Origin of the sequence: Mesorhizobium sp. B2-5-3 (assembly GCF_006441005.1) — a bacterium.
Classification (GTDB): Bacteria; Pseudomonadota; Alphaproteobacteria; order Rhizobiales; family Rhizobiaceae; genus Mesorhizobium.
Genome location: NZ_VFUS01000003.1, coordinates 111,023 through 168,693, shown reverse-complemented (window position 1 = coordinate 168,693; position 57,671 = coordinate 111,023). Strand labels below are relative to the sequence as shown.

48 protein-coding genes and 1 tRNA gene (2 of these 49 running past the window's edge) are annotated in these 57,671 nt (G+C 63.7%); 23 read left to right on the top strand and 26 right to left on the bottom strand.

Going from position 1 to position 57,671, the window contains the following annotated elements:
* Positions 1-754 carry the 3' portion of a TCR/Tet family MFS transporter gene (locus FJ867_RS08175; protein WP_140728254.1) on the top strand. 437 nt of this gene lie to the left of the window's left edge, so 754 of the gene's 1,191 nt are visible here — the last part of the coding sequence; the start codon falls outside the window, past its left edge; it ends in the stop codon at positions 752-754.
* 24 nt (positions 755-778) lie between these two features.
* Here FJ867_RS08175 and sthA read toward each other — a convergent pair whose 3' ends face one another.
* Positions 779-2,167 (bottom strand): Si-specific NAD(P)(+) transhydrogenase, encoded by a 1,389-nt coding sequence (gene sthA / locus FJ867_RS08170; RefSeq protein ID WP_140494088.1) that lies wholly within the window; start codon positions 2,165-2,167, stop codon positions 779-781.
* Between the two features lie 201 nt (positions 2,168-2,368).
* On the opposite strand from sthA, the gene FJ867_RS08165 reads away from it, so the two are divergent.
* The 3 genes from FJ867_RS08165 to FJ867_RS08155 all read left to right on the top strand — a co-directional run bounded on the left by FJ867_RS08165 (position 2,369) and on the right by FJ867_RS08155 (position 4,764).
* Positions 2,369-2,839, top strand: coding sequence for an RDD family protein (locus tag FJ867_RS08165; RefSeq protein ID WP_140521755.1), 471 nt, complete (start codon positions 2,369-2,371; stop codon positions 2,837-2,839).
* Positions 2,840-2,977: 138 nt separating this feature from the next.
* Complete coding sequence (locus tag FJ867_RS08160) at positions 2,978-3,742, top strand: arginyltransferase (protein ID WP_140494092.1); 765 nt, start codon at positions 2,978-2,980, stop codon at positions 3,740-3,742.
* A gap of 125 nt (positions 3,743-3,867) precedes the next feature.
* Entirely contained in the window at positions 3,868-4,764 is an 897-nt protein-coding gene (locus tag FJ867_RS08155; protein ID WP_140521753.1) for a DMT family transporter, read from the top strand.
* Here FJ867_RS08155 and FJ867_RS08150 read toward each other — a convergent pair.
* Both FJ867_RS08150 and parC read right to left on the bottom strand, forming a co-directional pair.
* The gene (locus FJ867_RS08150) at positions 4,752-5,951 is read right to left on the bottom strand and encodes an AI-2E family transporter (protein ID WP_140515657.1); all 1,200 of its coding nucleotides are present in this window, start codon (positions 5,949-5,951) and stop codon (positions 4,752-4,754) included. The two genes, FJ867_RS08155 and FJ867_RS08150, sit on opposite strands and share 13 nt — an antisense overlap.
* A gap of 243 nt (positions 5,952-6,194) precedes the next feature.
* Positions 6,195-8,447 (bottom strand): DNA topoisomerase IV subunit A, encoded by a 2,253-nt coding sequence (gene parC, locus FJ867_RS08145; RefSeq protein WP_140557024.1) that lies wholly within the window; start codon positions 8,445-8,447, stop codon positions 6,195-6,197.
* A gap of 312 nt (positions 8,448-8,759) precedes the next feature.
* On the opposite strand from parC, the gene FJ867_RS08140 reads away from it, so the two are divergent.
* Positions 8,760-9,950: a hypothetical protein gene (locus tag FJ867_RS08140; RefSeq protein WP_140817056.1), complete on the top strand. Its 1,191-nt coding sequence runs from the start codon at positions 8,760-8,762 to the stop codon at positions 9,948-9,950.
* Positions 9,951-10,073: 123 nt separating this feature from the next.
* Here FJ867_RS08140 and aspS read toward each other — a convergent pair whose 3' ends face one another.
* Positions 10,074-11,864, bottom strand: coding sequence for an aspartate--tRNA ligase (gene aspS, locus FJ867_RS08135; RefSeq protein WP_181167403.1), 1,791 nt, complete (start codon positions 11,862-11,864; stop codon positions 10,074-10,076).
* Positions 11,865-12,043: 179 nt separating this feature from the next.
* A complete protein-coding gene (locus FJ867_RS08130; RefSeq protein WP_140560559.1) occupies positions 12,044-12,910 on the bottom strand; it encodes a LysR family transcriptional regulator in 867 nt (288 codons plus the stop codon).
* Between FJ867_RS08130 and FJ867_RS08125 the strand changes: the two genes are divergently transcribed.
* The 3 genes from FJ867_RS08125 (at position 12,910) to rnd (ending at position 16,485) form a co-directional block, all read left to right on the top strand.
* Positions 12,910-13,914: a DMT family transporter gene (locus tag FJ867_RS08125; protein ID WP_318012625.1), complete on the top strand. Its 1,005-nt coding sequence runs from the start codon at positions 12,910-12,912 to the stop codon at positions 13,912-13,914. The genes FJ867_RS08130 and FJ867_RS08125 overlap by 1 nt on opposite strands.
* A gap of 99 nt (positions 13,915-14,013) precedes the next feature.
* Positions 14,014-15,258, top strand: a complete 1,245-nt coding sequence (locus FJ867_RS08120; RefSeq protein WP_140494106.1) for an MFS transporter — start codon at positions 14,014-14,016, stop codon at positions 15,256-15,258.
* A gap of 75 nt (positions 15,259-15,333) precedes the next feature.
* Positions 15,334-16,485, top strand: a complete 1,152-nt coding sequence (rnd, locus tag FJ867_RS08115; RefSeq protein ID WP_140817054.1) for a ribonuclease D — start codon at positions 15,334-15,336, stop codon at positions 16,483-16,485.
* Between the two features lie 30 nt (positions 16,486-16,515).
* On the opposite strand, the gene FJ867_RS08110 is transcribed toward rnd, so the two are convergent.
* From FJ867_RS08110 to FJ867_RS08090, 5 genes are all read right to left on the bottom strand, one after another.
* Positions 16,516-16,935 carry an MAPEG family protein gene (locus FJ867_RS08110; protein ID WP_140494110.1) on the bottom strand — a complete coding sequence of 140 codons (420 nt, stop codon included), beginning with the start codon at positions 16,933-16,935 and terminating at the stop codon, positions 16,516-16,518.
* A 29-nt stretch (positions 16,936-16,964) separates the two neighbouring features.
* Complete coding sequence (locus FJ867_RS08105; RefSeq protein ID WP_348641358.1) at positions 16,965-17,438, bottom strand: hypothetical protein; 474 nt, start codon at positions 17,436-17,438, stop codon at positions 16,965-16,967.
* A gap of 106 nt (positions 17,439-17,544) precedes the next feature.
* A complete protein-coding gene (guaB, locus tag FJ867_RS08100) occupies positions 17,545-19,047 on the bottom strand; it encodes an IMP dehydrogenase (RefSeq protein WP_140494114.1) in 1,503 nt (500 codons plus the stop codon).
* A 137-nt stretch (positions 19,048-19,184) separates the two neighbouring features.
* Entirely contained in the window at positions 19,185-19,634 is a 450-nt protein-coding gene (locus tag FJ867_RS08095) for a PIN domain-containing protein (protein ID WP_140521747.1), read from the bottom strand.
* The gene (locus FJ867_RS08090; RefSeq protein ID WP_140521745.1) at positions 19,631-19,876 is read right to left on the bottom strand and encodes a type II toxin-antitoxin system prevent-host-death family antitoxin; all 246 of its coding nucleotides are present in this window, start codon (positions 19,874-19,876) and stop codon (positions 19,631-19,633) included. The genes FJ867_RS08095 and FJ867_RS08090 overlap by 4 nt, the downstream gene beginning before the upstream one ends.
* A gap of 209 nt (positions 19,877-20,085) precedes the next feature.
* Here FJ867_RS08090 and FJ867_RS08085 point away from each other — a divergent pair, with 209 nt between their 5' ends.
* Complete coding sequence (locus FJ867_RS08085; RefSeq protein WP_140494120.1) at positions 20,086-21,507, top strand: MFS transporter; 1,422 nt, start codon at positions 20,086-20,088, stop codon at positions 21,505-21,507.
* 6 nt (positions 21,508-21,513) lie between these two features.
* On the opposite strand, the gene FJ867_RS08080 is transcribed toward FJ867_RS08085, so the two are convergent.
* The gene (locus tag FJ867_RS08080; protein WP_140817052.1) at positions 21,514-22,311 is read right to left on the bottom strand and encodes an RlmE family RNA methyltransferase; all 798 of its coding nucleotides are present in this window, start codon (positions 22,309-22,311) and stop codon (positions 21,514-21,516) included.
* Between the two features lie 343 nt (positions 22,312-22,654).
* Positions 22,655-24,004, bottom strand: a complete 1,350-nt coding sequence (locus FJ867_RS08070) for a Ppx/GppA phosphatase family protein (RefSeq protein WP_140817050.1) — start codon at positions 24,002-24,004, stop codon at positions 22,655-22,657.
* Between the two features lie 426 nt (positions 24,005-24,430).
* Between FJ867_RS08070 and FJ867_RS08065 the strand changes: the two genes are divergently transcribed.
* From FJ867_RS08065 to FJ867_RS08050, 4 genes are all read left to right on the top strand, one after another.
* Positions 24,431-25,363, top strand: coding sequence for a lysylphosphatidylglycerol synthase domain-containing protein (locus tag FJ867_RS08065; RefSeq protein ID WP_140494126.1), 933 nt, complete (start codon positions 24,431-24,433; stop codon positions 25,361-25,363).
* 123 nt (positions 25,364-25,486) lie between these two features.
* Positions 25,487-25,560, top strand: a tRNA-Gln gene (locus FJ867_RS08060).
* Positions 25,561-25,711: 151 nt separating this feature from the next.
* Positions 25,712-26,206 carry a hypothetical protein gene (locus FJ867_RS08055; RefSeq protein WP_246675025.1) on the top strand — a complete coding sequence of 165 codons (495 nt, stop codon included), beginning with the start codon at positions 25,712-25,714 and terminating at the stop codon, positions 26,204-26,206.
* Between the two features lie 350 nt (positions 26,207-26,556).
* Positions 26,557-27,561, top strand: coding sequence for a L,D-transpeptidase (locus FJ867_RS08050; RefSeq protein WP_140817044.1), 1,005 nt, complete (start codon positions 26,557-26,559; stop codon positions 27,559-27,561).
* Between the two features lie 93 nt (positions 27,562-27,654).
* Here the strand turns inward: FJ867_RS08050 and FJ867_RS08045 are convergent, their stop codons facing one another.
* Positions 27,655-28,341: a D-lyxose/D-mannose family sugar isomerase gene (locus FJ867_RS08045; RefSeq protein WP_140560557.1), complete on the bottom strand. Its 687-nt coding sequence runs from the start codon at positions 28,339-28,341 to the stop codon at positions 27,655-27,657.
* Between the two features lie 186 nt (positions 28,342-28,527).
* Between FJ867_RS08045 and FJ867_RS08040 the strand changes: the two genes are divergently transcribed.
* A complete protein-coding gene (locus tag FJ867_RS08040; RefSeq protein ID WP_181168345.1) occupies positions 28,528-29,586 on the top strand; it encodes a D-TA family PLP-dependent enzyme in 1,059 nt (352 codons plus the stop codon).
* 24 nt (positions 29,587-29,610) lie between these two features.
* Here the strand turns inward: FJ867_RS08040 and FJ867_RS08035 are convergent, their stop codons facing one another.
* From FJ867_RS08035 to hutI, 8 genes are all read right to left on the bottom strand, one after another.
* A complete protein-coding gene (locus tag FJ867_RS08035) occupies positions 29,611-30,375 on the bottom strand; it encodes a heme ABC transporter permease (RefSeq protein ID WP_140557043.1) in 765 nt (254 codons plus the stop codon).
* Positions 30,376-30,539: 164 nt separating this feature from the next.
* On the bottom strand, positions 30,540-32,312 hold the full coding sequence (locus FJ867_RS08030) for a glucan ABC transporter ATP-binding protein/ permease (protein ID WP_140817041.1): 1,773 nt from the start codon (positions 32,310-32,312) through the stop codon (positions 30,540-30,542).
* Between the two features lie 354 nt (positions 32,313-32,666).
* On the bottom strand, positions 32,667-41,243 hold the full coding sequence (locus FJ867_RS08025; protein ID WP_140817038.1) for a glucoamylase family protein: 8,577 nt from the start codon (positions 41,241-41,243) through the stop codon (positions 32,667-32,669).
* Positions 41,244-41,509: 266 nt separating this feature from the next.
* Positions 41,510-42,097 carry a HutD family protein gene (locus tag FJ867_RS08020; RefSeq protein WP_140521727.1) on the bottom strand — a complete coding sequence of 196 codons (588 nt, stop codon included), beginning with the start codon at positions 42,095-42,097 and terminating at the stop codon, positions 41,510-41,512.
* Between the two features lie 11 nt (positions 42,098-42,108).
* Entirely contained in the window at positions 42,109-43,779 is a 1,671-nt protein-coding gene (gene hutU, locus FJ867_RS08015; RefSeq protein WP_140521725.1) for a urocanate hydratase, read from the bottom strand.
* A gap of 36 nt (positions 43,780-43,815) precedes the next feature.
* Positions 43,816-44,631: an N-formylglutamate deformylase gene (gene hutG / locus FJ867_RS08010; RefSeq protein WP_140817036.1), complete on the bottom strand. Its 816-nt coding sequence runs from the start codon at positions 44,629-44,631 to the stop codon at positions 43,816-43,818.
* A 70-nt stretch (positions 44,632-44,701) separates the two neighbouring features.
* Positions 44,702-46,237, bottom strand: coding sequence for a histidine ammonia-lyase (gene hutH, locus FJ867_RS08005; protein ID WP_140557048.1), 1,536 nt, complete (start codon positions 46,235-46,237; stop codon positions 44,702-44,704).
* Complete coding sequence (gene hutI, locus FJ867_RS08000; protein WP_140817034.1) at positions 46,234-47,469, bottom strand: imidazolonepropionase; 1,236 nt, start codon at positions 47,467-47,469, stop codon at positions 46,234-46,236. Before hutI ends, hutH begins: the two co-directional genes overlap by 4 nt.
* Before the next feature lie 96 nt (positions 47,470-47,565).
* Between hutI and FJ867_RS07995 the strand changes: the two genes are divergently transcribed.
* A complete protein-coding gene (locus tag FJ867_RS07995) occupies positions 47,566-48,921 on the top strand; it encodes a formimidoylglutamate deiminase (RefSeq protein WP_140817032.1) in 1,356 nt (451 codons plus the stop codon).
* Positions 48,922-48,934: 13 nt separating this feature from the next.
* Complete coding sequence (hutC, locus tag FJ867_RS07990; protein WP_140817030.1) at positions 48,935-49,681, top strand: histidine utilization repressor; 747 nt, start codon at positions 48,935-48,937, stop codon at positions 49,679-49,681.
* 62 nt (positions 49,682-49,743) lie between these two features.
* Here the strand turns inward: hutC and FJ867_RS07985 are convergent, their stop codons facing one another.
* Positions 49,744-50,088, bottom strand: a complete 345-nt coding sequence (locus FJ867_RS07985; protein ID WP_056562755.1) for a RidA family protein — start codon at positions 50,086-50,088, stop codon at positions 49,744-49,746.
* A 220-nt stretch (positions 50,089-50,308) separates the two neighbouring features.
* Here FJ867_RS07985 and aztA point away from each other — a divergent pair, with 220 nt between their 5' ends.
* The 4 genes from aztA to FJ867_RS07965 all read left to right on the top strand — a co-directional run bounded on the left by aztA (position 50,309) and on the right by FJ867_RS07965 (position 53,470).
* Entirely contained in the window at positions 50,309-51,142 is an 834-nt protein-coding gene (gene aztA / locus FJ867_RS07980) for a zinc ABC transporter ATP-binding protein AztA (protein WP_140494152.1), read from the top strand.
* On the top strand, positions 51,142-52,017 hold the full coding sequence (gene aztB, locus FJ867_RS07975) for a zinc ABC transporter permease AztB (RefSeq protein ID WP_140817028.1): 876 nt from the start codon (positions 51,142-51,144) through the stop codon (positions 52,015-52,017). The genes aztA and aztB overlap by 1 nt, the downstream gene beginning before the upstream one ends.
* A gap of 28 nt (positions 52,018-52,045) precedes the next feature.
* A complete protein-coding gene (gene aztC, locus FJ867_RS07970) occupies positions 52,046-52,987 on the top strand; it encodes a zinc ABC transporter substrate-binding protein AztC (protein ID WP_140565156.1) in 942 nt (313 codons plus the stop codon).
* A 144-nt stretch (positions 52,988-53,131) separates the two neighbouring features.
* Positions 53,132-53,470 carry a TIGR01244 family sulfur transferase gene (locus tag FJ867_RS07965; protein WP_140494156.1) on the top strand — a complete coding sequence of 113 codons (339 nt, stop codon included), beginning with the start codon at positions 53,132-53,134 and terminating at the stop codon, positions 53,468-53,470.
* Here FJ867_RS07965 and FJ867_RS07960 read toward each other — a convergent pair.
* Positions 53,467-53,934 carry an Lrp/AsnC family transcriptional regulator gene (locus FJ867_RS07960; RefSeq protein WP_140494158.1) on the bottom strand — a complete coding sequence of 156 codons (468 nt, stop codon included), beginning with the start codon at positions 53,932-53,934 and terminating at the stop codon, positions 53,467-53,469. The two genes, FJ867_RS07965 and FJ867_RS07960, sit on opposite strands and share 4 nt — an antisense overlap.
* A 138-nt stretch (positions 53,935-54,072) precedes the next feature.
* Between FJ867_RS07960 and hppD the strand changes: the two genes are divergently transcribed.
* From hppD to FJ867_RS07945, 3 genes are all read left to right on the top strand, one after another.
* Complete coding sequence (gene hppD, locus FJ867_RS07955) at positions 54,073-55,185, top strand: 4-hydroxyphenylpyruvate dioxygenase (protein ID WP_140565155.1); 1,113 nt, start codon at positions 54,073-54,075, stop codon at positions 55,183-55,185.
* Positions 55,186-55,254: 69 nt separating this feature from the next.
* Entirely contained in the window at positions 55,255-55,479 is a 225-nt protein-coding gene (locus FJ867_RS07950; RefSeq protein ID WP_140557060.1) for a type II toxin-antitoxin system prevent-host-death family antitoxin, read from the top strand.
* Positions 55,476-55,853: a type II toxin-antitoxin system VapC family toxin gene (locus FJ867_RS07945; RefSeq protein WP_140494162.1), complete on the top strand. Its 378-nt coding sequence runs from the start codon at positions 55,476-55,478 to the stop codon at positions 55,851-55,853. Before FJ867_RS07950 ends, FJ867_RS07945 begins: the two co-directional genes overlap by 4 nt.
* 9 nt (positions 55,854-55,862) lie before the next feature.
* Here FJ867_RS07945 and FJ867_RS07940 read toward each other — a convergent pair whose 3' ends face one another.
* The 3 genes from FJ867_RS07940 to hmgA form a co-directional block, all read right to left on the bottom strand.
* Complete coding sequence (locus tag FJ867_RS07940) at positions 55,863-56,399, bottom strand: DinB family protein (RefSeq protein ID WP_140817026.1); 537 nt, start codon at positions 56,397-56,399, stop codon at positions 55,863-55,865.
* A 19-nt stretch (positions 56,400-56,418) separates the two neighbouring features.
* Positions 56,419-57,432, bottom strand: coding sequence for a fumarylacetoacetate hydrolase family protein (locus FJ867_RS07935; RefSeq protein ID WP_140670060.1), 1,014 nt, complete (start codon positions 57,430-57,432; stop codon positions 56,419-56,421).
* Positions 57,433-57,551: 119 nt separating this feature from the next.
* A protein-coding gene (gene hmgA / locus FJ867_RS07930; RefSeq protein WP_140565151.1) for a homogentisate 1,2-dioxygenase crosses the window boundary here: on the bottom strand, positions 57,552-57,671 show its final stretch. 1,194 nt of this gene lie beyond the right edge of the window; 120 of the gene's 1,314 nt are visible here — the last part of the coding sequence; the start codon falls outside the window, past its right edge — the gene reads right to left on this strand; the stop codon is at positions 57,552-57,554.

The window sequence follows — 57,671 nt, the reverse complement described above, 5'->3', positions numbered from 1 at the left end:
GGCGCTCGGCGGCCTGCTCGGCGATGTCTGGCTGCGCGCGCCGTTCCTGGCGGCGACAGGGTTCACCGGCATCAATCTGGTGCTGGCCTTCCTTCTGCTGCCGGAGCCGGAGCGGGTCGGCGGCACAGGCGAGCCGCTGTCGTTCAACCCGCTGGCGCCGCTGCGTTGGGCCCTGACTTTTCCGGCCCTCCTGCCGCTGCTCGGCGCCTTTGCCGTGCTCGGCCTTGTCGGCGAAGTCGGCGGCACCGTCTGGGTTCTCTACGTGCAGGACAAATTCCGCTGGAGCCTTTTCACTGTGGGCATCTCGCTGGCATTGTTCGGCCTCTTCCATGCCGGAGCCCAGGGTTTCGTCGCCGGACCGATCGCCGAGCGCTGGGGCGAAAGGCGAGCGCTCATGGTCGCCATCCTTGCCGACAGCACGGCCTATGTGTCGATCGCGCTGGCCTGGCAAGGCTGGATGGCGTTCGCGCTGTTGCCGCTTTTCTGTCTCGGCGGCATCGGAGCCCCGGCGCTGCAATCGTTGCTGACGTCACGTGTCGCGGCAGATCACCAGGGGCGATTGCAAGGTGTGCTCACCAGCATGACGAGCCTGGTCTCGGTGTTCGGACCACTCGTGATCGCCATGCTCTATTTTCGCACTCGAATGGTCTTCCCAGGCATGGTGTGGGTCGCGGGCGCGACCCTCTATGTCCTCTGCCTGCCCCTGCTGCTCGCAACCGGATTGCCCACGGCCAAACGGGAGGCGGCGGAGTGAGGATAATAGTGGCCGGCGACAGGGTTATCCCTGCCCCATCCTGTTCCAGGCGTCCAGCCCGGCGATCTTATAGGCCTCGGCCAGCGTGGGATAGTTGAATGTATTGTTGACAAAGAAGTCGACCGTGCCACCCAGATTGATCACCGCCTGGCCGATGTGAATCAGTTCGGTGGCGCCCTCGCCGACGATATGCGCGCCGAGCAAGCGGCGTGTCTCGATCGAGAACAGAAGCTTCAGGAAGCCGGTGTTGACGCCCATGATGTGGCCCCGCGAGGTCTCGCGGAAACGGGCCACGCCAACCTCGTAGGCGGCGCCGCTCTCGCGCACCTGTTCCTCGGATTGGCCGACGGTGGAGATCTCGGGCACCGCGTAAATGCCATAAGGAAAGGTTTCCGGCGGCGGCGGCAATGTCACGCCGAAAGCATGGCACGCGGCTACCCGGCCCTGCTCCATCGAGGTGGAGGCCAGGCTCGGAAAGCCGATCACGTCGCCGGCGGCGTAAATGTTGGGCACGCTGGTCTGGAAGGTGTGCGGATCGACCTTGATGCGTCCCCTGGAGTCAGCCTCGATGCCGACCGCATCGAGGCCGAGGCTACCGACATTGCCGGTGCGGCCCGCGGCGTAGAGCACGATCTCGGAACGTATGGTGCGCCCGTCGGCCAGCGTGACCTCTGCATGGTCGGGCCTGGAGGCAATCTCCTTCACGGCGCTTCCCAGCCGGATGGTCATGCCGCGGTCGCGCATCTGGTGGATGAAGTCGTCGACGATCTCGCGGTCGACGAAATCGAGGATCGTGTTGCGCGGCTCGACCAGCGTCACCGGCACGTCGAGTGCCGAAAAGATCGTCGCGTATTCGACGCCGATGACCCCGGCGCCGATGACCGTCAGCGTGCGCGGCAAGCGGTCGAGCTCGAGCATTTCGTCACTGTCGAACACGCGGCTCTTGTCGAACGGCACGTCGCCCGGCCGGTGCGGCCTGGTGCCGACGGCGATCAGCGCATTGGCGAAGCCGACCTCGCTGTAGTCGCCATTGTCCGATGTCAGGCTGACCCTGTTGGGCCCGAGAAATTTCACCGCGGCGCGGGAGCTCTTGACCGTGTTGCGCATGAACTGGTGCTGCAGCACCTCGACCTCGTGGTCGAGCGTCTTGTGCAGGCGCTCGACCAAGTCTCCGACCGAGATGTCCTGCTTAACCCGATAGCCGCGCCCATAGAAGCCGCGCTCACGCCAGCCCGAGAGATTGAGCACGGTTTCGCGCAGCGTCTTCGACGGAATGGTGCCCGTGTGCACGGAAACGCCGCCCAGGCGCCGCCCCCTGTCGACGACCAGTACCGATTTGCCGAGTTTGGCCGATTGTACAGCGGCACGACGGCCGGAAGGGCCGCTGCCAATGACCAGCATGTCGTAATCCATCCTGCCCGTCCCTGCCCCTTGGCGCTTTTGGTGCGCCGCAACAAGCTAACGCCATGTCAGGCGCGAATTCAACCGGCCCGCCGGCCGCTTCCCCCGCCTTGCGCACCGGGAAAGGCTCGATCTTGATTCCGCCATCAGCCTTTACCATTTTCCCAGCAGGTGGGGCGCAGGCTAAGCAGGCCCCTGTTACGAGGAAATTACATGAACGCTCGCGTTCTCGACGGTGAAATCATCAATACCAGGCTCGACGACGTGAGGGCCTATGAAGGCGTACGCACGCGGCGTGTCCTGGCGGTCATGATCGACTATGTCATTGTCGCGCTGCTCATCATCCCTGTCGCCATATTAGTGTTCTTCCTCGGGCTTTTGACCCTCGGCCTTGGCTGGATGCTGTTCGGCGTCCTGGTCCCGGCCGTCGCGATTCTCTACATCTGGAACACGCTTGGCAGCGCCAACCAGGCGACCACGGGCATGAAGATGATGGGCATCCGGCTCGATCGGCTCGACGGCAGGCCGATCGACGGGCTCACGGCAGTGGTCCATTCGGTGCTGTTCTGGGCCGGCAACGTCATCCTGTCGCCGCTGGTGCTGCTGGTGACGCTGTTTTCCGATCGCAAGCGCACGCTGCACGACCTGCTGCTCGGCACGGTGGTCAGCCGCACCGGCCGCTGAGGCGCATTTTCGCAGGCATCGCCGCGGCGTCGGCACAAATGTGAAGGCGTCCGCATGGCCACGCCTTCACAATCCTGTTGAATTTTTCGCTTTCCGCGCCAAAGGTAGAGCGATTCGAAGGAGTGTTTCCGAGACTCGATGACGCAGCACCCGACCCAGTCGCCGCAGTTCTTCCTGACCGCGCCGTCGCCGTGCCCCTATCTCGACGGCCAGTTCGAGCGCAAGGTGTTCACGCATCTGGTCGGCGACAAGGCGTCAGAGATGAATGATCTCCTGACCCAAGGCGGGTTCCGCCGCTCCCAGAACATCGCCTACAGGCCGGCCTGCGAAACCTGCCGCGCCTGCGTCTCCGTGCGCATCCTGGCGCAGGAATTCGTCGCCAGCCGCAACATGAAGCGCGTGCTGCAGCACAATTCCGATCTCGTCGGCGCCATGCACAATGCCGAGCCCTCGACCGAACAATATTCGCTGTTCCGCAGCTATCTCGATGCCCGCCACCGCCGCGGCGGCATGTCGGACATGACGGTTCTGGACTACGCCATGATGGTCGAGGACACCCATGTCGACACCAAGGTCATCGAATATCGCCGGCGCGGGCCCGATACTTTCATCACCGGCAAGGGACAGGGCGAGCTGATCGCGGTGGCGCTCACCGACAAGATGGCCGACGGCCTGTCGATGGTGTATTCCTACTTCAATCCCGACTTCGAGGAGCGGTCTCTCGGCACGTTCATGATCCTCGATCACATCGCTCGCGCCAGGGCGATGGGGCTGCCCCATGTCTACCTGGGATACTGGGTCAACGGCTCGCGCAAGATGAATTATAAGATGCGCTTCATGCCGCAGGAGCATCTCGGCCCGAAGGGCTGGGAGCGCTACACCAACGAAGCGGTCTCACGCTGAGTTTTTCCAAGATCCACGTTTAACTGTTTCAACGCAGGGGATGCTGGTCTTTCAGCCGCTTGGCGGGAGAGTGCGTCATTGGCCGATCGGCTGTCCCATCTGTATTTCATTACGAAAGTTTGCAAATGACGTCCCACAGCGACCACCAGAAGGGCCTTCTGATAACCGCCATTGGCGGCCTGACGCTGACCCTCGACATTCCGCTGATCCGCCTCGCCGATGGCGGCGCATGGACGATCCTGCTCTTGCGCGGGGCCGCCACCTTCATCGCCGCAATGATCATCTGGGCTGTCTGGCGGGCGCTGAGCCGAAACGCGCCCGAGCTCATTCCAGGCTGGTCGGGACTTGCGGCCGCGATATGCTACGGGCTGACCTCGATCACGTTCGTCACCGCCGTCTTCTACACCTCGACCGCCGACCTGGTGTTCATCCTGGCCTTCAACACGGTGTTCGCTGCGCTCTTGTCCTGGTTGTTTCTCCAGGAAAAGCCGCGGGCGGTGACGCTCGCGGCGATGCTGGTCATGATCCTCGGCGTGCTGGTAATCGTCGGCGGATCTGTCGGCACCGGACACCTGTTCGGCAATTTCATGGCGCTGTGTTCGGCCTTCTTCATTTCCGTGGCCATCACCATTTCGCGGGCCAGCGGCAAGGACATGGGCTTCACGGCGCTCGTCGGGGTGGTTCCGTCGCTCGTGCTGGCGGCCTTCATGGTGTCAGGTGAAGGCATCCATGTGAGCGCGCCCTGGTGGATCATCTTTAATGGCGCCGTGATCATGCCGATTTCGTTCTTCTGCCTGGCGGCCGGCCCCAAATACATCTCCGGACCGGAAGTGGCGATGTTCTACCTTCTGGAGACCGTGCTGGCACCGGTGTGGGTATGGCTGATCTTTTCCGAAACGCCGTCACGCAACAGCCTGATCGGCGGCGCGATCCTGATCGTCACATTGGTGGTCCATTCGGTGTGGCAGTTGCATGACGGACGCAGGCGCCGCGCCGCCCTTGCGGTGCGTCATCCGGCCTGAATCTTCTTCGCCTCGCCGTCGATCTCGATCAGCGACGGCGAGCCTTCCTGTTCAGGGGAAGCAGGCATCTCGTCCATCATTTCCACCTCGCGCAGCCATTCGCGCCAGATCGCCACCAGCAGTGCCATCAGCACCGGGCCGATGAACAGGCCGAGAAAGCCCATCGTCTTGACGCCGCCGATCAGGCCGAAAAAGGTCGGCAGGAAGGGCAGTTTTATCGGCCCGCCGACGAGCTTCGGTCGCAAGGTCTTGTCGACGATGAACAGTTCGACCGTCCCCCAGATGAACAAAGCCAGGCCGGCCACCGGTGAGCCGCTGGCAGCGAGATAGATCGAAACCAGCGTGAAGGACAGCGGTGCCCCGCCGGGAATCAGCGCCATGACCCCGGTGAGCGCGCCAAGCGTCACGGGCGACGGCACGCCGGCCAGCCAGTAGGCGATGCCGAGCACCAATCCCTCGCCGATGGCGATGACGGTCATGCCGGTCACGGTCGAGGAAATGGTCGCCGGCACGACCCGCGAGATGCGCTCCCACCTCGTCGGCAGGATGCGCTCGCCCAGGCGATCGACCTGGCCCGCGAAATGCTCGCCGTCGCGATAGGCGAAGAACAGCGCGATCATCATGAACAAAAGCGTCAAAAGCAGGCCGAAGGCGCTGCCGCCAGCGGCAAGGACGCCGCGATAGATGCTGCCGATATTGGCGCCGCTGACCAGTTGGATCAGTTCGCCGATGCCGCCGGGATGGCCGAGATTGGTCGTCCATTGCTGGTTCAGCCATTCTCCTACGATAGGCAGCGTGGCGATCCAGTGCGGTGTCGGGGCGCCGTGCCGGTTGGTCTCGATCGCCCAGCCGACCCATTCGCGCACCTCGTTGATGGCGTAGGTGCCCGCGAGCGCGATCGGTATGACCAGGAAGGCAAGGATGAACAATATGGCGAAGGTGGCGGCGATGGTGCGGTTGCCGCCGACACCGGCCAAAAGCCGCCGGTAAAGCGGCCAGCTTGCGAAGGCGATGACCAGCGCGGCCAGCACCGGGAACAGGAAGCCGTGGAAGAAATAGACGCCGGCGGCAACGATCAGCACCAGCAGCCAGCGCGCCGCCGAGAGCGGTGGGATGACGGCGGCTCTGAGCGGCGTCGACAGACCGAACAGGCGCTGCCCCGGTTTCTGGATTTTCGCTTCCTTCAAACGCTCGTCTCTCCCCGGCCATCCCGCGGCTTATGCTCTGACATAGTGCAGCAATCGTGACGATAGTTCAAAAGGTGATGGTGAAGCTGCGGATCTCCCCCTCGAGGGGGAGATGGCCGGCAGGCCAGAGGGGGTAGCCGCGCGTAAGGCGCTAGCATTCTTTGTTCAAAGCAATGAGGTTGCGTCCAGTCGAACCGACCCCCTCTGTCGACTTCGGCGGCATCTCCCCCTCGAGGGGGGAGATTACCCAAATTTCCCGGTCCTCGGGAAACCCTTCGGCACCATGCGGCCAGCCGACGCGCGGGCGCCGATCCATTCGGCCAATTCCTCGCGCGACCTTGTAAAGGTGCGGTCGGCCGAATCCTGCCAGGAAAGACCGGTCTCCAGCGTAAATGGCTTGAGATCAAGAAGCCCGCCATCCTTGTATTTCTGCAGCCGCACGCCCTTGCCGCGGCTCATTTCCGGAATGTCGGACAGCGGAAACACCAGCATCTTTCGGTTCTCGCCGACGATAGCCAGATGATCGCCGCCGACCGGCACGCAGCGCTTGGCTTCGTCGGGCGCCTTGACGTTCATCACCTGCTTGCCCTTGCGGGTGTTGGCGACGACCTCTTCCTCCGGCACGATGAAACCGTTGGCGTCATGCGAGACCAGCAGCAGCTTGCGCTTCGGATCGTGGACGAAGGCGGTGACGATGTCCTGGTCATTGTCCATGTCGACGATGATGCGGATCGGCTCGCCATGGCCGCGCCCGCCTGGCAGCCGATCGGCGCCGATGGTGTAAAATTTGCCGCCGGTGGTGAACACCAGGATCTTGTCGGTCGTCTGCGCATGGAAGGCGAGTTTCAGGCTGTCGCCTTCCTTGAACGCAAGCTGCGAATGATCGGTCAGATGACCCTTCATCGCACGCAGCCAGCCCTTTTCCGAGACCACCACGGTGACCGGCTCGCGCTCGATCATGGCATGTGCGATGTCGGTCAGGTCATGCTCGGGCGCATCGGCGAACTGGGTGCGGCGCTTACCGAGCTCGGTCTCGGGGCCGAATTTGTCCCGCAGGCTCGCAACCTCCCACTTGATCGTCCCCCATTGCTTGGCTTCGGACGCAAGCAGCGCCTCGATCTGCTTCTTTTCGGCAGTGAGGCCGTCGAATTCCTTGCGGATCTCGAATTCTTCCAGCTTGCGCAGGGCGCGCAGGCGCATGTTGAGAATGGCTTCGGCCTGGGTGTCGGTGAGGGACCAGCGGGCCATCATGACCTGCTTGGGCTCATCCTCCTCGCGGATGATCTTGATCACCTCGTCGATATTGAGATAGGCGATCAGGTAGCCGGCAAGGATCTCCAGCCGTCTTTCGATCTCGCCGAGGCGATGTTTCGAGCGGCGGATCAGCACGTCGCGGCGATGCTCGAGCCATTCCTGCAGCACGCCCTTCAGCGACAGGACATTGGGCACCTTGCCGCGCGACAGCACGTTCATGTTGAGCGGGAAACGGCTTTCAAGCTCGGTGAGCTTGAACAGCGATTCCATCAGGATGCCGGGATCGACGGAACGGCTCTTGGGCACCAGCACGACGCGGATGTCCTCGGCGCTCTCGTCTCTGATGTCCTCGAGCAGCGGCAATTTGCGCGCCATCAGGAGCTCGGCGATCTTCTCGATCAGCCGCGCCTTCTGCACGCCATAGGGGATTTCGGTGACGACGATGCTCCAGGTGCCCCTGCCCTGGTCTTCCTGGCTCCATTTTGCCCGCACGCGAAAGCCGCCACGGCCGGTTTCATAGGATTCGAGGATGGAGGCTCGGCTATCGACGATGATGCCGCCGGTCGGGAAATCCGGGCCCTGGACGAAATCCATCAGCTTGGCCACCGGCGCGTCCCGATGCTCGATCAGGTGAAGGGCGGCGTCGCAAAGTTCGGCCGCGTTGTGCGGCGGGATCGATGTCGCCATGCCGACAGCGATGCCGGACGAGCCATTGGCCAGCAGATTGGGGAAGGCGCCCGGGAGCACCACCGGCTCCTCGTCCTCCTCATTGTAGGTCGGCCGGTAGTCGACGGCATCCTCGGTGATGCCCGCGAGCAGCTCGGTCGCCACATCGGTCATGCGCGCTTCGGTGTAGCGCATGGCGGCGGCGTTATCGCCGTCAATGTTGCCGAAATTGCCCTGGCCGTCGACCAAGGGGTAGCGCATCGAGAAATCCTGCGCCAGCCGCACCAGCGCATCGTAGATCGACTGGTCGCCATGCGGGTGGAACTTGCCCATCACCTCGCCGACGATACGAGCGCATTTGGCGAAGCCTTGGTCGGGGTTGAGGCGCAGCAGGCGCATGGCGTGCATGATGCGGCGATGGACGGGCTTCAGCCCGTCGCGGACATCGGGCAGCGCCCGGTGCATGATGGTCGACAGCGCATAGGCAAGATAGCGCTCTTCGAGCGCCTTCTTCAGATCGACCGGTTCGATGTGATCGCCGCCACCATTGTCAGGCGGCAAAAGCCTTTTTCCCATGGGCTGGAACTAGCCGAGCGGGTGATTCGCGGCAAGAGGGCAAGCCTTGAAGTGGGTGCATGCCCTGCCCTGCAACACGAAGCCGCAGGCAAGCCCGCCAGCCAACATCAATCCGTTACATGCCGTCTCTATTGCGAAGCGCGACGACGCCGGGCGGCCCGGTCTCCAGCATGTTCGGATCGAGTTTGCCTTTCGCCGCGATTTTTGACCATTGTGGCGGGATGCGCCTTTTTCCCGTCCAGTTCGTCACTGAAGGGTGATGGCGCCAAAAATTGAAAAATAATTTTCAGGACACTCGCAGGGGCATTCGCGATGACAATCAAACGCTCGACTCTCAGGAAATTCGCCTTTTCGACCTTCTTGCTCACACTGCCGCTGAACGCGGCGCTCGCCCAGGACACCGCGGTCGCCGACCGGCTGAAGGCGGCACTTGCCGCGCAGGGCGTCAACATCTCCTGGACCGGCGTGACCGGCGACAACGCCAGCATGGTGTTGCAGGGCGTATCCATCAAACCGGGCGCGGAAAAAGAAGCCCTTGCGATCGGCGACGTCAAACTCGAAGGCGTGACCGAAGCCAATGGCGGCTATGATATCGCAACCGTGTCGACCTCGGCATTCGAACATAGCACGGACGGCGTCACCCTCAATTTAAGCCCCCTCGTCATCCACGACATGATGGTTCCGGCCAGCGGCGCCAGCGGCCCGCTGGGCTCGCTGATGATGTACAAGTCCGCCGAACTCTCGAACATGAGGGTCAAGATCGCCGACAAGACCGCTTTCTCGATGGACGGGCTTGCCATCGAAATCACGCCGCCGGCCGACGGCCAAGCGATGAAATTCACCGGCACCACCGAGAAGTTCAATGCCGACCTGACGCTGGTCGAGGATCCCAAGTCGAAGGAAGTCATCAACGCACTCGGCTACCAGAACATTGCGGGCAATTTCGAGATGGCCGGCACCTGGCAGCCCACTGACGGCAAGATGGAGCTGTCGAAATACAACATTTCGGTCAAGAATGCCGGCACGCTCGGCATGACCTTCGATCTCGGCGGCTACACGCTCGACTTCATCAAGTCGCTGCAGGAAATGCAGAAGAAGATGGCCGCCCAGCCCGAAGGGGCCGACAACTCGGCGCAAGGCATGGCCATGCTCGGCCTGTTGCAGCAGCTTTCCTTCAACAGCGCCTCGATCCGTTTCGACGACGATTCTCTGACGGGCAAGGTGCTGGACTATGTCGGCAAGCAGCAAGGCATGTCGGGCAAGGATATCGCCAACCAGGCCAAGGCGATCGTGCCGTTCGGCATGGCGCAGCTCAACAATCCCGAGCTGACGGCGCAGGTAACGGCGGCGGTCGGCAAATATCTCGACGATCCGAAGAGCCTCGAAATCTCGGCTAAGCCGCCGGCGTCGGTGCCGTTCGCACTGATCATGGCGGGCGCCATGTCCAATCCGACCGACCTGCCGAAGACGCTCGGCGTCACCGTCAAGGCCAACGAAGACTGATCGAAGCGACCTCGACTTGCTTCAAGATACGAAAAGCCCGGCAGCGATGCCGGGCTTTTGTCTGCGATTCTCAATCGAACGAGTCACTTCGGAGGCTTCTTTAAAGCGCCGTCCGAAGCGCCATCATGCCTCTTTCTTGATCGGTGCGACACGCAGCGACAAGTCGCGAAGCTGCTGCGGCGTGGCTTCCGACGGCGCATTCATCAACAGGTCGTAAGCCTGCTGGTTCATCGGGAACATGGTGATCTCGCGCAGGTTCTTGGCGCCCACCAGCAACATCACGACGCGGTCGATGCCGAATGCCGCTCCGCCGTGCGGCGGGGCGCCGTACTGAAACGCACGGTAAAGGCCGCCAAAGCGCTCCTCGACGGTCTGGCGATCCAGTCCGACCATCTCGAAGGCCCTGACCATGGTTTCGGGCAAATGGTTGCGGATGCCGCCCGAGGCAATCTCGAAGCCGTTGCACACGGCGTCGTACTGGAATGCCTTGATGCCGAGCGGCTCCTGGTTGTTGAGGGCGTCGATGCCGCCCTGCGGCATCGAAAACGGATTGTGGGCGAAATCGATCTTCTTCTCGTCCTCGTTCCACTCGAAGAACGGAAAGTCGACGATCCAGCACAGCTCGAAACGGTCGCGGTCGACCAGGTTCAGTTCCTCGCCGGCGCGGGTGCGCGCAGCACCCGCGAAGGAGACGAATTTCTTGGGATCGCCGGCGACGAAGAAGGCGGCATCGCCATCGGCAAGGCCCAGCTGAAGGCGGATCGCCTCGGTGCGCTCCTCGCCGATGTTCTTGGCAAGCGGACCCGCGCCTTCGAGTTTCTCGCCTTCCTTGCGCCAGAAGATGTAGCCCAATCCGGGCTGCCCCTCGCCTTGCGCCCAGCTGTTCATGCGGTCGCAGAAGGCACGGCTGCCCCCGGTCTTGGCCGGAATGGCCCAGACCTCGGCCTTGGGATCGTTGGCCAGGATGTTGGCGAAGACCTTGAAGCCGGAATCACGAAAATGGTCGGAGACCGCCTGCATCTCGATCGGGTTGCGCAGATCCGGCTTGTCGGTACCGTATTTGCGCATCGCAACATCATAGGGAATGCGCGGCCAGTCCTTCGTGACGGGCTTGCCGTTGGCAAAGGCCTCGAAGACCGATGTCATCACCGGCGCCATGGTGGAAAGCACGTCATCCTGCTCGACAAAGCTCATTTCGAGGTCGAGCTGGTAGAATTCGCCGGGCAGGCGGTCGGCGCGCGGATCCTCGTCGCGGAAGCAGGGCGCGATCTGGAAATAACGATCGAAACCCGAGACCATGATCAGCTGCTTGTATTGCTGCGGCGCCTGCGGCAGCGCATAGAAAGTGCCGGGGTGAATGCGCGACGGCACCAGGAAGTCGCGCGCGCCTTCGGGCGACGATGCGGTGAGGATCGGCGTCGAGAATTCGGTGAAGCCGACCTCGCCCATGCGCTTGCGCATCTCGGCGATGATCTTCGTGCGCGCCACGATGTTCCTGTGCAGCGTCTCGCGGCGCAGGTCGAGGAAGCGGTATTTCAGCCTGATGTCCTCGGGATAGTCCGGCTCGCCGAAGACCGGCAGCGGCAATTCCTTGGCCGCCGAAAGCACTTCGATCTCGCGCGCGAAAATCTCGATCTCGCCGGTCGGCAGGTTGGCATTGGTGGTTTCAGGCAGGCGCGCCTTGACCTCGCCGTCGACGCGGATCACCCATTCGCCGCGCACTGTTTCGGCGATCTTGAAGGCCGGCGAATCGGGATCGGCGACGATTTGGGTCAGGCCATAGTGGTCGCGCAGGTCGATGAACAGCAGGCCGCCATGGTCGCGCACGCGATGCACCCAGCCCGACAGGCGAACGGAAGCGCCGACGTCGCTCTTTCTCAACTGGGCACAGGTATGGCTGCGGTAACGGTGCATTGTCATGGGCAAAAGTCCGGGATGTTGGGTTGCCGGCCGAAGCATCGCGGCCCGGCCTGAAAAATTTGCGCGAAAAGCGCATGGGAGGCCCGGTTTGTCAAGGCGAGTGGGCGGAGGGCCAGGGCAACGAACCCGGGTTGACGGGTTCTTTCGGAGCATTCGCCGGCGCGCAGGTCGCCCTATGAACCAAGGCTTGACAGCCGCAGGCGATGCGCGAGGTGATCGACGACCAATACGGCGCTTGCGGAAGACGTTGTGGCCCGATGAAGGCGGATCTCCGCCCCGGGCAGCGGCGGCACATAAGGGCCAGGATGGACATCGCGCAGGCCGGGCGCGAGCATGCTGCCCTTGACCACGGTAACCGCAAGGCCCTGCTCGACGATCGCCTCCGTCGCGGCAAGGCTCGGGCTGACATAGGCCAGTCGCCACGGCCGGCCCGCTCTGTCGAGCGCGTCAATCGCCCATGCGCGAAACAAGCAATCGGGGTCCGACAACGCGACGGGCAGCGGATCGAGTTCTTCGACAGAGTGGGTCCTCGCCGCCGCCCATATCGCTCTTTCGCGGCATATCAGATCGCCCTCGGCCACACCTTCCGGATGCATGGCGATGACCGCGTCAAATGATGAGCCGAGCCGTTTCAGCAGCCGCGCCGTGAGGCCGATCTCCATTTCGACCTGCATGAGCGGAAATCGCACGGCGATATCGGCGAGGAGGCGTGGCAGGATCTTGGTGCCGTAGTCCTCCATGACGCCTATCCGGATGCGTCCCGCTACCCGTTGGTTGGAGACACGGGCAATCGCCTGCTCGTTAAGTGCAAGAATGCGGCGTGCGTCGATCAGAAACCCCTCGCCGGCGGCCGTAAGCTCGACATGGGCCGTCGATCGACGGAACAGCGAAATGTCGAGGCGCTCTTCAAGGCGCTTCACCTGCAAGCTGACGGTGGCTTGCGTTCGATTGAGCTGCTCGGCGGCTCGCGTGAAAGAGAGCCGCTCGGCAACGACGACGAAAGTCCGCAACAATTCCGGATCGAGACTCCGACTGCTCATTGCGCAAGCTTATCAAGCTCATTGCATTTATTCGATTCCTTTTACCCGGTTTGCCCGATACCGCTGGACTCCGAACTGGCAGAGGGGAAGCGATGGAAACTGGAGGCGTGCTCGCGGCGATTCTCTCCAGCGCCTTTGGCGGCACCGCTGTCGGTGCAACGCGCTATCTCGCGCGTTCGCTGGATCCGCTCACCATCGGCGCGATCCGGTTCGGGGGTGGTTTTCTAGTGCTCGCCGCCGTAGCGCTTCTGCGGCGGGACAAGTGGCCTGCGAAAAGCGATTGGCCGGGCGCCGCCGCATTGGGCCTGCTGTTCTTCGGCCTATTCCCGGTGCTCTTCAACGGAGCCCTTGTCTACACGACGGCGGCGCGAGGAGCTCTGGCGCTTTCGACGCTGCCTGTGCTCACAATGCTCGCAGGCGCGGTTCTAGGGATCGAACCGCCGACGACGCGCAAGATCGTCGGCGTCCTGGTCGCGATGGCCGGAGTGGCTGTCGCGCTTGGCAGCAGCCTGACGACAGCTCCCCAGGGCGCCTGGCGCGGAGACCTCCTGATGATCGCGGCGGCATTCTGCATGGCGCTCTACAATGTCTGGTCGCGACCTTTTCTCACCCGCTGCGCGCCGACATCATTCGCCGCGTTTGGCATGGCCGTCGGCACGGCCTGCCTGTTGGCGCTGTCGACTTTGACTGGAGGCCTGACGCGACTTGCCGCGCTTGAGGCGTCGCAATGGGTTGCCAGCGGATACCTGGCCGTAATTTGCGGCGCCCTGATCTTCTTCCTCTGGGCGTTCGCGCTTGAACGTGCGCCGCCAACGCTGGTTGCCGTTTCAGTTGCCGTGAACCCCGTGACGGCATCGATCTTCGGCGCCGTCTTTCTCGGTGAGCAAATCAATGCAAACCTAATTGTCGGGCTCATCGCTGTCCTCGCGGGAATAGCCATCGCGTCGGGAGCAGCCGGGCGGTTCGCCGTGGGACGTCGAGGAGGCAGGCGCCGACTTCCTTGAACAGAAAGGCGGACACATCCTGTTGGCGCGGGGAATTGCCGCTGGTATTGACGGAAGCGATGGTTCAAGAAGGGATCACAGACATGTGATCGCCTCTTAATGTCCTCCATCCGTCCGCTGATCCCGCTCCTCATCGCCGCAGGCATCCTGCTCGGCGGCAATGGGCTGCAAAGCACGCTGATCGCGCTGCGCGGCGCGCAGGAAGGTTTTTCGGCTTCCGACATCGGCCTGATGGGCACGTTCTATTTCGCCGGCTTCCTGCTCGGCTGCCTGGCCGTCACCCGCATCCTGAAGGCGGTCGGCCATGTCAGGACCTTCTCGGCACTGGCCGCGGCCGCCTCGGCCGGCACATTGCTCCTGGTTCTGGTCATCGACCCGGTGATGTGGTGCGCGGTGCGTTTTGCCGGCGGTTTCTGCTTCGCCGGCCTGTTCACGGTGATGGAGGCCTGGCTCAACTCCGGGGTCAGCAACAAGGACCGCGCCCGCGTGCTTGCCATCTACCGCATGGTCGACATCGGCTCGGTCACCGGCGCGCAGTTCCTCATCCCGATCTTCGGAGCAGGCGGCTTCGCCATATTCGCCATCATGTCGATGATGATCACGCTGTCGCTGGTGCCGGTATCGCTGGGCGATCGCTCCAACCCGACGCCGCCGGAAGACGTCAAGCTCGACCTGGCGCGGGTCTGGCGCATCTCGCCGCTCGGCTGTTTCGGCTGCATCGCCGTCGGCGTCACCAACAGCGCGTTCCGCACGCTGTCGCCGGTCTATGCCGAGCAGATCGGCATGTCTGTCGCCGATGTCGTAACCTTCGTCAGCGTCGGTATCTTCGGCGGCGCACTCATCCAATACCCGCTAGGCTATCTCTCCGATCGCTGGGACCGGCGCTCGGTGCTGCTGGCGACGACATGCTGCGCCATGCTGGCAGCGCTGGCGCTTGCGTTCGTGGCGGGAGCCGACCCGTTTCTCAACTTCCTCATCATTTTCATCTTCGGCTGTTTCGCCATGCCGCTCTACTCGCTGTCGGCGGCGCACTCCAACGACCGCGCCGGCGCGGGCGAGTTCGTTCTGATCAACGCCGCCTTGATGCTGTTTTATTCCTTCGGCGCCATTGGCGGCCCTTTCGCCGCATCGACGGCGATGCAGTATTTTGGCCCAAGCGCGCTGTTCGTGTTCAGCGCGCTGGTCTATGCAATCTTCATCGCCGTCATCCTCTATCGGATGCGGGCACGATCGGGCGTGCCGGCTGGCAAGCGCAGCCGCTTCACCGCGCTGTTGCGCACCTCGACGGTTTTCGCCCGGCTGGCGAGAAGAAACGGCGATCCGGACGGGCCGGACGGGCCGTGATGCGAGCGCCAACGCTTGACGAAAGCCTTCCCGGCTGAAATCTAGGAAGACCCTACTCCTGCCAAAAGCGATTTGATGCACGTCATCACCACCCAAAAAGAACTCGAGACCGTTCTCGCCGCTTTCGAAAAATCGGATTTCGTCACCGTCGACACCGAATTCATCCGGGAAACGACCTTCTGGCCGATCCTGTGCCTGATCCAGATGGCGGCGCCCGGAATAACGGCGCTGATCGATCCGCTGTCGCCAGACATCGACCTGAAGCCGTTTTTCAGGCTGATGGCCAATGAATCTGTCGTCAAAGTCTTCCATGCCGCGCGGCAGGACATCGAAATCATCGTCCATCTGGGCGATCTCGTTCCCCATCCGGTGTTCGATACCCAGGTTGCGGCGATGGTCTGCGGGTTCGGCGACAGCGTTTCCTACGATCAGCTCGTGCAGCGCGTCACCGGCGCGCGGCTCGACAAGTCCTCGCGCTTCACCGACTGGCGCCACCGGCCGCTGTCCGAAAAGCAGCTCGACTATGCGCTTGCCGACGTCACCCATCTTATCGAGGTCTACCAGCATCTCAGCGCCGAACTGGAGCGGGAGAACCGCGCCCACTGGCTGAACGAGGAGATGGACGTCCTGACCTCGCGCGAAACCTACGATCCGCACCCCGAGGATGCCTGGAAGCGGCTGAAGATGCGGCTGCGCAAGCCGCAGGAGCTGGCGATCGTGCAGGCCGTGGCGGCATGGCGCGAGCGCGAGGCGCGCGAACGCGACGTACCCCGCGGCCGCGTGCTCAAGGACGACGCCATCTACGAGGTGGCGCAGCAGGCGCCGCGCGACGCGGCCGCGCTGGCCAAGCTGCGCACGATACCGAAGGGCTGGGAGCGCTCCTCGACCGCGGCGGCGCTGCTAGGCGCGGTCAACACCGCACTAGCTCTGCCCAAGGAGCAATTGCCGAAGCTGCCAAAGAGTTTTCAGCCGCCCGAGGGATCGAGCGCCGCCGCGGAGCTGTTGAAGGTGCTGCTCAGGATCGTGGCCGAAAAGCAAGGCGTCGCATCGAAGGTCCTGGCTTCCAGCGACGACATCGACCGCATCGCTGCCGAAGGCGAAGCCGCCGACGTGCCGGCGCTGCAGGGCTGGCGCCGCGCCGTTTTCGGCGAGGCGGCGCTGAAGCTGGTGCGCGGCGAGGTCGGCATCAAGTTCGACAAGCGCAAAATAGCGGTGTTCGATTTGTAGGCGGAGCGCCCCAACGAAGGGGAGTACTGCTCAAACCACCCGGAGCAGGTGCAGCGCGAGCCAGATCCAGCCCAGCAAAAGAATCACTGCCCCCAGGGAGAAAGACCGGCTGCGCAGGAGCAGATTGTTGCTGGTCAGGTGAACCCAGGCATGAAAATAGCGGGTCGCGACAAAGATCCACATCAGGGCCAAGGTCAGATAGTTGACGCCGTTGGTCAGGTGCAACATCAGGCACAGCACATAGAAAAGCACCGGCAGTTCGAACTGGTTGCTGAGGTTGCTGGCAACTGTCACGCAGGAGGCCGGCTCGGTCGAGCGCGCCTTGTACTGGCTGACTTTGGCTTCGCCCGATTGGATGGCGACATACCTGCGCCGGGCCATGGCGCCATAGACGATGTAGACCAGCAACACGTGCGCCAGAACAGGCCAGAAAATCGATGTCTGGTTCATGAACCCTCCCCGCCCGGTGCCGGGTCAGATCAATTCTGTTTCTGACCCGCCAGCCAGAAGACGGCGATGACGATCACCGGAATTGCGAGCAGCGCGAATTTGGTGACGATCAGCGCCGAGGCGAGACCCAGGGAATCGGGATTGGCCGACAGGAAATCCGACAGAAGGCGGGCCACGGCGATGTTCTGGGCGTAGTTGGCGATCGTGTAGGGCAGCACCAGGATCAGTGCGAAGATCGATTGCATCTGGCCCGGAAGCACGCGGAAATTCCTCAACCGCCTTCCCGTTGCCAGGATCAGGCTGACCAGCGTCACCGACAACAGCGCGGGGAACAGGAGATCGAAGGTCAGATAGTGCCAGACCAGGATGATCTCGCCGCCGCGCCGGCCGAGCGCCGTCAGCCAGGCCATGCCTTCGTCCGGCGTGAAGCCAAAAACGCGCATGTCGAGCGACGGCAAACCGCCGCTCAACTGGCGGAAATAGAAGAACTCCATGAGTGTCATGGCGATGAAAACCGCCACCGATGCGGTGCAAAGGGCGGCAGCGTGGCGCGATAGCCGCAAGATGGTCGCGGCCAAATTGCGCCAGAACGTGTACTGGTCGGGCCGATCAGGCTCCGCCGGGATAGTTGGGGCTTTCGCGGGTGATCGTGACGTCATGGGCGTGGCTTTCACGAAGTCCGGCGTTGGATATGCGCACAAAGGTGGCGCGTTCGCGGAAATCGGCAAGGTCGCGGCCACCAACATAACCCATAGCGGCTTTCAGGCCGCCTGCAAGCTGGTGCAGCACGCCAGACACAGGTCCTTTGTAGGGAACCTGCCCCTCGATGCCTTCCGGCACCAGTTTCAGCGTGTCGCGAACCTCCGCCTGGAAGTATCGGTCGGCCGAGCCGCGCGCCATGGCGCCGACCGAACCCATGCCGCGATAGGCCTTGAACGAGCGGCCCTGGTGCAGATAGACCTCGCCCGGGCTTTCGTCAGTGCCGGCAAGCAGCGAGCCGATCATGGCGGCACTGGCGCCGGCGGCAAGCGCCTTGGCCAGATCGCCGGAATATTTGATGCCGCCATCGGCGATCACCGAGGCGCCCGATTTGTGCGCAGTTTCCACCGCCGACATGATGGCCGACAGCTGCGGCACGCCGACGCCGGCGACGATGCGGGTGGTGCAGATGGAGCCGGGGCCGATGCCGACCTTGACGGCATCGGCGCCGGCATCGATCAGCGCCTGGGTGCCCTCGGCGGTGGCGACGTTGCCGGCCAGGATGCGCACCGAATTGGAGAGTTTTTTCGCCCGCGTGACGGCATCGAGGACACGCTGCGAATGGCCATGCGCGGTGTCGATGACCAGAAGGTCGACGCCCGCCTCGATCAGGCGCTCGGCGCGCTCGAAACCGTCGTCGCCGACGCTGGTGGCGGCCGCGGCGCGCAGACGCCCCTGCGCGTCCTTGGTGGCGTGCGGGTTGAGCTGCGATTTCTCGATGTCCTTGACGGTGATCAGGCCGACGCAATTGCCTTGCTTGTCGACGACGACGAGCTTTTCGATGCGGTGCTGATGCAGAAGCCGCTTGGCCTCGTCCTGGTCGACATTCTCCTTGACCGTGATCAGGTTCTCACGGGTCATCAATTCATAGACTTTCTGCGCCGGATCGGAGGCGAAGCGCACGTCGCGATTGGTCAGGATGCCGACCAGCCGGCCGCTCTTGTGGCCGCCGGAGCCGCCATTCTCGACCACCGGAATACCCGAGATCGAGTAGGTGCGCATCAGCGACAACGCGTCGGCCAGCGTCGCGTCGGGACCGATGGTGACCGGGTTGACCACCATGCCGGATTCGAATTTCTTCACCTGCCGCACCTGCTCGGCCTGCTCGGCCGGCGAGAAATTGCGGTGGATGACGCCGATGCCGCCGGCCTGCGCCATGGCGATGGCAAGCCTTGCCTCCGTGACGGTATCCATGGCCGCCGACAGGATCGGCACGTTGAGGTCGATGTCGCCGGCAATCCGGGTGCGGATGTCGGTCTGGCCGGGCATGACTTCGGAATGGCCGGGCTGCAAAAGCACGTCGTCAAAGGTCAGCGCCAGCGCGCCGGTGGACGTTTCGATGATTTTTGCCATGGCCAGCCCTTTGAATGCGGGAAAAGCGCTGGACCGGGATGGACAGCGCGACTCTCTTCTTCCCTTTCAGGATTGGCGGTGGCTGGTACCACGTCCCGGCACGGAAGAAAAGCCGATCGTTGCGGACGCTTCAGCTTCTATTGCGAACCAAGGAAAGCATCCAGCAAAGCGTGACGCGGCGATGCAAAGGGGTTGACGACGGTTACACCGCCCCAGGTGAAGCCGTCCTGCAGGTCTTCCGACAGAAGCAGCCGGCAACCCGTTTGGGATGCAGCCGAAAGAATGACGGCATCCCAGATGCCGAAGCGATGGTCCGCCGCAAGATCGACAGCCATCGTCATCACCTCCGGCGTCGTCCCGGCAACCGGGAACGCGTCGCGCCAGCTAAGCAGCGCATCCCGAGCCTCCTGGCGCGACCTTCCGGCTTTGCGGACGAGGACATTGAACAGTTCACCCAGCACCTGAACCGGAACAATGGCAGCGTCTTGTGGAACCTTGCGCAGCAGTTCGAGAACGTGGTCGCGTTTGGCTACGTTGTTAACGCCCTCTGCGTAGGCAAGAATGTTGGTGTCGAGCGCGACCCTCACAGGTCATCCTCGTAGAGCTCATCGCGGGTCCAGCGTCCTGCATCGGCAACCGGCTGCCGTTCGAGTCGCGACAGCAATGCCGCGCGCGAGCGGGAGGCCACACCCTCGTGCCTCTCCGCAGGCACGATCCGTGCCACCGGCCGACCATGGCTTGTCACGACGTAGCTCTGGCCCTCGCGTACCTCACGCAGGATGCGAGAAAATCTGCGATTGGCATCGGCTGCCGAAACGGCCTCTTCCATGATCATAACGTCCTGTAGTTATTTTCACTACAATAGGGATAGTGTCCGCTTTTTGCAAGCAATCGCGTATCGCAGCCGCCACCGGAGGTTGCGGTCGCATAAAAGTGACAGCAATTTAACACGACATTGGTGTCCAGCCGTGATAACCGCGCTGCCTGCCGGCAAACTCCCGGTCGGCAACATCTGGAATCAAGCCCGGACGCGTTCCTTTGAACCGAACCATTCCGCTCATATTGGCGGTCGCTCTTTTCATGGAAAACATGGATTCGACCGTCATCGCCACATCGCTGCCGGCGATCGCCCTCGACATCCACACCAGCCCGATCGCGCTCAAGCTGGCGTTGACCTCCTATCTTGTGTCGCTGGCGATCTTCATTCCCATCAGCGGCTGGATGGCGGATCGCTTCGGCGCCAAGAACGTTTTCCGCGCCGCGATCGCGGTGTTCATCGTCGGTTCGGTCGCCTGCGCCGTTTCGGGCTCGCTGCCTGCCTTCGTGGTGTCGCGCTTCCTGCAAGGCATAGGCGGCGCCATGATGACGCCGGTCGGGCGCCTGGTGCTGGTGCGCGCCACGCCCAAGAGCGAACTTGTCGCGGCGATGTCCTGGCTGACCGTGCCGGCATTGGTGGGCCCGCTGGTCGGACCGCCGATCGGCGGCTTCATCACCACCTACTTCACCTGGCACTGGATCTTCCTGATCAATGTGCCGATCGGCCTGATCGGCATCTGGCTGGCCACCCGCTTCCTGCCGGAAACCGAATCGATGGAGACGCCGCCGCTCGATTTCGTCGGCTTCGTGCTGAGCGGGCTGGCGGCGTCCGGCGTCGTGTTCGGCCTGTCAGTGATCAGCTTGCCCTATCTGCCGCCGGCGACCGGCTTCATCACCGTGGGCGTCGGGCTGGTGTCGGGCGCTCTCTACCTCATGCATGCGCGCCGTGCCAGGAACCCCCTGCTGGCGCTCGACTTGTTCCGCAACCAGGTATTCCGCTCCTCCGTGCTTGGCGGCGGACTTTTCCGCATCGGCATCGGCGCCGTGCCGTTCCTGCTGCCGCTGATGTTCCAGATCGGTTTCGGGCTGACGCCGTTCCAGTCCGGCATGATTACCTTCGTCTCCGCGATCGGCGCCATCGGCATGAAATTCGTCACAGCGCTGATCTTCCGCGTCGTCGGCTTTCGTCGCGTGCTGATCGTCGGCTCGCTGGTGGCCGCCGCGTCGATCGCCGTCAACGGCCTGTTCACGCCCGATACGCCCTATCTCTTGATGCTGGCCATGCTGCTGGTGGGCGGCTTCATCCGCTCGATGTTCTTTACCGGCATCAACGCCCTCGCCTACGCCGAGGTTTCAGCCGAGGACACGAGCAAGGCAACACCGATCGCCGCCGTGTTCCAGCAACTGTCGATCGCGCTGGGCGTGGCGGTTGCCGGCGGCATCCTGGAAGTATCGACGGGTATCCACGGCGGCCCGTTGACATTGCCGGACTTCCATACCGCCTTCTTCATCGTCGCGGCAATTTCCGCCGCCGCATCGCTGTCGTTCATGCGGCTGGCGCCCGATGCCGGCAACGCCGTATCGGGCCACGGCCGCCTGACCATGCCCAAGCCGCTGGAACCGGTGAGGTCGCCGGGGGAGTGAGACGGTTCAGCCGTCGCCGTCCGCCGGCCCTTCGCCATGGCTCCGTGCGCTCAAGTTCTTCGAGACATTCACTGGACGTTCCGATCCGCCTGATGGCGGACCGGATTCTCGCCCTTTGAAATCCTTCGCCAGTAGATACAGCTCCACCGACTCATCGCGCGACGCAGGCGGCTTGACGTGGTGGACGGACCGGAAATTCTTCTTCAGCATCGAGAGCAGCTCGTTTTCGGCGCCGCCCTGGAACGTCTTGGCCAGGAAGTGGCCGCCCGGCTTCAGCACCGACAGCGCGAAATCGGCGGCCACCTCGCACAGATGCATGGTGCGGATGTGGTCGGTCCGCTTGTGGCCGGTGGTGGGCGCCGCCATGTCGGACAGCACGACATCGGGATCGCCGCCAAGCGCCTCGGCCAGCTTCCGCGGCGCCTCGGGATCGAGGAAATCCATCAACAGCACCGGCGCGCCGGGCACCGCATCCATCTCGAGATAGTCGATGCCTACGACATGCGGATTTTCCGCGGTCGATTTGGTCCGCGCGGCCGCGACCTGGCACCAGCCGCCGGGGGCCGCACCGAGGTCGATCACCTTCATGCCGGGTTTCAGCAGATGGTGCTTGTCGTCGATCTCGATCAGCTTGTAGGCCGCGCGCGAGCGGTAGCCGTCAGCCTTGGAGCGCTGGACGTAGGGATCGTTGATGTGGCGCTGCAGCCAGCGGCGCGACGATTCCTTCAGCCCGCTTTTCTTCTTGATCCGCGTCTTCAGCACGCGAATGCCGGCCGAGCCCGGCTTTTCCGGTTTCTTGGTCATTGGTTGACTTCTTGTCCAAGTTTTCTCGCTTGCCGGGTTGTGGCCGTTTTTCGGCGGCAGCGCGTTTGGCAAACGGCTTCCCCCACTCCGTCGCTGCTTCGCAGCGCCACCTCTCCCCCCTCCGGAGGGAGAGGAAGGGCGCCAAGATTGGCTAGCTCGCGCCATTCCTCTCCCCCGTCGATCAGGGGAGAGGTGTCGAGCGAAGCTCGACGGAGTGGGGGTCGACTGCTCACCGGAGCAACGCTTGCGCCAGCTTGCCCGAGCGTGACTTCTGGACAAACGGAGCCGTTTGTCCGCGAAAACCCGTCGCCACTTTTCGCTGACGCGGTCCTGCGGTTGGGGATCATGCTCTGCCGCGCCCATCGTTGCGCCAGACGCCGTCATCGGCCATCAGCTCGCTCAATATGCCCTCGCGCAAGCCACGGTCGGCAACGCGCAGCCGTTCCGACGGCCACACAGCGCGGATCGCTTCCAGGATGGCGCAGCCGGCCAGCACCAGGTCGGCGCGGTCCGCGCCGATGCAGGGATTGGCGACACGCTGCTGGAAATCCCAGCCGACAAGTTTTTCCACCATGCGGTCGACGCTGTCCCTGTCCATCCACAGGCCGTCGACGCGGCGGCGGTCGTAGCGCTCGAGATCGAGATGGACGCCGGCCAGCGTCGTCACCGTTCCGGAAGTGCCCAGCAGATGAAATTTCGGGCTGGCCTTGAGGTGGCTAAGCCGATCGCGGCCATCGAAGGCGGCGAGCCGGGCGGCGACGTCGTCGACCATGGCGCCAAAAATCTCGCGCGTCACCGTGCGGCCGCCGAAACGCTCGGCCAGCGAGACGACGCCGACCGGCAGCGACGTCCACGACACGATATGGTTGGCGAGTCGCGGTGAGCGGCGGCCGGTGAGATCGATCAGCGCGATTTCGGAGGAGCCGCCGCCGATGTCGAACAGCACGACGCCCTGCGTGTCGCGCTCGACCAGCGAACCGCAGCCGGACACCGCTAGCCGCGCTTCGGTCTGTCGGTCGATGATTTCGAGCTTGAGGCCAGCCTCGCGCTCGACGCGCTCCAGGAACTCGACGCCGTTCGCCGCCGAGCGGCAGGCTTCGGTGGCGATCAGCCGCGCCTTCCTGATCTTGCGGTTGCGCAGTTTCTCGCCGCAGACCTTCAGGGCCTCGACCGCGCGGTCCATCGCCGGTTGGCCGAGGCGGCCGCTGGTCGTGAGCCCCTCGCCCAGTCGCACGATGCGCGAAAAGGCGTCGATGACACGAAACTGGCCATGACGCGCCGGTACGGCGACCAGCAGCCGGCAATTGTTGGTGCCGAGATCGAGCGCGGCAAATACCGGCAATTCCGGCATCGTCGGGCGACGGGCCCCCGGTTCGGGCCGAGCCACCGCGATGGGCGGTGTGGCTATGCCTGCAAGCGCCGCGCCAGCCGCGGCGGCGCGTGGCGCCGGCGCCCCATTCGCCGCGGGACGGATATCGTCGCGCGCAAAAACCTTGCGCCCGCGCCGGCGTTTGCGCCTTTTCTTGGCCTTGCCCTTTTGGTGGTGGTTTGCGTCGCTCGCCTGCCCGTCGGCGGAGCGTGGCTCCGTCGGGCGGCGTTGCTGCCATTTGGCGGTCCCCAGGCCTGCCGGCCCCGGGGAAGCGCTGGACGCGCCCACCTCCGGCGCGCCGGCGCCGGTGTCGCGGTCTTCCACTGTCGTTCCTTCCGGCGCCGCGCGAACCGGCGAACGGACGCAGCAGGCGCTTCTTTGTTTCAAGTTGCCGCCAGACTAACAGCGCCGGCCCGGATCACCAAGTGCCGCGTGGCACGAATTTTGCCGGGCTGTCCGCAAACCGCCCGCTGCCGCGTCTTACGCAAAGTGGGGGTAAACAGCGACTTTCAGCACAAATGCGTGTGGGGACGGTCGCATGGCCGGGCCGATATTCCCGCTCGGCTGTCGATTTTCCGCCTCTCAACGACGATTACGATTGCGGCTTGCCATAGCGGCAAGGCCCGGCGGTTGAATAGCCGGCTTCGATGAGGCATCTCTGAAATGGAGGGGGCAGAGCGATCGGAATCGCTGACCGCTTTCCCGCGATGAAGCGAAGGCAACGGGCCCGCAACGCATGGCAGTCAGGCAATGAACTGGAGACGCTATTTCTGGCCGGTCGTCGGCGTCGGGGCGGTGATTTTCTCGCTCCTGCTGCTCTGGCACGAATTGCGCGGCATTTCGCTGGATGATGTCTGGGACGGTATTGCGGCGATCCCGGCCCGCGGCTGGATCCTCGCGGGGCTGAGCTCGGTTGTCGCCTATGCCTCGCTCGCCGGCTACGACCACATCGCGCTCCTGCATATCGGCAAACGCGTGTCGTGGCTGTTCGTCACGCTGTGCTCCTTCACCACCTACGCGCTGTCGCACAATATCGGCGGCTCGGTGTTTTCGGGCGCCGTCATCCGTTATCGCGCCTATGGCACGAGGGGATTGAGCGGACAGGACGTCGGCGTGCTGGTGGCGATCTGCTGGATTACCTTCGTGCTGTCGACGGTACTTGCCTCCGGCCTCGTTCTGGTGCTCGAACCGCAGATCATCGACCGCTTCTCCGGCATAGCCCATCACGGCCTGTCGCGGGCTGCGGGCATCGTCATGCTTGCCGTCGTCGCCGCCTATATCTTCGGCAGCTGGCTGCATCTGCGGCCGCTGAAGATCGGCAGCTTTCAGATTCACTATCCGGCCCTGCCGATCGTGGCGCGACAATTACTGATCGGCCCGATCGAACTCCTGGCGGCAGCCGCGATCATCTTCTTTGCCCTCCCCGGGACCCATAACCCCGGCTATTTCGTGGTGCTCGGCGTGTTCCTCGTCTCCTTCTCGATCGCGCAGATCTCGCACGCGCCGGGTGGGCTGGGCGTGTTCGAGGTGGTGTTCCTGGCCGGGCTCTCCGACATGGACCCCGTGGGCGTGCTGGCGGCCCTGCTGGTATTCCGGCTGTTTTATCTCATCGTCCCGCTGTTTCTGGGCCTGGGCATCGTGCTCTATTTCGAGCGCTCGCAGTTCGGGCGGACAGGCAATTGAAAAGCCGCGCCGAAACATCACAATTGAAACACCGGCAGGCTTGACTATTTTCTGCTGGCGGCTACAAGGCAGCGCTCACAGCGGTTCGCCCGCTCGGCCCGCGCGGTTTATGACCTCGCCTGCTGGGGAATAGGTTAACGGTAGACCCACGGACTCTGACTCCGTTAGTCCTGGTTCGAATCCAGGTTCCCCAGCCAGCTTCACTCCCACCGTCCGCACCAGACCAACCAGCCTGATCCGCCGTCTCGCGATCGAACAGGCAGCCCGATCATCACGGGTTGAAATATCGGGGCGGCCTCTTACCTCGGTGAAGGGCGGGCGAACAATCCAGCAGATCGGAGAGCGGTTTTGGCGTCTCGCGGGATTCGACTACCGGCTATCCTGTTTCTTCTCACCGGCACGGGCGCGCTCTGGTCCTGCGTCGTTCCCGACGATACGTCCAAGCTTGCGAAAGAGGATCCCACAACGGCTGCCGCCCAAAAGGAAATGGTCGGCCTCAGCGAAGCGGACCTGCGAATGTGCGCGGGGTTCCCCACCGCCACCGCCGACGAAGGAGCATCGGGGCAAATCTGGAGCTATGAGCGCGCGGTGCAGCGGGGCAATGTCAATGTCGTGCTTCCTACCTTCGCGGTGGGCCCTATCCCTTCCGTCGGCGGGTCGTTGAATGTCGCTCCGGGAGGTTATTGCAACACACAGGTGCGCATCGTCGATGGCCGTGTGGCGGAGGTCGCCTATGCGGGCGACAACAACCTTCCAAACCGCCGCGATGGGCTGTGTGTCAGCGCCGTCGACGCATGCCTCGTCTATGCGCGCAAACAAAACAAGGCCAGGTCCGGCAGTTAAGGGCGTTCGACACCGGTGCGGGTGAGCCCGGCGTTGCCATAGGCGCTGCACGGGCTGGTGGAATGCCTGACACGGCGCGGCGAGAGCGAGGCGTTGCCGGCGCTGCAAGCAAGGTTGGCCAAGACGGATGTACCAATCAGCTCGTCATGCCTGTGCAGGACGAGCGTGCAGCCGGCGCCGAGTTCTTGCCGTTAAGTCTATCATCACATGCATCCGCGCGACCGCCGGACGTCCCGATCCGTATTCCTCATACTGGCGGTCGGTGATCGCGGCTCAAATGCAGGGGGAATGGAACCAGATCGGCCCTGCAACGTCATAGAAGCAGGTGCTCATGCAGGAGTGTGACGTCGATGACCAGGCTCCTTCTCGTCGCGGCTGTCGTGCTCGCCATGGCATGTGACGTATCGGCGGCGGCAAAGCTGGACGTCGCAGCCGTCAACAACGCGCAATTCGACGACAGCGAAGCAAAAGGCGTCAGTGCGACCGTGCTGAAGGCACAGATCCTTCTGGATCGCGCGCGCTTCTCGCCGGGCCTGATCGACGGCCGCGCAGCAGAGAACTTCGCCAAGGCGGTCCGGGCGTTTCAGGCAGCCAACGGGCTGCCCGCCGATGGTAAGCTCACCCGCCAGACCTGGGACAAGCTGGTCGCGACCTCCCCGAGCCCGGCGCTCGAGACGTACGAGCTAACGGGTAAGGATGTGCGCGGACCGTTTACCAGGCGAATTCCGGCGCGCATGGAGAAAATGGCCCGCCTGCGCAGGCTCGGCTACCACAACGCGGCGGAAAAAATAGCGGAGCGCTTCCACGTCAGCCAACAGTTGCTTCAACGGCTCAACCCTGGCGTCGGCTTCAGGAAGGCCGGGCAAAAGGTGCTGGTGCCTGCCGTCACCCGAGGCGATCCGCCCGCGGGTGTTGCTGAGGTCGAGGTCGACAAGGGCGCGCGCCAGCTTCGCGTGCTCGACCCGTCCGGCAAAGTGCTTGCGGTGTACCCCGCCTCGATCGGCAGCCAGGAGAAGCCGGCGCCGAGCGGCCAGGCAGAGGTCAAACGCGTGGTGCACAACCCCACCTATCACTACGATCCCGACTTCGCCTTCAAGGGAGTCAGGACCAAACGCCCCTTCAAGATCGCCGCCGGGCCAAACAATCCGGTGGGATCGGTCTGGATCGATTTGTCCATCGAAAGTTACGGCATTCACGGGACTCCGGACCCGAGCAAGATCGGGAAAACCTTCTCGCATGGCTGCATCAGGCTGACCAATTGGGACGCCGAAGACCTCGCCTCCGAAGTGCACGAGGGCACGAAGGTCATCTTCACCGGCGAAGCGGTGGGATCGATCGACCAGGGATCGCCGTAGAGGCAACCGGGGGACTCACTTTCACTTGGCTGCTGCCATTGAGGCGCCGCCGGCCTTGCCGTCAGCCGGCCGGCGCCTCGATTCACGGCGAAATCACCCCAGCCACTTCTCATAATCGGACACCAGCAGGTGCAGCGGGGCGACGTCCTCGTCGATGTTGGAGAAGCGACCGATCGGCTCGCGAAATACATTGTCGGTGAGATCGTCATTGACGGTCGACACCTCGCCGATCAGTACGTCCTTGCCTTCGGCCCAGAAGGCATGCCAGACGCCGGGCAGCAGCGTGACGCTCTGGCCCGGATCAAGCTTCAGCAGCCCGCCCGCCGGCAACCGGTGGATGGTGCCGTCGACAGGCACCGACACCTCGGCCTTGGGATCGATGCCGCCGTCGCGATCGTGCATGAACAGTTCCAGCACCAGCTTGCCGCCGCCACGGTTGATGATGTCCTCGGCCTTGATGTTGTGGCGGTGCATTGGCGAGAGCTGGTCCTTGCGCGAGATCATGATCTTCTCGGCATAGAGCATGCCCATGCCTTTCTTCATGTCCTCGTAGCGGCCGTTGCGCACTGTGAACAGGAACAGGCCAAGCTCCTTGAATTTTTCCTGGCCGTAATCGGTGATGTCCCAGCCGAGCCGCGAGGTGAAGATGGCCGAAGAATCGACCTGGCGCGCCTTCATCTCTTCCGGCGACCAGTAGGCGAAGGGCGGCATGATGTAACCGAACGAGCGGATGAAAGCGTCGGCTTCGCGGATGATGTCGTTGATGGCGGAGCGTTTCATGATCGTGGTCCTCGTGTCGACTTTTCCGACAAATCGCATAGCCGAACGACGATGCGGTGTCGATCCGTATTGCCTCGCCCCGGCTTGCAGCGCGGACGCATGGAACCACGGATCCGCTCGGCTGGCCGCGTGACATAAGGCGCTTTCAGGGCCATAACCCCTGCGGATTCCACAGGGTGACAGATGATGCCGACCATTCACGACCTCGATACGCCATCGATCCTGATCGACGCCGCGCGCGCCGAAGCCAATATTGCCCGCGCGCAGGCGCATGCCGACCGCCACGGGTTGAAGCTCAGGCCGCACATCAAGACGCATAAGCTGCCCTATTGGGCGAAGAAGCAGGTGGCGGCGGGCGCGGTCGGCATCACCTGCCAGAAGATCGGCGAGGCCGAGGTGATGGCCGATGCCGGGCTGACCGACATTTTTCTCCCCTACAACATCCTTGGCCGCGCCAAGCTGGAGCGGCTGAAGGCGCTGCATGGGCGCGTCACCCTGTCGGTGACGGCGGACAGCATGGAGACGATCGACGGACTGGCCGCCACCTTCACCGATGCCGGCCATCCCCTGCCGGTGCTGGTCGAATGCGACACTGGCATGGGGCGCTGCGGCGTGCAGACGGCCGGTGAAGCGGTTGGCCTGGCAAGACAGATCGAGACGGCAAAGGGCCTCGCCTTCGGCGGGCTGATGACCTATCCGGCCGCGGGCCGTGCGGGGGAGGCCGAGGCCTGGCTCGCCGGCGCCAGGCAGGCGCTGGCCGCCTGCGGTCTCGCCTGCGCGCGCATCTCCAGCGGCGGCACGCCCGACATGTGGCGCTCCGGCGAAGACAGCGTCGTCACGGAATACCGCCCCGGCACCTACATCTATCTCGACCGCTACCAGGTCGCCAAGGGCGTCGGCAGCCTCGACGATTGCGCGCTGAGCGTGCTGTCGACCGTGGTCAGCCATCCGACGCGGACGCGTGCCATCCTCGACGCCGGCAGCAAGGCGCTGTCGAGCGATACGCTGGGGCTCGCCGATTTCGGCGAGCTGCTCGGCGTTGCGGGAGCGCGGGTGACGGGCCTGAGCGAGGAACACGGCACGGTCACGCTCTCAGGCGATGGCAAGCTTCGCATCGGCGAGCGCGTGCGCGTGGTGCCCGACCATTGCTGCGTCGTCACCAACCTGTTCAATGAGGTCAATTTGATCGACGGCGAGACGGTGCTGGAAACCCTGCCGGTGGCCGCACGTGGGCGGATGGGATGACTTCTTTGGCCAGGCGCGGGTGATTCAAGCCGGCTGACGCTCAGCCTGCCGGGCCGCGACCCTGCGCATCGCAATCACCCGCCGCCGGTGGATTTCGGTACGCATCGCCATCAGGTGCAGCGCGAAGAACAGCACCGTGAAGCCGATGGCCATCACCAGCAGCGGCCACAGCATCGAGGGGTCGATGGTCGAGCCGCCCATGCGGAATACCGAGGCCGGCTGGTGCAGCGTGTTCCACCAATCGACCGAGAATTTTATGATCGGGATGTTGATGAAGCCGACCAGCGTGATGATGGCGGCGGCCCAGGCGGCGCGGCCGGCGTCATCGAGCGCGCGGGTCAGCGCGATAATGCCGAGATACATCAGGAAGAGCACGAAAACCGAAGTCAGCCGCGCGTCCCATACCCACCAGGTGCCCCACATCGGCTTGCCCCAGATCGAACCGGTGATCAGCGCCAGCGCGGTGAAGACGGCACCTATGGGGGCCGCCGATTTCAGCGCGACATCGGCCAGCGGATGGCGCCAGACCAATGTGCCGAGCGCCGAGAGCGCCATCAGCGTGTAGCACATCATGGCCAACCAGGCGAAAGGCACATGGATGTACATGATGCGGACGGTGATGCCTTGCTGGAAGTCCTCGGGCGCGGTGAAGCTCATATAGAGCCCGGCGGCAAGGGTCAGCGCCGCAATCGTCGCCAGCCACGGCACCACCCGGTCGGCAAGCGCCACGAACCGTGTCGGGTTGGCAAGATCGGTCCAGCCGCTCAGGCGTGAAGTGCTGTCGCTCATGCCGCTTTAAATAGCCCGGCTATGCGTCTGGGGCAATCGAGGGAGTGTCGCAGGCCTTGTCCCCTCCCCTTGGGGGGTTGCTGCGAAGCAGCGGGGTGAGGACGGCGGCGCTCCCCGACCGGACCTTCGGTCCGACCTCCCACGGGGGAGGTAAAAGAACCCGCTCAGGCGGCCTCGCCCTGTATCGAGCGGCTGAGGCGGCGGACCTCTTCGTCGTTGAGCAGGCCGCCGGCGCGCAGCAGGCTGGCGAAACGGCCGTTGCGCAGCGACAGCTCGGCGAAGCCGCCCATTTCGACCACCCTGCCCTTGTCCATGAACACGACCAGATCGGCGTCGCGGACGGTGGTCAGGCGGTGGGCGATGATGAAGGTGGTGCGGTCGCGGCGCAATTCGTCGATCGCTTCCTTGACGCGGTCTTCTGTCTCGACGTCGAGGGCGCTGGTCGCCTCATCCAGCACCAGGATCGGAGCATCCTTCAACACGGCGCGGGCAATGGCGATGCGCTGGCGCTCGCCGCCAGACAACTGGCCGCCGCGTTCGCCGACCACCGTGTCGTAGCCATTGCTCTTGGCCAGGATGAAGTCCTGTGCGGCAGCCGCGTCGGCGGCGGCATGGATCTCGTCGTTGGTCGCATCGGAGCGGCCGACGCGGATGTTTTCCTCGATCGAGCGGTTGAGCAGGCCCGCATCCTGGAACACGGTGGCGATCGAATGGCGCAGCGACTTGCGGGTCACGGTGCGGGTGTCGATGCCGTCGATCAGGATACGGCCGGTGGACGGCGAGAAGACGCGCTGCAACAGATTGATGAGCGTGGTCTTGCCGGCGCCGGTCGGCCCAACGATGGCTACGGTCTGGCCCGCCTGGACCTCGAAGGAGACGTCGTGGATGCCCTGCCCCGAATTGGCGAATTCGAAGCCGACATTCTCGAAGCGGACATGGCCGGTGACGTTAGTGAGATCGCGCAGCCCGTCCGGTTCGGCGGCATCGGCCGCCGAGTCCTCGAGATGGTAGAAATCCTCGAGCTTGGCGCGGGCCTCCGAAATCTGGTTGGCGAATGCCGACATCTGGTCGAGACGTGCGATCAGCAGCGTTGCAAAACCGGTGAAGGCGATGACGTCGCCGATGCGCAGCTGGCCGTGGGTGACCAGATAGGCGCCGATCAAAAGCACCACCATCATCGAAATCGTCGACGACAGGCGATGCAGCGCATTGGCCATGGCCCACCAGTCGAGCACAGGGTTCTGCGCATCGAGCAGGTTCTTGACGTAGCGGCGCAGCGTATCGGCCTCATGGCCGAGGCGGTTGTAGCTCTGCAAAACGGCGACGTTGCTGACCGAGTCCGTCACATGGGCGAATACGGTGTGATAGTGGCGCTCCACGGCGGCCTGGCCTGCCTTGGTCCGCTTCATCACCAGCCGGCCGATGCCGACATAGAGCACGCCGAGAGCCAGCAGCACCATCGACATGCGCACGTCCATGCTGAGCGCGGTCGGGATCAGCAGGAACAACGCGACGGCCGTGGACAGATGCTGGCGCATGAATTCGAGCCAGAGACTAAACAAGGTCTCCACGGCACGCAGCAGCGTGTGCAGGGAATTGGACGTGCCGCGCTGATGATGCCAGGCGAGCGGCATGGTGATGACGCGCTCGAAGGAGTCGCAGAGCACTTCGCTGCGCCGGGCGTGGGCGAAGCGGTCGGCGCCGCGCGCCACAAGAACGAACGCGATGATGTTGAAGGCGCCGAGGCCGGCCCAGAGGGCGAGCGTCGAAAAGACGGAGCCGTGTGCGGAAATCGCGTCGATCACGCGACCGAACATGATCGGCTCCAGGATGGCGATGATGGCCAGCGCGACATTGGCTGAGCAGATCAGCGCCACGCGTTTCCTGTCAGCTGCCAAATAACCGAGCGCTCGCCAGTAGATTTGCAGAAGGGACACTTCAGCTACTCCGCCAAAACATTTATTGTGCACCGCACCATTTCTTGACACGTATCGGTTAACGCGTCGCAAAACAATGCCCGTCTATCCCTTCCGTTCCCGTTTAGCGAACAAAAGATGACGACGATGCGAAATCTCACGTGATCACCTAACGGGTTGAGATAAAAGGTGAAATGTCAGCCTTGCGGCAAAATCATGGCAGCCGCTGAGCGCTGCCACATTTTTAATCACGGCGATCTTGCCCGGCATGGCCCGACCGGATCCGCCGGCTGCCCAAGCGGAGATCTGCAAATAGACAAAAGACTATCCCGCGCATTCCGGAGGATGCGCGGGACAGGGTTGAAGCTGTTGATTTTACGAGGGTATCTTCACGACAACTTCGACCTTGCTACCAGCCTTCGGTTGGAAAGACGCGGATTTCGTCTTCGAACCATCAACTTCAAGCGAGATCGACTTGGTCTTTTTGTCGCGGACGACACGCACCGTGACTTCGGCCCCCAGCATTTTGAGCGTGGCGGCGTAGCCATCCCAATGGCTGGGCAGTTTCGGCCTAAACGTGATCTGCTTTCCACGCCGCTCGATGCCGAGAATGCCTTCGACCGCCGCCCGGTACAGCCAGCCCGCCGAGCCCGTGTACCACGTCCAGCCACCGCGGCCGCCCTTGTTGTCGCTGGCATTGCCGTCGCCGGCGTAGATATCGGCCGCAACCACGTAGGGCTCGACGCGGTAGCGCTCTGCCGAGGCCTCGTCCAATGCGTGGTTGACCGGGTTCAGCATCGAGAAGCAGCGATAGGCTTCGTCGTTCAGCCCCATTTCGGCCAGCGCGATGACGAACCAGGTGGCGGCATGAGTATACTGGCCGCCATTCTCGCGAACGCCCGGCGGGTAGCTCTTGATGTATCCCGGGTCCTTCTTCGTCTTCGAAAAGGGCGGCGTGAACAGCTTGAGGATCTTGAGTTCGTCGTCGACGAGCAGCTTGGTCGCCTGCTGCATCGCCGTCGTCGAACGCGCCGGATCGCCCTCGCCCGAGAGCACGCTCCAGGACTGGGCGATGGAGTCGATCCTGCACTCCTGGGATGAGCGCGAACCGAGCGGCGTGCCATCGTCAAAACTGCCGCGCCGATACCATTCGCCGTCCCACGCCGTGCTCTCCAGCGCGCGTTTCAGCGCGTCGGCATGCTTTGCCCAGGCCTGCGCGTGCTTGGCATCACCCTCGGTCTTGGCCACGGCGGCGAAGTCGCCCAGCGTCCGCAGCAGGAACCATCCGAGCCAGACGCTCTCGCCCTTGCCTTGCTCGCCGACGCGGTTCATGCCGTCGTTCCAGTCGCCGCCGAGGATCAGCGGCAGCCCGGCGGGACTGCTGCGCGTAATGGCAAGATCGAGCGCACGCGCGCAATGCTCGTAGAGGGACGCCGTCTTTTTCGAAATTTCGGGCGTGAAGAAAGCATCGTGCTCGCCCTCGCCGAGCGGCTGTCCATCGATGAAGGGCAGCTGCTCCTTCAGGATGGTGGCGTCACCCGTCACCAGCAGGTAGCGCGCGGTGGCATGGGCGAGCCAGACTACGTCGTCGGAGATCAGCGTACGCACGCCCGCCCCGGTGCGCGGCAGCCACCAATGCTGCACGTCGCCTTCAGGGAACTGCCGACGCGCCGCGTTGAGGATCTGGTCTCGCGCCAGTTTGGGATCGTGCGCCAGCAGAGCCAGCGTGTCCTGCAACTGGTCGCGGAAGCCGAAGGCGCCGCTGGCCTGATAGAAGGCAGAGCGGGCGCGGATGCGGCAGGCGAGGCTCTGGTAGGGCAGCCAGTGGTTGACCATGGCGTCGAGCGCCTTGTCCGGCGTTTCGACCTGGATGGTGTCGAGGAAGCCGCGCCACTCGCGCTCGTTGTCGGCCAGACGCTGGTCGAAATCCCTACCCCGATGCTTGCGCACCAGGGCGCTCGCTTCCGCGGCCGAGCCAGCGTCCCCGAGCAGCCAGAACAGCGTGACGTCGCCGCCGGCCGGAACATCGATGTCGCGGGCGATTGCAGCGCAGGGATCGTCGCCGGCCTCCACGCGGCCTGACAGTCCCGCGCCGCTCAGCACCGCCTGCGGAAACTCGCTGGTGCCGTGCCGGCCCAGGAATTCAGTCCGGTCTGCTGTCACCGAATGCACGCCGTCATCGGCGGCGAGGAAGGCGACGCGCTCCCCGAAATCGAGCCCGTAGGGGTTCTGTGCCAGCAAGGCGCCGGTGGCGGCATCGCGCGACGGAACGATGGTCGCCGCCGTGCGCGAGCGATGTCCGCCCAGCACCCATTCGGCATAGGCATAGACGCGCAGCCTGGCCGGCGTCGGGCCGGCATTCTGGATGCGCAGGCGGGAAATCTTCACCGGGTCGACCGGGTCGACGACATGGGTGAGGTCCATCGACAATGAGCCGCGCTTCGACCGGAAGGTGGAGAACCCTTGGCCGTGCCACGTCTCGTAAGTCATCGACGGATCGCGCACCACGGCGGCGAGCGGCGAGAATGCCCGGCCACTGGCGTGATCATAGATATAGATGCCCTCACCGGGCCGGTTCGAAACCGGATCGTTCGACCACGGCGTCAGCTGGTAGTCGCGGCTGTTGCGGCTCCAGGTGAAGGCAGCGCCTTCGGCGGAGACGTGGAAGCCGAACGAGGCGTTGGAAATAACATTGATCCAGGGCTGGGGCGTGGTGCTGCGGCCGGCCAGGCGCACGACATAATGCCGCCCGTCGCCCTCGAAACCACCGAACCCGTTCCATTGGCTGAGCCCGTGCCCGTCCGCCGCCAGGGCCTGCGAGCCAAAGGAATGTGTCATAGACGCCAATTCAGGCAATGCCGCCGGCTGCTGGGCATCGCGCGCCTGCAAGGCCGCCACCTCGGCCCGCTCGATCTGATCGAAGATGGTGCCGTTGCGCGTGTGCAGAACCACGCGGGCAACCGCAAGCAGCGTCTTGTAGGTGGTCTCGTCCATCAGGTCGCGGCGCACGGCGAATATGTGCTGGCGCGGTCCGAGCTCCTTGCCGCGCAAACGGCTGTTCTCGCATAGGGATTCGACCGCCCGCTGCAGGTCCTGCACATAGGAGGAGGCCTGTTCGTTGACGACGACGAAATCGATCATCATGCCACGGGTGCGCATGTATTCCTGGAAACGCAGTGCCTGCGCGACGATTTCGAGATCGGCGACGTCGCCGATCCTGACCAGGAAGATCGGGAAATCGCCCGAGATGCTGGTCGGCCACAGGCTCGACTGCTTGCCCAGTCCCGAAGCGATGGATTCTGCCGGCAGGCGCAGGAATGGATCCGGATAGATCAGGTAGCGCGCCAGCTTCTGTACGTTGGCGGCGTCGGCCAGGCTGAGGCCGAGATGCCGGGTCTGCACCTGGCTGCGCGTCCAGGCGAGCATGGCCTGGCGGGCAAAGCTCTCCGGGTGGTCGAGCCGGGCAATGGCCTCCTCCAGCTCCGCGCGGTTGGAACCGACGACGGTCCAGAAGGTCAGCGATATCTTCTTGTTGGCGGGCACGCGCACCTGGCGGCGCAGCGAAGCGACCGGATCGAGGGTAAAGCCGGAATGGCCGCCAAGCCGGGCGCCCGGATCGAAAGCCGCAGCGTCGACGATGGTGCGGCCACGGCCGATAAAGGCGCGCCTGTCGGTCTCGGCTTCGGCGTCGCGCGCCGGACCGGACGGGTCGGTGACGAAATGCACCATCGTCACGTCTGGCTCGCTGGTCTCGCGCTTGCGCCGCGTGGCGAAGATCGCCCCATTGTTGGGGGCAATTTCGGTCTCCACGAACATTTTCGAGAAGGCGGGATGGGCGTTGTCGGATACCTCCAGGCCCAGCACCAGCTCGGCGAAGGAGGTCACTTCGATGTGACGGTCGGTCGGTCCCTCGTTGAACAGCGTCACGCGGCGGCCTTCGCCATTGCCTTCCGAGATGACGATGCATTCGACCTCGGAGCGCAGCGTGCCGACCAGTTTGACGAAGCTCGCCTTGTCGTCGGAGAACAGCGTCTGGGTGCGCTCCTCGGCCGCGCGCTTCGGCTCCGCCGTCGCCGACCACCAGTCGCCGCTGCCTGCGTCGCGCAAGAAGATGTAGGAGCCAAGCCGGTCCTCGGTCGGATCCGGCTGCCAGCGCGTGACGGACAGATCGCCCCACCGGCTGTAGCCGGAGCCTGTCGCGGTGACCATCACCGAATAGCGGCCGTTCGACATCACGTTGGTCGAACGCAGCGCCCGCACAGGATCGAGCACGATGCGGGTGTCGGGACTCTCGGTTTCGGTCTCGTCCTTCGCCCGTTCGTCCGCCTCGGTCCTGACGGTCGCGGTCGGGATGTCGCGCGGCGCCCTCTCCTGGAGCAGAAGTTCGGCCGACTCGATGACCGGATCGCTGTGGAAACGGTCGCGCAGGCGACCCTCGAAAATGGCGTCGGCGACCGCCGCGATCGACATGCCGGAATGGTGGGCCATGTAGTTCTGTACGACGACGTGATCGGTGCCTTCCGGCACGCGCTGCGGCGTGAAATCGACGGCGTCGTAGTAACCATGGCGGCCAAGCGCGCCGAGCTCCCGCAGTCGCGCTAGGTTCTGCACCGCTTCGCGCGGGTTGAATTGCGCAGCCAGCACGGTGGCGTAAGGCGCGATCACCGTGTTCTGGCCAAGACCGCGCTTCAGCCCGAGACCGGGCACGCCGAAATTGGTGTACTGGTAGGTCAGCTCGCGGTCGCGGGCATTGTAGGCCGCTTCCGAAATGCCCCAGGGCACATTCTTCTGACGGCCATACTGGATCTGGCGCTTGATGATCAGCTTGCTGGTCTGGTTGAGAATCGAACCTTGCGGTTCCTTCATCACCAGCGGCGGCATCAGATACTCGAACATCGAGCCGGACCAGGACATCAGCGCGCCCTGGAAGCCGATCTCGACGATCGGCCGGCCAAGCCGGAACCAGTGCTCAGTCGGCAGGTCGCCCTTTGCGATGGCGAACAGGCTGGTCAGCCGCGCCTCGGAGGCCAGAAGATCGTAGCAGCTCTCGTCGAGCTGGTGCTCCTCGACCCGGTAGCCGATCGACAGCAGCTTGCGCTCCGGCCGCATCAGGAACGAGAACTCCATCTCGAAGGCGAAGCGGCGCGTGCGCTCGCGCAGGGTGAGCAGCTTGGCCCGCAGCGCCTCGACCGCGTTGTCGTCGCTGTGGGCGTCGTGGACATGCGCCTCGCAGGTCGCTTCGAGCCTGGCCGCCCAGTCGACGATGACATCGCTCTGTGGCGATGCCGCCTCGGTGTGGATGGCGGTGGCGAGCTTGCGGATCTCGCCGGCCAGCACAGCCAAATTGATGGTGCGGATCGAGGCCATTTCCGGCTGCGCCTTGATGGTGTCGACGGCGCGCCGCATGCCGTCGAGGCGGTCGGCAAGGCGCTGGCGCAGCGGCCGCAGCTGACGGCGGTCGTCGGGCAGCTCATCCAGGCTCTCGCCGAGGATGGTCACTGTGTCGAGGATGCCCTCGAAATCGCCCTGGAGATGAACGGACGGCGCCTCGGCCCATTCGGCGCAGGCCGCCGCCACCGCCACCAGATGGCCGGCGAGATTGCCGCTGTCGACAGCCGAGATGTAGAGCGGATAGAGCGGCTTCAGTGTGGTGGTGTCGTACCAGTTGAAGAGATGGCCGCGGTTGCGCGGCATGCTCTCGATGGTCGTCATGGTGGCATCGATGCGGGTGATGGCGTCGGACAGGCTGATCCAGCCGAAATCGCGGGCCGAGACGACCGACAGGAGATAGACGCCGATATTGGTCGGGGAGGTGCGCGGCGCAACGACTGGCGCCGGGCTCTCCTGGAAATTGTCCGGCGGCAGATGATGATGCTCGGCCGTGACGAAGGTTTCGAAATAGTGCCAGGTGCGGCGCGCCACGGTGCGCAGCGCATGGATGTCGGCCTGCGAGATGCGCAGCCGGTCCTCGGTCTCGGCCGAGCGGCTGATCCAGCTGGCGATCGCCGGGGAGCCGATCCAGAACAGAGCGAAGAAAAAGGCGACGAAGGCGCCGGTGGAATCGGCCAGCACCGGAATGGCGAGGCCGACGAAGCCGATGATCACGGCGCCGTACATCATGCCGTAGTAGGAGCCGATGTCGTTGTCGCCGGCCTTGTGCGCCTGCGAGGCGGTGCGCCATTCCAGCAGGTTCTGCCGGGAGACGAACAGCCGGTAGAGCGTGCGCACGATGGCGTCGCCCATCATCCAGGCGTTATGCGCCATCAGCACGATCTTCAAGGCCACCATGGCGGTGCCGAAGGCCACGTCGCGCGCCAGCGCGGAGAAATGGCCGCGCGGCGTCTGGTCACCGCTCTTGGGCAGTATGGCGTTGACGACGTCGAAAGTGGGCGCCATGAACAGGCTGAGGATCAGCAATGCCTGCCATTGTGCTGCCTGCGTGAAGGGCAGCAGCGTCCAGCCGGCGATCGCCGCCATCACCCAGAAGATCGGCGTCAGCGAGCGGCGCAGATTGTCGACCATCTTCCAACGCGACAGCGCCGGGACGCCGGAGCGCGGATCGAGGATGAAGCCCAGGAGCTGCCAATCGCCGCGCGCCCAGCGATGGTGGCGCGAGGCGTCGACCGAATAGCGGGTCGGGTAATCCTCGACCAGTTCGACGTCGGTGACGAGCGCAGAACGCGCCAGCGCGCCTTCGAGCAGATCGTGGCTGAGGATGGTGTTTTCCTCGATGCGGCCCTGCAACGCGGCCTCGAAGGCATCGACGTGGTAGAGGCCCTTGCCGGTGAAGGAACCGTCGCCGAAGACGTCCTGGTACAGGTCGGACACCGCAAAGACATAAGGATCGAGGCCGCGATTGGCCGAGAAGACCCGTTGGAAGAACGACGCCTCGTCGCCGCTGGTCAGCGAAGCGGTGATACGTGGCTGCAGGATCGTGTAGCCCGAGGTGACGACGCGCCTGGTGGCATCGAAATGCGGTCGGTTGAGCGGGTGGCAGAGCTTGCCGACAAGCGTAGCGACCGCATCGCGGGTGGTGCGCGTGTCGGCGTCGAGCGTCATTACGTGAACGACTTTTTCCGGCAGCGGCACATCGAGCGGCAGGAAGGTGGTGTCGCTGTCGCCGCGCAGCAGCAGGTCAAGCTCGTGCAGCTTGCCGCGCTTGCGCTCCCAGCCCATCCAGCATCCCTGCGCGGCATTATAGAGCCGGCGCCGGTGCAGGAGATAGAAGCGCGGCGCGCCTTCGGCGGGATAGCGGGCGTTGAGGCGGGCGATCTCGTCACGGGCGAATTCGAGAATCTCGGTGTCGGCCGCGTCGATCTCGGTCTTGCTGTCGGGCCAGTCCGACAGCAGGGCGAAGTGGATCTCGTCCGCCAGATTGGCGAGGTAGTGCACTTCGATGTTGCGGATGTTTTCCTCGACGTCGTCGCGCGAGCCGATCAGCGACGGCACCACCACCAGCGTGCGTGCCTCGGACGGCACGCCGTGCCTGTAGTCATAGCCGATAAGGCGCGTCGGCTTGAGGAACAGCGAGACAACGGTATTGAAGAAAGCGAGCGCGCCTTCGCTGGCCGGCACGGCAAACAGCGCCAGCATCAAGACGATCGAAGGCACAGACAGGCCGAGATTGGCAAGGGCATTGCCGGACACCACCAGCAGCAGCACGGTCAGCGCAAAGACCGGCAGGACGATGCCCAGCCATCCGGTCTTGGCAAAGGTGCGCTTGACGGTCTGACTGACGGTCGGTCGGTAGCCGATCGCCTTTTCCAGCTCCAGCCGGCGTGGCCCGACAAGGAAAAAACCGACATCCGTGTGCGCTAAAGGAGCCGCAAGGCCATCTGCGCCGTCGGCGGCGGATGCAATTTCGTTGGTGATCTGGCCGGCCAGTTCGATCGCTTTTTCGGCGACGCGATATTCCGACAGATTCGAGCGGCGGGCCAGCTCTTCGATCGCGGTCCGGTACTGGTCACGCGAGAAGAAATCGAGCGCGGCGAAGTCGGTGCGCTCGCGCAGCACCGTGTCGATACGGCTGACGCCCTCGAACCACACCGTCCAGTCGATATCGTTGATGAGACGCAGGCCGCGTATGATGTTGCCGGTCGTTACATTGCCGCTGGACAGCGTATGATGCTCGGAAATGATGATTTCCTCGGCGTCCGAGCCGGTCTTCTCGAGTTCGCCTTCCAGCCACTCCAGCGCCTTGCCTGCATTCTGCGAGCCGTCGCGCAAGCGGTAGAGCAGTTGCGTGGCAAAGGTGGTGTCCTGGGCGTGCGCGCTGAAATTGGCCAGGATCGCTTGCCGGTCGCGGGTATCGTCGGTCGCCAGCACCTTGTCGGCGACATCATTGGCGATCTGGCGCATCTGCCGGGTGCGGTTGACCCTGACCGCAAGGCGGCGAAGATTTTCGATCAGAACGAAGCGCAACAGCGACGGCAGCGCCCAGAGTTCGCCGATCTTCAGCGGCTCGACCGACTGGAAGCCCTGGACGATGGCCTTGAACATGGTCGCGGAGACGGAACTGTCGGAATGCGCCACATAAGTCCAGGCCAGCGCCAGCGCGCGCGGCACGCCGCCGCCGTCCGGCAGCTTCAGCGTCGGCAGTTGACGATAGAAGCGGCGCGGCAGGTCGCGCTTGACCTGGAAAATGGTTTCCTCGACCAGATAGTTGTTGTCGAGCAGCCATTGCGCCGCGGGCGTGATGGTCTCGCCCCTCGCCTGCGCGGCGTTGGTCGAACGGTAGACTTCGAGGATCTTCTTGGCGCTGTCGCGGATGCGGGCCTGGAAATCGAATGGCGTCAGGCCGAACAGATCCGCGAGATCGCCCTTGGCCAGGCTTTCACCGAGCAGCCGAAGGCGTTCCTCCGGCAGGAAAATGGATCTTATCGGTTCTTCCGTGATGGGCGGGAAGCTCGCGCTGGTCTTTTCGATTTGTGCTGGATTCGTCTGAATATTCATTGAAAATTCCGTAAGCGGGCACTCAGCGGCGTCACCGCCACGGCAATGGCCCTAAAACCGATTCAAATGCAATTGGTTGCATGCCCAGCTTTTGCCGAAAATTGTTTCCGCACCACGACAAGGCATCGTCTTTCGACAGTTTCAAAGACGAACACTCCTCACTCCCGCCGAGACCGATCGACGGAAAGGATTCAGGCTTTTTCGTGATCCCGGCTGGAGCTTACCCTATATTTCGCCGGCATCACGATCATGTTTGGAAACAAGCGTTAATCGTTGGGTCGAATGCCATCGATCCGGACCACGAATACTGTCGGGTGGTCGATGGGCTTGATGCGCAGGCCAGCTGTGGCTGAGGCAGTCAGGAGTGCGTCGAGGTGGCTAAGGCGAATAGGCTCTGCGGCGGAAACCAAGACTTCCCCACCCAGGCACAGGACGAGGGTCGCTCTGCTTTCAATCCCGATTTCCAAAGGGTTCGACATTACGAGGCGTTCGACGGAATGCCTCATGCGGCCACGCCGGGTCATCACGTTGAGATCGGTGATCGGACCGGCGATCAGTTCGGCACTGGTCGGCCGGTCGGCTGGAAAGGAAAACGGCGCTGAAGCGGCGGTCAGGCACGCCGGCGGCTCGCCGGCGACATCAAGAATGATCCCCTCGCCTTCCAATACCGACAGGGTGCGGTCAATGCCGGCAAAGCTGGAGAACGGCCCGCTGCCTTCGACGCGGGCCATCGAGACACGCCAATCGAAGGTGTCGAGCCCGGCATCGGCCGGCGAGACGGCGATTTCCGTCGTCACGCCGCCGCCGTTCTTCCACGGCATCGATTTGTATTCGGCTGCCCGCAGGACGCGCATCGGTCGGCCTACTATCCCAGAATGCCGGGCAAATTGAGCTGATGCTCCCTGGCGCAATCGATGGCGATGTCGTAGCCGGCGTCGGCGTGCCTCATGACGCCGGTCGCCGGATCATTCCACAGCACCCGCTCCAGGCGCCTGGCTGCCTCAGGCGTGCCGTCCGCGACGATGACCATGCCTGCATGCTGGGAAAAGCCCATGCCGACACCGCCGCCATGGTGCAGCGACACCCAGGTAGCGCCCGATGCCGTGTTGAGCAGAGCGTTGAGCAGCGGCCAGTCGGAAACAGCATCCGAGCCGTCCTTCATCGCCTCTGTCTCGCGGTTCGGCGAGGCGACCGAGCCGGAATCGAGATGGTCGCGGCCGATGACGACAGGCGCCTTGAGTTCGCCTTTGGCGACCATCTCGTTGAAGGCGAGGCCCAGCCGGTGGCGGTCGCCGAGGCCGACCCAGCAGATGCGCGCCGGCAAGCCCTGGAAGGCGATGCGCTCGCGCGCCATGTCCAGCCAGTTGTGCAAATGGGTGTTGCCGGGCGTCAGTTCGCGCACCTTGGCGTCGGTCTTGTAGATGTCCTGCGGATCGCCGGAAAGGGCCGCCCAGCGGAAGGGGCCGATGCCGCGGCAGAACAGCGGCCGGATATAGGCCGGCACGAAGCCTGGGAAGGCAAAGGCGTTCTCGAAGCCTTCTTCCTTGGCGACCTGGCGGATGTTGTTGCCGTAGTCGAGCGTCGGCACGCCGGCGTTCCAGAAGGCCACCATCGCCTCGACATGCTCGCGCATCGAGGCGCGGGCGGCTTTCTCGACTGCTTTCGGGTCGGACGTGCGCTTCTCGCGCCACTCGGCCAGCGTCCAGCCCTTGGGCAGATAGCCGTTCAACGGATCGTGCGCCGAAGTCTGGTCGGTGACCATATCGGGGCGCACGCCGCGCCGCACCAGCTCGGGCACGATATCGGCGGTGTTGCCGACCAGGCCGACCGACTTCGCCTCGCCTGCCCTGGTCCAGCGCGCGATCTTCTCCAGCGCCTCGTCAAGCGTATCGGCACGCTCGTCGACATAGCGGGTGCGCAGCCGGAAATCGATGCGGTCGGGATCGCATTCGACGGCCAGGCAGCAGGCGCCGGCCATGACGGCCGCGAGAGGCTGGGCGCCCCCCATGCCGCCGAGGCCGCCAGTCAGGATCCATTTGCCCCTGAGATCGCCGCCATAGTGCTGGCGTCCGGCTTCGACGAAGGTCTCGTAGGTGCCCTGCACGATGCCTTGCGTGCCGATATAGATCCACGAGCCGGCCGTCATCTGGCCGTACATCATCAGGCCTTTCCTATCGAGCTCGTTGAATTTCTCCCAGGTCGCCCAATGCGGCACCAGATTGGAGTTGGCGATCAAAACGCGCGGCGCGTCGGGATGAGTGCGGAAGACGCCGACCGGCTTGCCGGACTGCACCAGCAGCGTCTCGTCCTCGCCAAGCGTCTTCAGCGAAGCGGCGATGCGGTCGAAATCGTTCCAGGTGCGCGCCGCCCGGCCGATGCCGCCATAGACGACCAGTTCGTTGGGATTTTCGGCGACATCGGGATCGAGATTGTTCATCAGCATGCGCAGCGGCGCTTCGGTCGTCCAATACCTGGCATTGAGCTTGTCGCCGCGGGGGCTGCGCACTTCGCGGATGTTGTGGCGAGGATCGGTCATGTCGTCACTTCCCTTTCAGATGAGTGCGGCGAGGCGTCAGCTCTCGACCCACGAAATCGCGGTCTCGAGGATGGATGTCAGCGTGGCGCGGATCGGCGCGGCGAAGGCGGCGGCGTAAGGCACCGGCCAGTTGTCGGGCGCGCCCTTGCCTTCGGGCTCTCGCATGTAGCCGCGGTTGGACAGTTCCATCTGCAGCGCATGGACGCCGTTTTGCGGCTGGCCGAAATGGCGCGTGATCCACCCGCCCTTGAAGCGGCCATTGACCACGAAGGTCTCGCCGGTCTCGGCCAGGATCCCGGCGACCTTTTCCTGCAGCGCCGGATCCGTGCTCTTGCCGTCATTGGTGCCGAGATTGAAGACCGGCAGCGTGCCATCGAACAGGCGCGGCAGCACAGAGCGGATCGAGTGGCAGTCATAGAGGACGATTTTGCCATGCAATCCGCGCAGCCGGTCGATCTCGGCCTGGAGCGCGGCATGATAGGGCATGAAGAATTTTCGGCGGCGCTCGTCGATTTCCGACGGCCCCGGTTCCTCGCCTGTACGGTAGAGCGGATCGCCGTCGAAGGTTTCGGTCGGGCACAGCCCGGTCGTCGCCTGACCAGGGTAGAGCGAGGCGCCTGACGGATCGCGATTGACGTCGATGACGGTGCGCGAGATGGCGGTGTGCACGACGGTGGCGCCAAGACCTGCGGCGAAATCATAGAGCTTGTCGATCCACCAGTCGCAGTCGCGCTGGCCAAGCCAGCTCGAGACCAGCCGGTTGTCGAGACCGGCGAGATCGATGCCGGTGTGCGGCATGGAAACCAGCAGCGGCGCGGTGCCTTGTTTTACCGTCAGCCAAGGAGGTGTCATGCGAGGCCTCCGCAGGTTGGAGCTCTACGGCTGGGATGAGAAGGAACGTAACCTACCATGCCAAGCATTCTCATGAGGCAATTCCCGGCAGCGCCACCGCGCTCGCCGCCTTCACCGCTGCACCGCTGCGCACCATGGCGATGGCTTTCTCCATGTCGGGATGGAAATGCCGGTCGTTGTCGAGATGCGGCACCTCCGCCCTGACCAATTTGCGCACCGCTTCGAGTGCGGTGCTGGAAGCGAGCGGCGCGTGGAAATCGCAGCCCTGGGTCGCGGCCAGCAACTCGATGCCGATGACGGCCGTGGCGTTCTCGACCATGCCGATCAGCCGGCGCGCACCATGTGCGGCCATCGAGACGTGATCCTCCTGGTTGGCCGAGGTCGGGATCGAATCGACGCTTGCTGGATAGGCCTTCTGCTTGTTTTCGGAAACCAGCGCTGCCGCCGTCACCTGCGGGATCATGAAGCCGGAATTCAGGCCGGGCTTCGGCGTCAAAAAGGCGGGCATGCCCGACAGCGCAGGGTCGACCAGCATGGCGATGCGGCGCTCCGACAGCGAGCCGATCTCGCAGACGGCGAGTGCGATCATGTCGGCAGCGAAAGCCACCGGCTCGGCATGGAAATTGCCGCCCGACAAGGCGGTGTCGTCCTCGGCGAAGATCAAGGGATTGTCGGTGACGCCATTGGCTTCCGTGCCGAGCGTGTCGGCCGCCTTGCGCAACACGTCCAGAGCGGCCCCCATCACCTGCGGCTGGCAGCGCAGGCAATAGGGATCCTGCACGCGCTCGTCGCCGACGCGGTGGGATTCGCGGATGGCGCTGCCGGCCATCAGACTGCGCAGCGCATTCGCCGTCTCGATCTGGCCGCGATGCTTCCTCAAGAGATGGATGCGCGGATCGAAGGGGGCGTCCGAGCCCCTGGCGGCGTCGGTGGACAGTGCACCCGCGACCAGTGCCGACTGGTAGAGAACTTCGGCCTCGAACAAGCCCGCCAGCGCGTAGGCGGTCGAGAACTGCGTGCCGTTAAGCAGCGCCAGCCCTTCCTTGGCGCCAAGGATGACAGGCTCCAGCCCATGCGAGACGAAGGCGACCTTGGCCGGGAAGCGGCCATGCGGCGTGAAGCATTCGCCGACGCCGATCATCACGGCCGTCATGTGTGACAGCGGCGCGAGGTCGCCGGAGGCGCCGACCGAACCTTGCGCCGGCACCACCGGGATAACATCGTTGGCCAGCATCGCTTCCAGCAGCTCGATGGTGCGCGACCGCACGCCGGAGGCGCCCTGCGCCAGGCTGGCAAGCTTCAAGGCCATCATCAGCCTGCAAACAGCGACCGGCATCGGCTCGCCGACGCCGGCGGCGTGCGAGAGCACGATGTTACGCTGAAGCGTTTCGAGATCCTGGGCAGGAATGCGGACGCTGGCCAGTTTGCCGAAACCGGTGTTGATGCCATAGACCGGCTCGCCCTTGGCGACGATGCGTGCGACAGCCTCCGCACTCGCCTTGATCTTTGGCCGGCAGGCATCGTCGAGCCTGGGCACGGCGCCGCGATAGATGGCGCGCCAGTCGGCCAGGGTCACGTTGCCGGGTTTCAGTACGAGTTCGGTCATTGTCCTCTCCAGATGCGCGCGTGCAAGGGGTTGAAGCCCATGCGGTAGACGAGTTCGGCAGGGCGCTCGATGCTCCAGATCGCTAGATCGGCGGATTTGCCCGCCTCCAGCGTGCCGGTCTGTCCGAGCAGACCCAGTGCGCGGGCGGCTTCGCGGGTCACGCCCGCGAGGCATTCATCGACCGTCATGCCGAACAAGGTCGCCGCCATGTTCATGGTCAGCAGCAACGACGTCAGCGGCGAGGTGCCGGGATTGTTGTCGGTGGCGACGGCCATCCTGACGTCATGCCTGCGGAATAATTCGATCGGAGGTTTCTTCGTTTCGCGAATAAAATAGTAGGCGCCGGGCAGGATCGTCGCCACGCTGCCCGATGCAGCCATTGCCGCCGCGCCTGCCTCATCGGTGTATTCGAGATGATCGGCCGACAACGCGCCATAGCGCGCGGCGAGTTCGGCGCCATGCAGGTTCGACAATTGGTCGGCATGGAGCTTTACCGGCAGGCCAAGCGCCTTTGCGGCTTCGAAGACCCGTGCCATCTGCTCGACCGAAAACGCGATGCCTTCGCAGAAACCATCGACGGCGTCGGCAAGCCCGTCGGCAGCAATGGCCGGCAGGATCGTGGCGGTGATGAGATCGATGAAGGCGTCCTTGTCGCCCTTGGCTTCCGGCGGCAAGGCATGGGCGCCGAGAAAGGTCGTGCGGATCGTCACCGGGCGCTCGGCGCCCAGGCGGCGCGCCGCGCGCAGCGACTTTTTCTCGTTTTCCAGGTCAAGGCCATAGCCGGACTTGACCTCGACGGTGGTGGCGCCCTCGGCGATCAGCGCATCGAGACGCGGCAGTGTCTGAGCGACCAGTTCGTCCTCACCCGCGGCACGCAAGGCCCCAACCGACGAGACGATGCCGCCGCCGGCCCTGGCGACCTCCTCATAGGTGGCGCCGGCCAGCCGCATCTCGAACTCGTTGGCGCGGTCGCCGGCATGGACGAGATGGGTGTGGCAGTCGATCAGGCCGGGCGTGATCCAGCGGCCCTCGCAATCGACGATCTCGGCACGCTGCTCGAACGCCGCCGGAATATCGGCTTCGGCGCCGGCATAGACGATGATGCCGTCACGCGCGGCGACGGCGCCCTTTTCGACGACGCCCTGCCCTGCTGCCCCTTCGGCAAAAGTCGCCAGGCGCGCATTGCGCCATATGCGAACCGCCGCCGCCCGGCCCCTGCTTTCTCCAGCCATCATATTTTCCCTTTGAAAGGATGGCGGTTATGTATATACATATTAAAAAGCACCGCAAGTGCTATTGTCATCATAAGCCAGGATTCGGAGAACAACGTGACGGCGATCTTTGCGGAACAGGCGCTTCTGCCGGAAGGCTGGCGAAGCAATGTGCGCATCGCCCTGGGCGGAGGCCGCGTTGCGGCAATCGACGCCGGGGTTGCGCCGAACACCGGCGACGAACGCCACGCCATCGTCCTGCCGGGCATGCCCAACCTGCATAGCCACGCGTTCCAGCGCGGCATGGCCGGACTTGCCGAGTTGCGCGGCCCGTCGGCCGACAGTTTCTGGAGTTGGCGCGAGGTGATGTACCGTTTCGCGCTGTCGATGACGCCCGACCAGGTCGAGGCGGTAGCCGCCCAGCTCTATGTCGAGATGCTGGAGGCCGGCTTTTCGCGTGTGGGCGAATTTCATTATCTGCATCACGACCGCGACGGAAAGCCCTACGCCAACATTGCCGAAATGGCCGAGCGCATCGCGGCCGCCGCCGCAGAAACCGGCATAGGCTTGACGCTGCTGCCGGTCTTCTATGCACACTCTTCTTTCGGCGGCGCGGCTCCCAACGAAGGTCAGCGCAGATTTCTCAATGATGTTAACCGGTTCTCACGCCTGGTTGAGAAAAGTCGCGAATGTGTTCGCGCCTTGAATCAAGCGGTCATCGGCGTCGCCCCCCATAGTTTGCGTGCCGCGACGGTCGAGGAGTTGCGACAAGTCGCTGCGATGGCGCCGGACGGACCGATCCACATCCACGTCGCGGAACAAGTGAAGGAGGTCGAGGACTGCATTGCCTGGTCGGGCGCGCGTCCGGTCGAGTTTCTGCTTGGCCATGCCAATGTCGACCGGCGCTGGTGCCTGATCCATGCCACCCATATGACCGATGCCGAGACCATGGCGATGGCAAAAAGCGGCGCGATCGCTGGGCTGTGCCCGATCACCGAAGCCAATCTCGGCGATGGCATTTTTGCGGCGCCGCTGTTCGCGCAACATGGCGGCCGCTTCGGCGTCGGCTCCGATTCCAACGTGCTGATCGGGCTGCCGGACGAGCTTCGGCAACTCGAATATTCGCAGCGTCTTGCCCACCGCGCCCGCAACGTGCTGGCGGTCGCCGGCGGCTCGACCGGCCGCGCGCTGTTCGACGCAGCGCTTGACGGCGGCAGCGTCGCCCTTGGCGCCGGCGCCTCGCGGATCGCCATTGGCGCATCCGCCGATCTCGTCTCGCTCGACCACAGCCAGGCTTCGCTTGCCGGCAAGGCCGGAGACGCGATCCTCGACGCCTGGATCTTCGCCAACGGCACCAAGATCGATTGCGTCTGGGTGCACGGCCAAAAGCAAGTCAGCGGCGGCAGGCACGCCAGGCGCGACGCCATCGCGGCGCGTTTCCGCAATGTCATGACCGCGCTTTCGGCAGGCTGATCAGGGACAGCCCATGAGCATGGTGGCGACAGCGGAGACGGAGGGCGGCGAGACGGTGTCGCTGCATCAGCGTATCCTGTCCGACATAAGCGAGAAAATCCTGTCCGGCGCCTGGGCGCCGGGGCATCGCATCCCGTTCGAGCACGAGCTGACGACCGAATATGATTGCTCGCGCATGACGGTGAACAAGGCACTGTCGCAGCTTGCCAAGTCAGGACTGATCGAACGCCGCCGGCGCTCAGGCAGCTTCGTGCGTCAGCCGCAATCGCAAGCAGCGGTGCTGGAAATCCACGACATCAGGATCGAGGTCGAAGCGCTCGGGCTGCCCTATCGCTATGAGCGGCTGGCGCGCCTGAAACGGCGCAGCAGCGCGCAAGACCGGTCGCTGCTCGGGCTTTCTGCCTCGGGTTGGGTACTATCGCTGGAATGCCTGCATTTCGCCGGAGAGCGGCCGTTCGCGCTCGAAGAGCGGCTGATCAATCTCTCCGCCGTCACGGAAGCCGGCGAGGAAGAGTTCCTCGACATTGCACCGGGCCCGTGGCTGATCGGCCGTGTGCCGTGGAGCGAGGCCGAGCATCGCATTCGTGCTGTTGCCGCCGACGAGCGTGTTGCCGATGCCCTCGACATCGGCCTTGGTGCGGCCTGTCTTGTGGTCGAGCGCCGGACATGGAGCGCCGAGCACCCGGTCACCCATGTGCGCTTCACCTATGCAGCCGAGAGCCACACGTTGGTGGCAAGATTCACGCCGTCACACGGATAGCATCTCTTCCCTTCTCCCCTTTTTGCCTTCGCAAGGAAGGGGAGAAGGGAAAGCGCAGCGCCTCAGATGGCCGCGGTGATAATGATCTCGACCAGATATTCCGGACCGGCGAGCTTGGCTTCGCCGGTGGCGCGTGCGGGTGTGTGGCCCTGCGGCACCCACTTGTCCCATTCCGAGTTCATCTCCGCGAAGGTGCCCATGTCGGCCAGCCAGATGATCGCCTGGACGATCTTGGTCTTGTCGGTGCCGGCCTTGGCCAGCAATTCGTCGATCGTCGCCAGAATATCGCGGGTCTGCGAGGCGACATTGCCGCCCGGCTCTCCGACCTGGCCGGCCAGATAGACGGTATTGCCGTGAATGACGATCTGGCTCATGCGTGGGCCAACATCGATGCGACGAATGCTCATGGGAGTTTCCTTCCTTTGTGGTCGCGCCTCTTTAAAGTTGGCACCGGCTTCGGGCAAGGCCGAGCGTTCCAAATCCCCTTGGACCAGCGGCGCCGGAGAGTCACGGCAAGTTGAGCCGGCAGCCACAATTCCGCTCGATTGGCTTGTTGACTAATGTAATAACATCACATATCCAATCGGCGCTGCCCGGCAGCCGCACTACCGCCCCACGGACCGTCAAATGACCGAAACCTGCCTGACATTCCGTGACTTGACGCTTGGCTATAACAGCCATCCGGCGATCCATCATCTGGACGGCATCATACGCAAAGGCTCGCTGACCGCCGTCGTTGGCGCCAATGGTTCGGGCAAGTCGACGTTGATGAAGGGTATCGTCGGCGTGCTGAAGCCGATGGCCGGCGCTGTGACGCGGGCGCCTGGCGTGCGCGCCGCCTATCTGCCGCAGCAGTCGGAACTCGACCGCAGCTTTCCGGCCCGGGTCGTCGATCTGGTCTCGCTCGGCCTGTGGCCGAAACGCGGGCTGCTCGGCCGCCATACCAAGGAGGATCGCCAATCCGTCAGCGAGGCGTTGATGGCGGTCGGCCTTGGCGGCTTCGAGACCCGCCCGATCGACACGCTGTCGGGCGGCCAGTTGCAGCGCACCTTGTTTGCCCGCGTGCTGTTGCAGGATGCGGATCTAATCCTGCTCGACGAGCCGTTTAACGCCGTCGATGCAAAGACGATGGGCGATCTTATTGCGCTGATCAAGCGCTGGCATGGCGAGGAACGCACAATCATGGTCGTCGTCCACGACCTCGACCTTGTCCGGCAGAATTTTCCCGAAACGCTGCTGCTGGCCCGCCAGCCTGTCGCCTGGGGCGAGACGAAGGAGACGCTGCGGCCTGAGAATCTCCTGCGGGCCAGGCGCTTCCATGAAGCGTGGGAAGAGAACGCGCCATGGTGCGAGCCGGGCGGACCCGATCATGACCATGACGGACATGATCACAATCATGATGAGCCTGCCCATGCACAGGATCGTCACCACCATCATGGCGCCGGACCAAGGGCTGCATGATGAACGTCTTCTACGAACTCTTCATCGCGCCTTTCGCCGATTTCGCCTTCATGCAGCGGGCGCTGTTCGGCTCGTTGATGCTGTCGCTCGGCGCCTGTCCGGTCGGCGTGTTCCTGATGTTGCGGCGCATGAGCCTCTCGGGTGACGCCATGGCGCACGCGATCCTGCCGGGCGCCGCCGCCGGCTTCCTGCTTTACGGGCTGGAAATCCTGCCGATGACCATTGGCGGCCTGATCGCCGGCATCGTCGTTGCACTCGGCGCGGGCGCCGTCTCGCGATTCACCATCCAGCGCGAAGACGCCTCGATGGCCGCCTTCTACCTGATTTCGCTCGCCGTCGGCGTGCTGATGGTTTCGGTCCGTGGCTCCAGCGTCGACCTCATGCATGTGCTGTTCGGTACGGTGCTGGCGCTCAACGATGAAGCGCTGACGCTGATCGGCGGCATCGTGCTGGTGACGCTTGCCAGTCTCGCCGTCTTCTGGCGGGCCTTGATCGCCGAATGCCTCGACCCGCTGTTCCTGCGCTCGGTCAGCCGGTGGGGCAGTCCGGTGCATTTCATTTTCCTCGGCCTCGTCGTGCTCAACCTCGTTGGCGGCTTCCAGGCGCTGGGCACGCTTCTGTCGGTCGGACTGATGATGCTGCCGGCCGCCGCGGCCCGTTTCTGGACCGTGCGCGTCGAACCGATGTGCGTGCTGGCCGTGCTGATCGGCTTTGCCTCCTGCATCGCCGGACTGCTTCTGTCCTACCACGCCTCGCTGCCCTCAGGCCCGGCGATCATCCTGTCGGCAGGCGTCGTCTATTTCGCCTCGATCCTGTTCGGCACACGCGGCGCGCTGCGCGCCCGCATCATCCATCACCGTCATCGGACGGCCTGATCCACCCCAGCCTCCAAGGAGACCGCCCATGTTGAAATCGATCCGCGCCGCCCTTACGATGAGCGTTATAACATTAACTGCTCTCGACGCGTCGTCGGCCTTTGCGGCGCCCTTGAAAGTGGTCGCAAGTTTTACCGTCATTGCTGATTTCGCCAGGAATGTTGGCGGCGACCGCGTCAACATCACCACCATCGTGGGACCCGACGGCGATGCGCATGTCTACGAGCCGAGCCCGGCTGATGCGGTAGCCATGGCGGGCGCCGATCTGGTGCTGGTCAACGGCCTGCATTTCGAGGGCTTTCTACAGCGGCTGGTCGATGCCAGCGCCACTAAGGCCTCGATCGTCACCCTGACCAAGGGCGTGGCGGCGATCGACTTCAAACCGGAATTCGCCGATGCGGACGCGGCGGAGGGCGCGGGTACCGGCGGCGGCAAGACGGTCACCGACCCACATGCCTTCCAGTCGATCGCCAACGCCAAGATCTATGTGAAGAACATTGCCGAAGCGTTCTGCGCGGCCGACAATGATGGCTGCGTCAGCTACCAGACCAACGCCGCGGCTTACACAAAGAAGCTCGACGCGCTCGAAGGTGAAGTGAAGGCGGCGATCCAGTCCATCCCCGAGGCAAAACGCGTTGTCATCACCTCGCATGACGCGTTCGGCTATTTCGAGCACGAATACGGCCTGACCTTCCTAGCGCCGGAGGGCGTCTCGACGGATTCCGAACCGTCGGCCGCCGACGTCGCCAAGCTGGTCGAGCAGGTCAAGCAGGACAAAGCGGCGGCGATCTTCGTCGAGAACATCACCAATCCGCGCCTGATCGAGCAGATCGCCAGCGAGACCGGCATCAAGGTCGGCGGCACGCTCTATTCCGACGCGCTGTCGCAGCCCGAAGGCCCGGCCTCGACCTATGTCGACATGATGCACAACAACATCACGCAGATCAAAGGCGCGATCCTCGGCAGTTGAGCCGCTCCGACCCAACCGGGCCCTCGCGGCCCGGTTGGATTTTCCGGTCAGCACTCGCTATTTGGCAGAGAAATCCCTCGGCGTGGATTGCCGGCCGTGCCGGGGAGTGGCAAGACTGCCCAACCAGATTGCGAGGACACCACAATGGAATACCGCGAGATCAGCGAGGACTATTCGGTCTCGGGCCAGATCCAGCCCGAGGACGTCGCCGCCATCAAGGCAGCCGGCTTCAAGAGCGTGATCTGCAACCGGCCGGACGACGAGCAGCCCGGCCAGCCTTCGGCCGACACGCTCAAGGCCGCAGTCGAGGCTGCCGGGCTTGCCTTCCGCTACATCCCCGTCATCAGCGGCCAGATCACGGCGGAGAATGTCGAGGACCAGGGACAAGCGCTCGACGAGCTGGAAGGCCCGGTGTTCGCCTACTGCCGTTCCGGCGCCCGCTGCACCAATCTCTATGGGCTGATTCAGCAGTCGAAGGGTTAGATTGGCAGCGCGCCCGTCTCCTTGAGCGTCTCGAGCACAATCGCCGTCTTGACGTGCTGCACAGATTCGTGGGGCAAGAGCACGCCATTGACGAACTCCGACAATGATTTCAGGTCGGGCGTAACCACCTTCAGGATATAATCCATTTCGCCGGTCAGCGCGTGCGCCTCCTGCACTTCGGGCAGCCGCGCCACCAGTTCGCCGAAGCGCCGCGCATTGTCGCGGTTGTGAGTGGCCAAGGTCACCGAGATGACGTTGACCAGCGAAAAGCCCAGCCGGTCGCGGTCAAGCACGGCGCGATAGCCCTTGATATAGCCGTCCTCCTCAAGCCGCTGGCGGCGGCGCGAGCATTGCGAGGCCGAGAGGTTCACCCGCTCCGAAAGGTCGTTGTTGGTGAGCCGTGCGTCACACTGCAACAGCGCCAATATCTTGCGATCAAACTGATCAAGACGCGTATCATTCATGATACTTCCAAAAACCATGCACATTTCATGCATCAGATAAACATTTCAAGCGTTTGAATGCAAGCACCGTGCGACCTGCCCGCGCTATGATGAGTTGAGATGGCCTATGCAGGCCAAGCCAGCTTCCGGAGGATTATCATGGGTCCCTTCCCGCACGACGCCCCGCCCGCCAAGATCAGCAAGACCAACCCCGCCGGCACCGACGGTTTCGAGTTCGTCGAATTCGCGCATCCGGAGCCGCGGAAGCTGGCCGAGTTGTTCACCCGCATGGGCTACGTAGCCGTGGCCAGGCATCGCACGAAGGACATCACCGTCTGGCGGCAAGGCGACATCAACTATGTCGTCAACGCCGAGCCCAGCTCGCATGCGATGAAGTTCGTCGACAAGCATGGCCCATGCGCCTCCTCGATGGCGTGGCGGGTCGTGGACGCCAAGCATGCCTTCGAACACGCGGTATCGAAAGGAGCCACGCCTTACGAAGGCGCCGACAAGACGCTTGACGTGCCGGCGATCGTTGGCATCGGCGGCTCGCTGCTCTACTTCATCGAAACCTATGGCGAGAGGGGTTCGGCCTATGATGCCGAATTCGAATGGCTGGGCAAACGCGACCCCAGGCCGGAAGGCGTCGGCTTCTATTTCCTCGACCACCTCACGCATAATGTCTACCGCGGCAACATGGACAAATGGTGGGATTTCTACCGCGACCTGTTTGGCTTCAAGCAGATCCATTTCTTCGACATCGACGGCAAGATCACCGGGCTGGTCAGCCGGGCGATCACCTCGCCCTGCGGCAAGATCCGCATTCCGCTCAACGAGTCCAAGGACGACACCAGCCAGATCGCCGAATATCTGAAGAAGTACAATGGCGAGGGCATCCAGCACATAGCGGTGGGCACCGACGCGATCTACGAGGCCACCGACAAGCTTGCCGCCAACGGGCTGAAATTCATGCCCGGCCCGCCGGAGACCTATTACGAGATGTCGCATGCACGCGTGAGCGGCCATGACGAGCCGCTCGAACGCATGAAGAAGCATGGCATTTTGATCGACGGCGAAGGTGTGGTCGACGGCGGCACGACGAAGATCCTCTTGCAGATCTTCTCCAAGACCCTGATCGGACCAATCTTCTTCGAATTCATCCAGCGCAAGGGCGACGAAGGCTTTGGCGAAGGCAATTTCCGCGCACTGTTCGAATCGATCGAGCAGGACCAGATCAAGCGCGGCGTGATCAAGGTGCAGGCCGCGGAGTAGATCGATCCCGACCGGCGGCTTGCGGTTCGATAAATTATGACCTAAATTATGGTCACAAAGGATCGAGCCATGAATGTTTCCATCGCCGAGGCCAAGGCCAAATTGTCGGAACTCGTCAGCCGCGCGGAAGCCGGTGAAGAGATTGTACTCACGCGTCACGGCAAGGTAGCTGCGCGTATCGTGCCTCCGGCAACGGCGGAACCCTTGCCGCGTATCGGCGCGTTGAAAGGCAAGATCTGGATTGCGGACGATTTTGACGAACTCGGCCCCGAATGGGACGAGTACGTCAAATGATGATCGGCCCGTTTCTCGCCGATACACATATCATCCTTTGGTCGATTTCGGACGATCGACGTCTCAGCAAGCACTACCGCGCCATCCTGGCTTCGGAAGCGGTGGTGTTCGCCAGCGCGGCAAGCGTCTGGGAAATTGCCATCAAGCGCTCAATCAGAAAACTCGATGCGCCGGATGATCTGCCAACACTGCTTCCAAGGATGCAATTTCAGCCGCTCGCCGTCACCTTCCAGCATGCGAACGCTGTCGCTGGCCTACCCCACCACCATGGCGATCCATTCGACAGACTACTGATTGCGCAGGCGCAAATGGACAAACTAACCATCATGACATCCGACCCGCATTTCGCCCGCTACGACGTCGCCCTGACATAAGCAGTGGTCTCACAAACCCAGCCGTCCAACCTCCTCCTGCCTCAGCTTCAAATCATAATCGAGCAGGAACTCGTCGAGTTGCGGCGGCGCGACCGACGTGCCGGACAGCATCGCGTGCACCTGGCCGCGATGGTGGATGTCATGCAGGAAAACATGGGCGAGGATATCGCCGATCTTTTCCGGGATCATGCCGTCTCCACGCCGGTCAGTGATGACATGGCGGTCGAGGTCGGCTTCCAACAAGGCATCGCAGAAGGTGATCAGCCTGCGGTCGAACTTGATCTGGGCCACTGACAAATCGGCTGCGTTATCGAACGGCACGAAATCATCGTACACCGCGGCGCCGATACCGCCCTGCTCCAGAAAATCGAGATAGAGAAGATCGACCGCAAGGATGTGGTTGAGCGTCGTCCTTATCGACGGGAAGAAGCTGATGCGATTGGCTTCGAATTCACCAGGCCCCAGCATAAGCACGGCGCGGTAGAGCCGGTCGTTCGACCAGCGGTTGTTGCGGGCCATTCGGCGCAGATGATCAAGCAGGTTCATCCTTCAACTTCTTGCGCCCTCACCCTTCATATTTCTCGACCGTCTGCTCGATGGCGCCGAAGATCGAATGCCCGGCCTTGTCCTTCATCTCTATGCGCACCGTGTCGCCGAAACGCAGAAACGGCGTCTTCGGCTCGCCGCTCTCGATGGTCTCGATCATGCGCAGTTCAGCGATGCAGGAATAGCCAGCGCCGCCGGCCGAGACAGGCTTGCCAGGCTCACCGCCGAGCTTGTTGGAGACGGTGCCGGAGCCGATGATGGTGCCGGCCGCCAGCGGCCGTGTTTTCGCCGCGTGCACGATGAGCGCGGGGAAATCGAACGTCATGTCGACGCCGGCATTCGCCCGGCCGAAAGGTTTGCCGTTGAGGTCGGCAAGCAGCGGCAGGCTGACCTTGCCGCCATCCCAGGCCTCGCCCAACTCGTCCGGCGTCACCGCGACCGGCGAGAAGGCCGAGGACGGCTTGGATTGAAAGAAGCCGAACCCCTTGGCGAGTTCCGGTCCGGTAATGGCACGCAGCGTCACGTCGTTGACCAGCATCACTAGGCGAATCGCCTCCCACGCTTTTTCAAGGCCAGCGCCCATCGGCACATCATCGACAACGACCGCGACTTCCGCCTCCATGTCGATGCCAAAGGCCTCGTCGGCCGTGCGGATCGGGTCTCGCGGCGGGATGAAGCTGTCGGAGCCGCCCTGATAGATCAGCGGGTCGGTCCAGAAGCTTGCCGGCATTTCGGCGCCGCGTGCTTTTCGCACCAGCTCGACATGGTTCACATAGGCCGAACCGTCAGCCCATTGATAGGCGCGCGGCAGCGGCGAATGGGCATTATGTTCGTGAAAGCGCGCCGACGGCACCGCATTGCTCTCGAGCGACTCCGCCATTGCGGCCAAATGCGGCGAAATCCGCCGCCAATCGTCGAGCGCCGCCTGCAGCGTCGGCACCAGGAAGGAGGCGTCGGTGAAGCGTGTAAGATCGCGCGAGACGACGACGAGCTTTCCGTCGCGCGTCCCGTTCTTCAATGTAGCAAGCTTCATGCGGTTTCCTCTCCTGACGCGGCCTTGCGCCGCTTGGCCCACAACAAAGCTGTTATGGGCGATCGTCAAGCCGCCGGCTCAACTTTCCTGAAGGCAGTTTTCCGACGGCAGCGATCCATTCAGGACCAATCGCCCTCGGGCGTGCCATTGAAGCGCTTCTTCAGATCGGCCCAGCAGTCGATGTAATTGTCCTGCCTGGTGTCGAGTTCGGCAGCGTAGCGGGTCAGCATCTGCGGGAA

Excerpts from the sequence above, each read along its gene's own strand:
- sthA (WP_140494088.1), bottom strand. The coding sequence starts at position 2,167 with ATGGATTACGACATGCTGGTCATTGGCAGCGGCCCTTCCGGCCGTCGT.
- FJ867_RS08165 (WP_140521755.1), top strand. The coding sequence starts at position 2,369 with ATGAACGCTCGCGTTCTCGACGGTGAAATCATCAATACCAGGCTCGAC.
- FJ867_RS08160 (WP_140494092.1), top strand. The coding sequence starts at position 2,978 with ATGACGCAGCACCCGACCCAGTCGCCGCAGTTCTTCCTGACCGCGCCG.
- FJ867_RS08155 (WP_140521753.1), top strand. The coding sequence starts at position 3,868 with ATGACGTCCCACAGCGACCACCAGAAGGGCCTTCTGATAACCGCCATT.
- parC (WP_140557024.1), bottom strand. The coding sequence starts at position 8,447 with ATGGGAAAAAGGCTTTTGCCGCCTGACAATGGTGGCGGCGATCACATC.
- FJ867_RS08140 (WP_140817056.1), top strand. The coding sequence starts at position 8,760 with ATGACAATCAAACGCTCGACTCTCAGGAAATTCGCCTTTTCGACCTTC.
- aspS (WP_181167403.1), bottom strand. The coding sequence starts at position 11,864 with ATGCACCGTTACCGCAGCCATACCTGTGCCCAGTTGAGAAAGAGCGAC.
- FJ867_RS08130 (WP_140560559.1), bottom strand. The coding sequence starts at position 12,910 with ATGAGCAGTCGGAGTCTCGATCCGGAATTGTTGCGGACTTTCGTCGTC.
- FJ867_RS08120 (WP_140494106.1), top strand. The coding sequence starts at position 14,014 with ATGTCCTCCATCCGTCCGCTGATCCCGCTCCTCATCGCCGCAGGCATC.
- rnd (WP_140817054.1), top strand. The coding sequence starts at position 15,334 with ATGCACGTCATCACCACCCAAAAAGAACTCGAGACCGTTCTCGCCGCT.
- FJ867_RS08110 (WP_140494110.1), bottom strand. The coding sequence starts at position 16,935 with ATGAACCAGACATCGATTTTCTGGCCTGTTCTGGCGCACGTGTTGCTG.
- FJ867_RS08105 (WP_348641358.1), bottom strand. The coding sequence starts at position 17,438 with ATGACACTCATGGAGTTCTTCTATTTCCGCCAGTTGAGCGGCGGTTTG.
- guaB (WP_140494114.1), bottom strand. The coding sequence starts at position 19,047 with ATGGCAAAAATCATCGAAACGTCCACCGGCGCGCTGGCGCTGACCTTT.
- FJ867_RS08090 (WP_140521745.1), bottom strand. The coding sequence starts at position 19,876 with ATGGAAGAGGCCGTTTCGGCAGCCGATGCCAATCGCAGATTTTCTCGC.
- FJ867_RS08080 (WP_140817052.1), bottom strand. The coding sequence starts at position 22,311 with ATGACCAAGAAACCGGAAAAGCCGGGCTCGGCCGGCATTCGCGTGCTG.
- FJ867_RS08065 (WP_140494126.1), top strand. The coding sequence starts at position 24,431 with ATGAACTGGAGACGCTATTTCTGGCCGGTCGTCGGCGTCGGGGCGGTG.
- FJ867_RS08050 (WP_140817044.1), top strand. The coding sequence starts at position 26,557 with ATGACCAGGCTCCTTCTCGTCGCGGCTGTCGTGCTCGCCATGGCATGT.
- FJ867_RS08045 (WP_140560557.1), bottom strand. The coding sequence starts at position 28,341 with ATGAAACGCTCCGCCATCAACGACATCATCCGCGAAGCCGACGCTTTC.
- FJ867_RS08040 (WP_181168345.1), top strand. The coding sequence starts at position 28,528 with ATGCCGACCATTCACGACCTCGATACGCCATCGATCCTGATCGACGCC.
- FJ867_RS08035 (WP_140557043.1), bottom strand. The coding sequence starts at position 30,375 with ATGAGCGACAGCACTTCACGCCTGAGCGGCTGGACCGATCTTGCCAAC.
- FJ867_RS08025 (WP_140817038.1), bottom strand. The coding sequence starts at position 41,243 with ATGAATATTCAGACGAATCCAGCACAAATCGAAAAGACCAGCGCGAGC.
- FJ867_RS08020 (WP_140521727.1), bottom strand. The coding sequence starts at position 42,097 with ATGCGCGTCCTGCGGGCAGCCGAATACAAATCGATGCCGTGGAAGAAC.
- hutU (WP_140521725.1), bottom strand. The coding sequence starts at position 43,779 with ATGACCGATCCTCGCCACAACATCCGCGAAGTGCGCAGCCCCCGCGGC.
- hutG (WP_140817036.1), bottom strand. The coding sequence starts at position 44,631 with ATGACACCTCCTTGGCTGACGGTAAAACAAGGCACCGCGCCGCTGCTG.
- hutH (WP_140557048.1), bottom strand. The coding sequence starts at position 46,237 with ATGACCGAACTCGTACTGAAACCCGGCAACGTGACCCTGGCCGACTGG.
- hutI (WP_140817034.1), bottom strand. The coding sequence starts at position 47,469 with ATGGCTGGAGAAAGCAGGGGCCGGGCGGCGGCGGTTCGCATATGGCGC.
- hutC (WP_140817030.1), top strand. The coding sequence starts at position 48,935 with ATGAGCATGGTGGCGACAGCGGAGACGGAGGGCGGCGAGACGGTGTCG.
- FJ867_RS07985 (WP_056562755.1), bottom strand. The coding sequence starts at position 50,088 with ATGAGCATTCGTCGCATCGATGTTGGCCCACGCATGAGCCAGATCGTC.
- aztA (WP_140494152.1), top strand. The coding sequence starts at position 50,309 with ATGACCGAAACCTGCCTGACATTCCGTGACTTGACGCTTGGCTATAAC.
- aztB (WP_140817028.1), top strand. The coding sequence starts at position 51,142 with ATGAACGTCTTCTACGAACTCTTCATCGCGCCTTTCGCCGATTTCGCC.
- aztC (WP_140565156.1), top strand. The coding sequence starts at position 52,046 with ATGTTGAAATCGATCCGCGCCGCCCTTACGATGAGCGTTATAACATTA.
- FJ867_RS07965 (WP_140494156.1), top strand. The coding sequence starts at position 53,132 with ATGGAATACCGCGAGATCAGCGAGGACTATTCGGTCTCGGGCCAGATC.
- FJ867_RS07960 (WP_140494158.1), bottom strand. The coding sequence starts at position 53,934 with ATGAATGATACGCGTCTTGATCAGTTTGATCGCAAGATATTGGCGCTG.
- hppD (WP_140565155.1), top strand. The coding sequence starts at position 54,073 with ATGGGTCCCTTCCCGCACGACGCCCCGCCCGCCAAGATCAGCAAGACC.
- FJ867_RS07950 (WP_140557060.1), top strand. The coding sequence starts at position 55,255 with ATGAATGTTTCCATCGCCGAGGCCAAGGCCAAATTGTCGGAACTCGTC.
- FJ867_RS07945 (WP_140494162.1), top strand. The coding sequence starts at position 55,476 with ATGATGATCGGCCCGTTTCTCGCCGATACACATATCATCCTTTGGTCG.
- FJ867_RS07940 (WP_140817026.1), bottom strand. The coding sequence starts at position 56,399 with ATGAACCTGCTTGATCATCTGCGCCGAATGGCCCGCAACAACCGCTGG.
- FJ867_RS07935 (WP_140670060.1), bottom strand. The coding sequence starts at position 57,432 with ATGAAGCTTGCTACATTGAAGAACGGGACGCGCGACGGAAAGCTCGTC.